Here is a 55546-nt window from a genome sequence, read left to right on the forward strand (position 1 = left end):
CACGAATCCGGATCGGGACCTGATTCTGCGACAGTTCGAGGCCGGCGACCCCGCGGCCGACGACGAGGCGCGCGCACTGCGGATCATCGACACGGCCGGGGGCCTTGCTCCGCGGCTACTGGCCCGCAGTGGTGATGTTCCGGACACGACACCGTGGGTGCTGATCAGTCGGATGCCGGGCACGGCCGACATCCGTCCGGCCGATCCCCACCGTGCCGCCCGCCAACTCGGCGAGACACTGGCGCGGCTCCATTCCGCGGAATGCGGCAGCTCCCCGCAGCTGCAGACCGTGTTCGAACGACGCGGCCGCCGGACCCGGTTGTCGGGCCCGGCGGCTTCGGTCGTGGACGCCCTGTGGCACACGACGATCGCCGCGGCACCGCTGGTACTGACGCACGGCGACTACCAGTCCGGCAACGTGGTCTGGTCCGGCGACCGGCTCACCGGCGTCGTCGATTGGGAAGGCGCCGCCCGCGGCCCTGCCGGGTACGACCTGAGCTGGTGCCGGTTCGACCTGTACCTGTTGTACGGCGAACCGGTGGCCGACACGTGCCTGCGGGCATATCGGGAGGCCGGTGGACTGGTGCACGACCCGTATCCGTGGGACCTGTGGACGTTGGCGCGGTCGCACCGTTCGGTGGAGACGTGGGTACCCAACTACCGCGATCTCGGCCGCACCGACCTCACGGCCGCGGAACTGCGCCGGCGGCACACGGCGTGGACGACCGACCTCCTCCGCCGCCACGAGGGGTGACCCGCCGGCCCGGGGTACCGGCCGCAGAACACGCGGGGCCGGGTGCAGAACACACGGGGACGAGTGCAGAACACGCGGCAGGACGCAGTCGTCACACGGCGCGGGAGAGGGAGACACCGAACCGGTTCGCCTCGTCGGTCCACCAGTGTTCGCGGGTGAACCCGGCGTCGGCGAGTTCGGACCGCACCACCTCGGGCCGGAACTTGGCGGAGACCTCGGTCCGCAGGTGCTCGCCGGCGCGGAACTCGACGTCCAGCCCGGCGCCCGGCACGTGCACCACCAGATCGCGACGCGCGCGCAGGCGCATCTCGATCCACTCGTGCTCGGCGTCCCACACCGCCACGTGGTCGAAGTCCGCCGGGTCCGCGTCCGCGCCCAACCGGGCGTTCAGCACGGTGAGCACGTTGCGGTTGAACTCGGCCGTCACACCGCGCGCGTCGTCGTAGGCGGCCACGAGCGTGGCGGGATCCTTCACGAGGTCGGTTCCGAGCAACAGCCACTCCCCCGGTTTCAGCACCGCACGCACCGACCGGAGGAACGCCGCACGTTCGGCGGGCGGGAAGTTCCCGATCGTGCCGCCGAGGAACGCCACCAGTCGGGGCGACGTGCCCGGCAGCTCGCCGAGGTTCGCGGTGAAGTCCCCGACGACGCCGTGCACGGCCAGGTCCGGGTAGTCCGCGGCGATCGCCTCGGCCGCCTCCGTCAGCGCCGAGGCGGACACGTCCTGGGGCACGAAGCCCGTCAGTGTGCCCGCCGACCGCAGCGCGTCGAGCAGCGCACGCGTCTTCTCACTCGATCCGGCGCCGAGTTCCACGAGTGTGCGCGCCCCGGTGGCGGCGGCGACCGCGGGCGCCTCGCGCAGGAGCACCTCCCGCTCGGCGCGCGTGGGGTAGTACTCGGGCAGCGCGGTGATCTCTTCGAACAGCTCACTGCCCCGCGCGTCGTAGAACCACGTGGCGGGCAACCATTTCTGCGACGCGGACAGTCCTTCCCGGACGTCCTGCCGCAGCGCCGTGGTCAGGTCGTCGCCGCTGCGGTGCCGTTCGATGATCACGTTGTTCACTCGGAGCTCCGTTCGTCGATGGGCAGGATCTCGCTGGTGACCCCGCCGGTGGAGTCCCGGCGGGCGACGACGAGGTGACCGTCCGGAACGGGTCGCCATGCCGGGTCACCGTCGTAGGGTTCGGAGGCCACGGCGACACCGCCGGCCGCGACGCGGACCGACAACGAGTGGGTCCATGCCGTCGCGACGAGCAGGTCTCGATCCGCGAGCAGGAGGTTCAGCCGGGACCCCGGCGCAGCGCGGTCCACATCGGACACCAATTGCGCGACCTCGCCCACCGGGTCGCCGCCCGCGGCCAACCGGTGCCGTAGCAACGCCCACAGCAGCGCCGAATCGGTGCGCGATTCGAGCCCCAGCAGGTCGACGACCGGCAGTTTTTCCGCAAGTCCCGCGACCGAGGACGGCCAGCCGGCCACCACCCCGTTGTGGCTGAACATCCACCGGTCGTCGGCCAGGGGCGCACACGCCGCCTCCTCGACCGGCATCCCCGGGGTGCCCGATCGCACCGCGCCGACGAACACCGGCGGACGTAACGTCTCGACGAGCCGCGGCAGGGTGCCGTCGGTCCACATCGGACGAGCACGGCGGTACTGCACCGGAGGACCCGCGTCGTCGGCCAGCCAGGCGAGACCGAACCCGTCGGCGTTGACGGTGCCGCCGCCGCGCATGTCCGCCGGGGCGTAGGACTGCACGAGCAGCGCGTGCGGCGCTTCGATCAGCGAGCCCGTGGGAGAGGTCGGGACGCCGAGATACGCCAGATGCCGGCACACCGCTCACACCACCTCGTCACGGGACAGGTCGCGCGCACAGCGGAACCCCGTGAAAATCTGCCGCCGGATCGGGAAGTCCCAGTTGCGGAACGTGCCACGGATCGCCACCGGATCCGTGCCGAACGAACCGCCGCGCAGGACCTTGTGGTCACTGCCGAAGAACACCTCGGAGTACTCGCGGTACGGGAACGCCGCGAATCCCGGATAGCCTCGGAAATCCGTGGCCGTCCATTCCCAGACGTCGCCGATCAGCTGATGCGCCCCCACCGGCGACGCGCCGTCCGGGTAGGCGCCGACCGGCGCGGGACGCAGGTGCCGCTGTCCGAGGTTGGCGCGGTCGACAGTGGGTTCGTCGTCGCCCCACGGGTAGCGCAGCGACCGTCCGGACGCCGGCTCGTAGCGGGCCGCCTTCTCCCATTCGGCCTCGGTGGGTAGCCGTTTCCCCGCCCACGCGGCGTAGGCCGCTGCCTCGTGGAACGACACGTGCAGCACCGGTTCGTCGGCCGGTACCGGCTCGTCCACGCCGAATCGCCTGCGCCGCCAGCGCTCGCCGTCCCGATACCAGAATCGCGGCGCGGTGATGCCGTTGCCGGTCACGTACGCCCAGCCCTCGTCGTTCCACCACCGCGGATCGGTGTACCCGCCCGCGTCGACGAACGCGGCGTACCGCTCACACGTCACGGGGACCGTGTCGAGCGCGAAGGCGTCGACGTACACCTCGTGGGCCGGCCGTTCGTTGTCGAGCGCCCACGGTTCCACCGACGTCCCCATGACGAACGGGCCCGCGGGAACGACGACCTCCTCCGGCAGCGGACCGGCACGCCTGCCCGGCGGGGCGGGCGCGTCGAGCAGCGGATCGCCGCGGCGCAGCTGATGGGTGGCGAGCATCGTCTCGTCGTGTTGCTGCTCATGCTGGGCGATCATGCCGAACGCGAACCCCGACGCGGTCAGTCCGCCGCCCTCCAGCGGAGCCCGGTCGAGGGCGTCGAGTGCCTTCTCCCTGACCTGGCCGACGTAGGCGCGCGCCTCGTCCGGTCCGAGCAGCGGCAGTGCCGGCCGGTCGGAACGCGGATGCTGGAACGCGTCGTAGAGGTCGTCGATGTCGGGGCGCAGCGGTTCACGACCCCCGACGTCCCGTACGAGCCAGATCTCCTCCTGGCTGCCGACGTGCGCGAGATCCCACACCAGCGGTGACATGAGCTTCGAATGCTGCCGGGTGAGCTCCTCGTCGTCGATGTCGGTCAGCGCCGCGGTGCGCCGGCGCGCCCGGTCCAGTGCCGTGGCCGCGTGGGCACGCAGGTCCTCGGCGGTGTCGGCGCCGTGCCGCCCGGTGGGGCCGCTCGCCGCGCCGACGGGGTCGGCCGAGCCTGCGGAGTCGGGTGCGCCGGACACCTCCGCCGCGGCGGGAACCGGGGAACGATCGAACGCGGCCATGCTTCCTCCTCCAAGGACAACGGGGACGATCAACGGGTTGACGCACCGGGATGCAGGCACACCGGCGACGTCTGCCGGTGTCGGCGTCACGCGGCGCGCGGGCGGCCGTCGAGCCGGGCTGCGACGGCGGTGGCGATCTCGTCGACGAGCGCCGGTGCCAGGCCGAGGTCGGCCAGCCCGTCGCAGCCGAGCTCGGCGACCGCACGGGCGCCGCGGTGCAGTGCGGGGTCGGCAAGCCCCAGGCGGGCGGCGTCGGCCCAGCGGCCCTCGGTGGGCGCACAGACCTCGAGGACCCGGTCGACGACCACGGGGCTGCGCAGCAGCGCCGTCAGCAGTGCGACGGGATCGACCCAGCGGCCGGCGGGCTGGGCGTCGACGTAGCGCACCTCGAGGTGTCCTCGCGGCCGGACCGGCGTGAACAGTGTGGTCAGGTGGTAGTCCAGGTCTTCGAAGGTCGGCGGAGCCCAGTGACGCGCGGCACCGCGGCGGGCGATCCAGTCGGCGAACGTCACCCGGCCGGGGGCGTCCCACGCGCCGGTCGTGCGCCTGCGCACCATCAAAGGCGTGTCCAGCACACGGGAGGCCCAGCGCGCGGGCGGATCGTCGACGGCGCCGCCGCACGCGGCGGGGTCGGTGCGCGCGGGTTCGGTGCCCATGACGGCCCGCCAGCGCGCCGAGGCGTACCCCGTGTCGCGGCCGGCGTGCGTGCGCGAGTTGGCGAACAACGCGAGCAGGACGGGACCGAGGGCGTGGACGGCCGCCCACCGGGCGGGCACCGCGTCGGGCTCACCGGCGTCGACGCACACCTGCACCGCCGCGGTACTGCACATCATCGTCTCGCCACCGGGGCCGAACTCTGCGAAACGGCGTTGCATCGCGGCATACCGTGCCGTGTCGAGGACGCGCACGGGTGGGCGCAGCGGGTCGATCGCCCGCTCACCCAGCACGAGGCCCTCGCCTGCGAGCAGATCGGCGACGTGGGCGAGGTCGGCACCGGCGTCGGTGACCAGTGCCTGCACCGAGGAGTGAGGGCGGGTGGAGATCTCCACCTGACCGCCCGGTTCGAGGGTGAGCGCCGACCCGGCGGGCAGCGGCGCGGCGCGGCCGCCGGGCACCAGGGTGGCCGGGGCGTGCCCGCCGAGTGCCCGGCGCAGGCGGGCGGGGTCCGGAGGGCGGCGGGGGGCGAGGGCGTCGTGGACGAGGAATTCGAGCTCGGCACCGGTCAGCCGCGGCGGGCCGTGTTTGAAACAGACCGAGGCGACATAGGCCTCCCCTGCGGCGCGATCGGCGATCGCGCACGCGGCGACCTCGGCGGCCGCCTCCCGCGCACCCGTCGACACCGGAGCACCCGGACCGGCACCGCCTCCGTGCGAGCCGCCGGGCGGCGAGAGGTCCGGCGCCGATGCCTCGGAGGGCGAGGTGCCCGGGGGTCGAGTGTCGGTGGGGGTGTCCGGGGTTGGAGTGACAGAACCGTGCATCGCCGTCATGCGACCACCGCATCCGCTCGAGGACCGTCGGTGTCGGACGCTACCGGCGGCCACCGACAATCGCAGCCTCTGCGCGTGAACCCCGCGCGAATAACCCGCGCGGGTGGCGCGAAGTCGACCCACCCTCCCAGTACGTACGTACGGTTTGCATCCGATCCCCGCCCGGTGTCAAGATCGATGAATGCCACGGGTCAGCCAGGACCACCTCGAGGCGCGTCGGCGCCAGATCCTCGACGGGGCACGCCTGTGTTTCGGACGATTCGGCTACGAGGGTGCCACCGTCCGCAGGCTCGAAGAGGCGACCGGCCTGTCACGCGGCGCCATCTTCCACCACTTCCGCGACAAGGAGTCGCTGTTCCTCGCGCTGGCAGAGGACGACGCTTCCCGCATGGCCGACGTCGTCGCCCAGCAGGGTCTCGTCCAGGTGATGCGCGACCTGCTGGCCGGCGACTCCGAACATCCCGCCGACTGGCTCGGCACCCGTCTCGAGGTCTCCCGCAGGCTGCGAACCGATCCGGAGTTCCGCGGCCGCTGGGCCGAGCACTCGCAGCAGCTGACCATCGCCACCCGCAAACGGCTCGAATGGCAGCGCCGGTCCGGCAACCTGCGCGACGACATCGGGGTCGACGTCCTCGCCGAGTACCTGCAGCTCGTCCTCGAGGGCCTGGTCTCCCACCTCGCCATGGGCCTGCCCGCCGACGACCTGGAACCCGTCCTGGACGTCGTCGAGGACAGCGTCCGCCGCCACCGGAGCGACTGAACCCGCCCGTCGGCGCGGCACGGCGCAGGCCCGCCCGGTTCGGGAACTCCGCCGCCGTCGCCACCGTTTGTCCTGGTTAGGATACCCCTGTTCCCTGACGGTCCGTGTTCCCCGAGGAGTTGACGTCGTTCGTGCGCGATGCGCAGTCACCGGGAGACAGTATTCGGCCGGGTGACAGACCCGGCTCACCGATGTCTCCCCCCTCCCGCCCCGCTCATCAGGACCAGGGCGGCGCAGTCTGATGGACGTCCTGCTCACCATCGGGGGCCTGCTGGTCGTCGTGCTGCTGACCGTCGGCACCGGGCTCGCGGTGGCCGCGGAGTTCTCCCTGACCACGCTCGAACGCAGCACCATCGAGGCCAACGTCCGCCAGGTCGGCGACCGCCGGTCGAAGACCGTCCTCAAGGCGCACCGGACCCTGTCGTTCCAACTGTCCGGCGCCCAGGTCGCGATCACGCTGACGACTCTGCTCACCGGCTACGTCGCCGAGCCCCTGCTGGGCAAGGTCCTCCGGCCCGCGCTGACGGGCCTCGGCCTGCCCGACAGCGGTGCGCGCGGTGCCTCCCTGGTGCTGTCGATGCTGCTCGCCACCGTGTTGTCCATGGTCATCGGCGAGATGGTGCCGAAGAACCTCGCCGTCTCGCTGCCGCTGAAGACGGCGCGAGCGGTGGCCGGATATCACTCCCGGTTCTCTGCGCTGTTCCGCTGGCTGATCACGCTCATGAACAACAGCGCCAACGTCGTCGTCCGCAAGCTCGGCATCGAACCGCAGGAGGAGTTGCGGTCGGCGCGTTCACCCCAGGAGCTGGGCTCGATCGTGCGCACGAGCGCAGCCAGCGGCACCCTCGACGTCGCGACGGCCCAGCTGCTCGACCGGTCGCTGCGGTTCGGCGAGCGCACCGCGGCCGAACTGATGACCCCGCGCGTGCGCGTCCAGTCGCTGCACGTCGACGACGCGGTCGCCGACCTCGTCGACCTCTCGCGCAGCACCGGACTGTCGCGCTTCCCCGTGTACCGCGAGGACCTCGACGACGTCCAGGGCGCCGTGCACATCAAACAGGCGTTCACGGTCCGCGCCGACGAACGCCGCACGGTGCCGATCGGCTCGGTGATGCGCCCCGTCCCGACGGTGCCCGAGTCGCTGCCGGGGGACGCGTTGCTCGACCGGCTCCGCGCCTCCCGGTTCCAGCTCGCGATCGTGGTCGACGAATACGGTGGCAGCGCAGGACTCGTCACCCTCGAAGACGTGGTCGAGGAGATCATCGGCGACGTACGGGACGAACACGACGACCGCGAGGAGCCGGCCTCACAGCAGATCGGCGCCGACAGCTGGGCGGTCTCCGGGCAGCTGCGCGGTGACGAGGTCGCCGACATCACCGGGTTCGCCATGCCCGACGGCGACTACGAGACGATCGCAGGCCTGATCCTCGAACGGCTCGGCCGCATCCCCGACGCCGGCGACGCGGTGGACATCGACGGCTGGCGGCTCACCGTCACGGAGATGGACCGGCACCGCATCGCCGAGGTCCGCGTCGAGCGACGGGAGGTGCCCGCGTGAACGACTGGGTCGCCATCTCGCTGATCGCCGTCCTGCTGGGGTTGAACGCGTTCTTCGTCGGCGCCGAGTTCGCGCTCATCTCCTCCCGGCGCGACCGCCTCGAAGCGCTGTTGGAAGCGGGCAAGAGCCGCGCGAAGATCGTCATCAAGGCGGGCCAGAACGTGTCGCTGATGCTCGCCGGCGCCCAGCTGGGCATCACGGTGTGCTCGCTGCTGCTGCTCCAGTTCGGCGAACCGGCGGTGGCGCACCGGCTCGAGGCCGCCGTCAACGCGCTCGGTGTGCCCCTGCCCGCGTACGTGGTCCACGCCGTCGCCTTCGTCGTCACACTCGTGGCCATCACCCTGCTGCACGTGCTGGTCGGCGAGATGGTGCCGAAGAACATCGCGATCGCCGAGCCGGAGCGAATGGCGCTGTGGCTCGTGCCCGTGCACGTGGCGTGGGTCCGGGTGGTGCACCCGTTCCTCTGGTTGCTCAACGGCATCGCCAACGGCGCACTCCGGCTGATGCGGGTCGAGCCGAAGGACGAGGTCGACACCGGCTACACCTCCGACGAGCTGGCGGCGCTGCTCAGCGAGTCGCGCAGGGAGGGGCTCATCGAGCACGCCGAGCACCGGCGCCTGTCACAGACGCTCTCGTCGGCCGACAAGACGGTCGCCGACATCGTCGTGCCGATGTCCGAGCTGCGCACCGTGCCGGACCGCCCCACGCTCGGCGACGTCGAGGCAGCCGTGTCCGCCACCGGGTTCTCCCGCTACCCGCTCCGCGCCGACGACGGCGAGCTCGTCGGATACCTGCACGTCAAGGACATGCTCGCCCACCTCGGCGACGACCCGGGCGCACACGTTCCGGCGGACAAGATCCGGCGGCTGACCGAGCTGCCGGTGCACGCGCGCCTCGACACGGCCCTGTCGGCGATGCGCCGGGAGGGCAGCCACCTGGCCACGGCCACCGACGACAGCGGCGCGGTGGTCGGCGTGGCGGCGCTGGAGGATCTGGTCGAGGAGTACGTCGGCACGGTGCGGGACGGCACGCATGTCACCTGACACGATGCTCACCGAGTCGGAGTGGCGTGCCATGGAGGAGGCGCACGCCGCCCGGATGCGGCCGTGGACCGGGCCGCACCAGGCACGGCGGTCCCGCGGCGAGAAGCATCCGGTGCTGGACTTCCTGTTCACGTACTACTCGCTGCCGCCCTCGCAGTTGGAACGGTGGCAGCCGGGACCCGGCGTACTGCTCACCGGCGAGGGCTCCCGCCGGTTCCTCGACCGCACCGGGTACGTCGCCACCGGCGACGGCGTCCACGCCGATCCGGTACTGCCGCCCAAGCGGGCACGCATGGCGCGCTACGTCGTCTCGCTGCTGGAGGCGACGGCCGCACGACCGGCCCGGCTCAACTGCTTCGGGCTCCACGAATGGGCGATGGTGTATCAGTACCCGGTCGATCAGGTCCGACACGCTCAGTTACCGCTGCGGCTGGGCTCCGAAGGTACGGACGACGTCGTCGAAAGCCTCGACATCCGCTGCGGCCACTTCGACGCCTTCCGGTTCTTCACCGAACCGGCACGGCCGCTGAACACGCTGCAGCCGACCCGCGAGACGCAGCGTGAGCTCGATCAACCTGGGTGCCTGCACGTCGGTATGGACCTGTACAAATGGGCTTACAAGCTCGGTCCGCTCGTACCGTCCGAACTGCTCGGCGACTGCTTCGAGCTGGCGGCCGACATCCGCGTACTCGACATGCGCGCGAGTCCGTACGACCTGTCGGCACTCGGCTACTCCCCCGTGCGCATCGAGACCCCGGCGGGCCGGGCGGAGTACGCACGGCAGCAGGCCGCGTTCGCCCGGCGCGCGGCTCCGCTACGCGAACGGTTGATCACCCTCTACCGCGGGTTGCTTTCGGCGACGGAAGTCGGATCCGGATCACAGTGATCCAGCGGGCTGGGCTGTTAGGGTGGTTACGTTTTTGTCACGTCGACAGAGTGTGATCAGCACTCCGTGCAGGTGAGAGGACGCGAATGGGGCGGCACTACCGAGCCGAGGACCCGGCTCCCGGGCAGCCTGATCCGCTGCGCAAGGCCAGACAGGCGATCGGCGGCGCACGCACAGGCGGCTCGCCGGACGACTGGTTCCGCGACACGACGACGCCGCCGGCGGCGTACCGCAGCGCGCCCGGCTACTCACCGGCCCCGGACGACGTCCTGTCCACCTCACCGGCGATGCACCCGGTGGCACAGGCCCACACCGGCGACGAGAGCGCGGCCGAACTGACCACCCGTATCGATCCCGTCCCTGCCGCGGGGCCGTCCGGCGGCACAGGTCCCGCCGAGGACGCGGCGACTCGTCCCGCGGCGACAGGCAGGCCCCCGCGGCCGCGTCCGCGCCCGGACCGCCCGCACGTCCACGACGCCGGCCGCCCGGCGGTTACCGACTCGCCCGCCGGAGCCGGCAGCGCGACGACGGCCCAGCCGGATACCACGCGAACATCCGGCGCGCCCTCGCCCGGCACGGCGCCGGCCAACACGCCCCCGGCCAACCCGACTCCGGCCGCCGCGCCGTCGTCCGCGACGTCGGACGACCGCGACACGGTGACGTCGACCGGCGGCCGTCGGCGGGTCACCGCGACGGGCCGCCACAGCGCCGTCAGCGCCACGGGCGGTCGCAGGGCTGTCACGTCGACCGGCAGACACGGCACGGTCACGTCCACGGGCAGCCATCGCGCAGTGGACAAGAAGCCCAAGCGGAGGATTGCGGCGTGGCCGGTGGCCTGCGGTGTCCTCGTCGTGCTCATCGTGGCCGGAATCTTCGGCTGGAACTGGGCCGACGGCGTCCTGTCGAACCGTGCCGAGGCTCAGGCCGCGGCGTGCGAGGAAGGCGAGTCCACACTGCGGGTGGCCACCGCCCCGGCCGTGGCCGACCCCGTCCGGCAGGCCGCCAAAGCGTGGAACGACGAGGAAACCGTGGTCCACGGCCACTGCGTCACCGTGAAGGTGCAGCCGGGTACGTCGTCGGAGGTGTTCACCGACCTGACCGGCGATCGCACCCGTGGCACGCCCGCCGCGTGGATCATGGATGACACGAAGTGGTCGGACCGCCTCGCCTCGGACCAACCCGACCGGATCGGCGCGTCCCCGGAGAAGATCGCCTCCGGACCGGACGGCACGTTCACCTACGTCAGCCTCGCCGGCAACGGCGTGGACACGGTGCAGCAGCGGGCCGCGCAGTCGTTCCGTGCGCACCTGACCTCGCCGGAACAGCAGAAGCGATTCGCCGAGGCCGGGTTCACCGGCTGACGCGAGCTCACGGGGCGGGCTCGCGGGCCGGCTCCCGCACCTCCGTGCGGTTCTGCCGGCTAGTCCGAAGGGACGGCGAGGAGCAGTGGACTGACCGCGAACGACGAGCCGTATAGGCCGTTATACAATGACCGGTGCGACCGCCCCGCACACAACTACGCCCGCACACTCGGTGAGTGTCCGGGCGCTGGATGTCCGAGAGTCGTGTGTTCGGAAGTCGTGGTCGGGGTGTCGCTCAGCCGGTACGGCGGGCGTTGCGCCGCTGGGTCAGCTCGTCGGCCACCGGCGTGTCCAACTCGCCGCCGTCGGCCCGCTCCGCGGGGAACTCGTGCAGCGAACCACTGATCTCCTGCATCGCACCACTGACGGCGATGCCGAACACGCCCTGTCCACCCTGCAGCAGATCGACGATCTCCTCCGGTGAGGTGCATTCGTAGACGGTCGTCCCGTCGGAGAACAGCGTCACCCTGGCCAGGTCACGCACTCCCCTGCCCCGCAGGTGATCGACCGCGACCCGGATGTTCTGCAGGGAGATACCCGTGTCGAGCAGCCGCTTGATGATCTTCAGGACCAGCAGGTCCTTGAACGAGTACAGCCGCTGCGACCCCGAACCGTGCGCCGTGCGGATACTGGGCGCGATCAGCTTGGTGCGCGCCCAGTAGTCCAGCTGGCGATAGGTGATTCCGGCGATCTGACAGGCCGCTGGGCCGCGGTAGCCGACCAGCTCATCCGGCAGTGAGTCGTCGGGAAACAACGCCCCCTGCTCGCCACCGTCGATGCCCCTGATCGGACTGTCGTCGACCACGCATGCCTCCTCTCGTCCGGCCGCGCGGCCGACGAAACAAGACCGCCGACCCGGGCGGGCCGACCGGTACGACCTACGCCCGTGCGGCCCGGTCGCCGGCCACGGCGCGTTTCGTCGCTCTTCGAACGGTATGCCTGCCCCACGGGGCGGTCAACGCGACGCGCGGGCACCGTGACGACATCTCGACCCGATTACCCGGTTGCCATGTTTTACTCACATGAGTTAACTATTACTCATGCAGGTAAACGCGTCGTCCGATGGACACCCGGACCTCGAGCTGTCCGACACCGAACTCAGCGAGTTCGGCGCAGGCACCGGACTCACCCTCACCGAAGACGTCCGCCGCAGGCAGATCATCGATGCCACGATCTCGGCCATCGCCGAACTGGGCTACGTGAAGACCTCGTTCGCCCGGATCGTCGAACGGGCGGGACTGTCCAGCACGCGAATGGTCTCCTACCACTTCGCCGGCAAGAGTGATCTCGTCCAGGCGACGCTCGGAACCATCGTCGACCGGCAGGACACGTTCGTCGGCGAACGCCTCGGCGGCGAACAGGACCTCCGCCGGCTGCTGCTCGGCCAGCTCCGGGCCGAGGTCGCCTTCCTCGCGACGCATCCGCAGGAATCGACCGCACTCGTCGAGATCGGCACCCACGCCGCCACCGCCGACGACGCCGACGTCTCCGCTCAGGTCGTACACGCGATCCGGGTGGGCAGGTTCGAACGGCTACTCGCGCAAGGCACCCGCCATGGGGTGTTCCGCGAGTGCGATCCACAGATCATGGCGCTCACCATGCGCCAGGCGATCGACGGCGTCGTCCTCCGGCTCCGCCAGCAACCCTCGCTCGATCTGGACGCCTGCGGCCGCGAACTGGCCGACCTGTTCGACCGGGCCGTCCGCGCGGAGTGACGGCGGCTATGTGTCGGCGCCGCGGAAGTCCTCCGGCGACACGGAGTCGAGGAACTCGCGGAACTTCTCGACCTCGTCCTCCTGCTCGTCCGGGATGATCAGGCCGGCTTCGTCGAGCACGCCCTCTTCCGCGTGGATCGGCACCCCCATGCGGAGGGCGAGCGCGACCGAGTCACTGGGCCGCGCCGATACCCGCACGTCCCCGTCGAACACGAGCTCGGCGAAGAAGGTGCTCTCCTGCAGATCGGTGATGATCACCTGTTCGAGCTCGCGGCCGAGACCGCCGATGACGTCCTTGAGCAGATCGTGAGTCAGCGGACGGGCCGGCCGCACGCCTTGCTGTTCCAAGGCGATCGCGGTCGCCTCCACCGAGCCGATCCAGATCGGCAGGTACCGCTCGCCTTCCGTCTCCCGCAGCAACAAGATCGGCTGGTTCGCGGGCAGCTCGACCCGGACGCCGACGACGCGCATCTCGCTCATCGGGCTTCGCCTCCCTCTCTGCGCGCGGGCTGCAGCGCTTCGCGGTGGATCAGCCGTTCGGCCGGCCCACGCGGGTTCCACGCGGACACCGCCGACGCTACCCGCCATCGGTGCGCTGTGCTCGCTTCTCACTCTCGCCGGCCCGGTCTCTTCGAGCCCGCCCTCAACCGTACGTCATCCCGGGCGCTACACCGAAGTTTCGCCACCCGGCTTCTGCAGCTGTGACCGCCGCACTGCTCCGTCCGAGCGCCCGGAGACCGCCGAATGCCGATCCCCGGTCGGCCGCGCGCTCACCCGTGGGTCAGCCCCCGGATGCCCGCCTTCACGAGGAGGGTGTGCAGCGTGACCGACAGGGCCGCCAGTTCGCGGACGAGCTCGTCGCCGCGTTCCCTGGCGCCCTCGTCGCGGTGCCGGTACACGGGCGCCGCAACCTGCTCGAGGAGCCCGACCTCACGGTCGGCCGAGACCCGCAACGCCCGCAGGTGCCGCGGTTCGATACCGAACGCCCCCATCGCGGTGACCGTCTTCGCGATCGTCACGGCGTCGGCGTCGTAGAACCCGCCGGCACCCGGCCGGATCAGGCCGTACTGGACGAGTTCGGCCAGCAGTGCCTCATCGATCTCCGCCTCGGCCAGTAGCTGCTCCGAGGACAACCGGGCCGTGGCGTCGCCGGCGAAGTCGTCCGCCGTCGGCGCGGGCACACCGGTGTCCGGAGCGTCGAGCGGAACCAGCCGCCGCCCGGGCCGCGACCCCGGATCGGGAGTCGGTTCGCGCCCCGCGGCCGCGCCGCGATCCGCCGCCTCGAGCTGCTCCTTGATGACCTTCAGCGGGAGGTAATGATCTCGCTGGGCCGTCAGCACGAACCGGAGCCGCTCCACGTCGGCGCTCGTGAACTGACGGTAGCCGGACGGCGTGCGAGCAGGCCGGACCAGGCCCTCGGATTCGAGAAACCTGATCTTCGAGATCGTCACCCCGGGGAAATCCTTGCGCAGTTGCGCCAGCACGGCCCCGATGCTCAAACCCTCGCGTGGTTGCCGTCCGGCAGCCGTCACTGCGCCCCCTGGCCTCCGGTCAGGAACACCAGACGGAACTTGCCGATCTGCACTTCGTCACCGCCCGCCAGGACGGCCTGGTCGACCGGCTCGCGGTTGACGTACGTGCCGTTGAGGCTGCCGACGTCGATCACGACGAACGACCCGCCTTCGCGGCGGAACTCCGCGTGCCGCCGCGAGACCGTGACGTCGTCGAGGAAGATATCGCTGTCGGGGTGCCGGCCCGCGCTCGTCGTGTCGCGGTCGAGCAGGAATCGCGAACCCGCGTTCGGGCCCCGCTTGACCACCAGCAACGCCGAGCCCGCGGGCAGCGCGTCAACGCCGGCCTCCTGCGGCTCGACCGCCGGCGCCTCCTGCCCTTCCCCTTCCGACAGGAAGTCCGCCCGGAACACGGAGGTCCTCTCCGGAGCTCCCTCCGGGGGAATCTCGGGCCCGTCGTTCGTGCTCACCTGAGCTCTCCTTACGCACTGACAGTGTGTCGCTTGGCCTTCTCACCGCCCGTGGTCGCGAAACCGCAGGCGGCCATGAAACCTGGTGCGCCTCAACGTACCGCGCGGGCGGCCGCGCGCAATGCCCGGGCTCCCCGATCAACTCCCGGTCAGGCGCTGGTATGCCTCGGCATCGAGCAACCCCTCCAGGGTCGCCGGATCGGCGACGCGGAGTTCGACGAGCCAGCCTTCGCCGTAGGGGTCGCCGTTGATCAGCTCCGGGGTCGCAGTGACCGCGTCGTTGACGGCGATGACCTCGCCGTCCAGGGGCGCGTAGATCTCGGACACGCTCTTGGTCGACTCGACCTCGCCGAACGTGTCCCCCGCCGTCACCTCGGCGCCGGGCTCCGGCAGGTCGACGAACACCACGTCGCCCAGCTGGTCCTGGGCGTACTCGGTGATGCCCACCCGCACGACGCCCTCGTCGCGTTCGGCGACCCATTCGTGGTCCTCGGTGTAGCGCAGTTCCTCCGGTGTGGACTGTGCAGCCAAGGCCGTTCCCCTTTCACTCACTGCGTGGCCACGAACGAGGGGAATCGTCGCACGGCGCTGCGATCACGTCAGGCCGACGTCGCCGCCGGCCGTCCGGCGCGCACGTTCCGGCCGTTCAGCCCGCCGCCTCGCGCCTCCGGTCGCGGCGGTCGCGTGTCACGGCCAGCAGGGTCTGCGCCGCGTAGAGCGCACCGGACCACACGTAGAGCACGCCGCCCCAGATCGTGAAGGCGTAGGCGAGCGGAGCCGCGACAGCGGCCGCGGTCGAATCGCCCTGAACCAGCAGCAACAACGGGAAGGCGTACATGAGGACGAACGTGGCGCCCTTGCCGACGTAGGTGACCTCCGGTGGTTCGAACCGGTTGTGCCGCAGCACCAGCAGGCAGATCCCCGCGACGGCCTCACGCAGCAGCAGGACGGCGACGGCCCACCACGGGATGATGTCGCGGAGCAGGAACGCCACGAGCGTGGCGACGATGTAGAGCCGGTCGGCCGCCGGGTCGAGCAGCTGGCCCAGCCGGCTCATCTGATTCAGCCAGCGGGCGAGTTTGCCGTCGAGCCAGTCGGTCAGCCCGCTGAACACGAGGATCGCCAGTGCCCAACCGTCGGCGTGGGGGCCGAGCAGCAGCCACAGGAACACCGGGACGCCGGCCAACCGCAGAATCGACAGCAGGTTCGGCGCCATGACGGCCTGCCGCAGCAGGGATGGCCCCGTGCCGGGGGACGCGGTCGTCACAGGCTGGCCGCCCTCGTCCTCGCGGCCCACCGTACCCCCTGCGCCCACCTTCTCTTCCGAGAACTGGTCGCGGGCTCCCCGGCCCGCGCTCTCCCCCGACCCCGCAGACTCGTTCACCCGTTCACCGTATCGAGTCGCCGGCCAGGGGTGAGGTGGCCGGGCTCACGGGCGTTTCGGCCACCAGGCCCTGCGGTACCGGTGGCGCGACGAGGGATCCGACGACGGTCACCGGGAGCGGTGGTAGCTCCAGCCACGGCGGCGCAGTTCGTCACCGGTGAGGGCCTGCGGCCGGCCGTGCCGGTCCATGCCCATCCACCGCGGACGGCCGGTGGGGTTCTCGAGCACGTACGGCCTGCCCTGACTCCACACGACCGTGCAAGGCGTCGTCGGTGGCGCACTCGTCGGCTGCCGAGTCGTGGTGTCCCGGCGCGCGGGCGCCTGGGGGGACGCCGTTGCATCCCGCTGCGCGCCGGGAGTCCAGGCGTCGGAAGTCCGGGCAGTACCTTGCTCACTATCGTTCATCACTCTGGTTATCGGCCGGGACGGGCCCGGCGTTAACGGGCCGCCGCACGGTTCACCCGTCCGCGCGGCGACCCCGCCGGCACCAATTCGGTCCATAATGGACGTTCCAGCCAGACGGTCCCCGTCCGATCAGCCCTTCAACCCCGGGAAATCCTCGTCGCGGAACTCCCCCGCCGGACGCTCCGCGGCGTCGTTCTCCTTGCCACGCAACTCGACCCTGCGGATCTTGCCGGAGATCGTTTTCGGCAGCTCGCCGAATTCGAGCCTGCGCACCCGCTTGTACGGCGCCAGGTGCTCGCGGCAGAACGCCAGGATGCTCTCCGCGGTCGCACCGTCGGGCTCGTGCCCCGACGCCAGCACGACGTACGCCTTCGGCACGGCCAGGCGGATCGGGTCGGAAGCGGGCACGACGGCCGCCTCGGCGACCGCCTCGTGTTCCAGCAGCACGCTCTCCAGCTCGAACGGTGAGATGCGGTAGTCGGAGGCCTTGAACACGTCGTCGGTACGGCCGACGTAGGTGATGTAGCCGTCCTCGTCGATCGATCCGACGTCACCGGTGTGGTAGTAGCCGTCGGCGAACGCCGTGGCCGTGCGCTCCTCGTCGCCGGCGTACCCGACCATCAGGCCGGTCGGGCGCCGCGACAGGTCGAGGCACAGCTCGCCCTCCGTGGCCGGCTCTCCGCTGGCCGGGTCGACCAGCACGACGTCGAAGCCCGGCACCGCACGGCCCATCGATCCCGGCTTGACCTCCTGCCCCGGTGTGTTGGCGATCTGCACCGTGGTCTCGGTCTGGCCGAACCCGTCGCGGATGGTCACTCCCCACGCGGCCCGCACCTGCTCGATGACCTCCGGATTCAGTGGCTCGCCCGCACCGACCACCTTCGTGGGCGGCGTCGGCAACGCGCTCAGGTCCGCCTGGATGAGCATCCGCCACACCGTCGGCGGAGCGCAGAAGCTCGTGACGCCGCACCGCTCCAGCTGCGCCAGCAGGGCGTCGGCGTCGAAGCGCGTGTAGTTGTACAGGAACACCGTGGCCTCCGCGTTCCACGGCGCGAACACGTTGCTCCAGGCGTGCTTGGCCCAGCCCGGCGACGCGACGTTCAGGTGCACGTCGCCGGGTTCGAGGCCGATCCAATACATCGTCGACAGGTGCCCCGCCGGGTACGACACGTGTGTGTGCTGCACCAGCTTCGGCTTCGCCGTCGTGCCCGAGGTGAAGTACAGCAGCAGCGGGTCGGCCGCCTGTGTCGGCCCGTCCGGGGTGAACGCGTCGTCGGCCGAGTAGGCGTCGGTGTACGACAGCCAACCGCCCGCGGGCTCACCGACGGCGATGCGTGTGTAACCGCCGGGAACGTCGGCGAACTTCTCCGCGTCGACCGACCGCGCCACGACGTGCCGCGCCTCTCCCCGATCGACGCGGTCCCGCAGGTCGGCCGGTCCCAGCAGTGTCGTCGCCGGGATGAGCACGGCACCGAGTTTGATCGCGGCGAGGATCGTCTCCCACAGCTCGACCTGGTTGCCGAGCATCAGGATCAGCCGGTCCCCGCGCTGCACGCCCTGGGCGCGCAGCCAGTTCGCCACCTGGTTCGATCGCCGCGACAGCTCCGGGTAGGTCCACCGGCCCTCGGTGCCGTCCTCCTCGACGATCCACAGTGCGTAGCGCTCGGCGTTGGCCGGATCGGCCGCCACGCGGTCGAACCAGTCGAGCGCCCAGTTGAACTCGGTCAGCTCGGGCCAGCGGAACTCCGCGCGGGCCGTGTCGTAGTCCTCCCTGTGGGCCACCAGGAAATCCCGGGCCCGCCGGAACTCGTCGTGACCGTCCCCGCTCGAGTGGGCGGTGTGGGCCTCGTTGCTCACGTTCGTGCTTCTCCTCGCTCGCCGTTTCCTGCTGCCTGGCGCTATTCGCCGGTGAAGTGGGGCCGGCGCTTCTCCAGGAACGCCTGCACCGCCTCACCGAGGTCCTTGCTGGGCAGGAACGCCGCGTTCCACGCGGACACGTACCGCAGCCCGGCGTCGACCTGCTGCTCGGTGCCCATGGACAGTACGTCCTTGATCCCCCGCACGACCAGCGGAGGATTGGCCGCCAGCTCGCCGGCCAGCTCGCGGGCGGCGGCCAGCAGCGCGTCCCGATCCGGGTAGGTGTCGTTGACGAGACCGATCTTCTCGGCGCGTGCGGCGTCGATGTCCTTGCCGGTGAGCGCGAGCTCCCGCAGGTGCCCCTCCCCGATGATCGCGCCGAGGCGCTGCAGGCTGCCGATGTCGGCGACGATCGCGACCTTGACCTCCCGCACGCTGAACTGTGCGTCAGCGCTGGCCAGCCGAACGTCGGCACCCGCGATGAGGTCGACCCCGCCGCCGATGCACCAGCCGGACACAGCGGCGATCACCGGCGTCCGGCACTTGGCGACCGTGCTGACGGCGTCCTGCATCGTGCGCACCTCGTCGAGGAAGCGAGTGCGCGGACCCGCCTGGGCGTCCCCGGCGAGGAACTCGCTCCACCCGGGCAGCATCGCGTTCAGGTCGAGGCCGTACGAGAAGTGCTTGCCGCTACCTGCCAGCACGATCGCCCGTACCTCCGGGTCGGCGTCGAGCGCGCGGAAGACCAGCGGCAGCTCGCGCCAGAAATCCGGGCCCATCGCGTTGCCCTTGGCGGGGCCGAGGAGGGTGACCTCGGCGATGTGACCGTCACGGCGGATGTCGAAAGCGACCGGATTCTCGGGCAGTGCTGCGGTGTGCTCGGCGTTCATGGCCGTCATCCTCGCTCACCGCCCCGCCACCACCGACAGGACCCGCCCGCACCGGCGCGCCGCCACGTCGGCCGGTGTCGGGACGGCGTGGGCCGGGCGACGGATCACCACCCGGCCCACGCGCTTCACGCCCCGTCGTGATCGGTGGCGACGACCTCGGCGAGTTCGTCCAGGACTCGCTCGGCGTCGGGCCCGTCGGCGCGCAGGACGACCTCGTCGCCGTTGCGGGCACCGAGCCCGATCACCGACAGCACGCTGCGCGCGTCGACCGGATCGGCATCGGCCTTGCCGATCGTCACCGGCACCGGCTGGCTCGCCGCCGCCTTGGCGAACACGGCAGCGGGCCTGGCGTGCAGGCCCACCGCCGAGCCCACGGTCACGTGACGTTCCACCATCGGGTGCTCCTTCCGTTGCGGCTAACCCTGCTGGGCGCCGATGAGTCCGTGTTCCGGTGCCCCGGCCTGGGCGTCCTGCCGGGCGGGCCGCTCGCGGCGGCCGAGGAAACTCTTGGCCGCTACGAGGCAGCCGCAGGTGACGACCATGCCGGCGGCGACGGCCACGAGATACAGCAGCGGCGAGCCGACGAGTCCGAGTACCCAGATCCCGCCGTGGGGTGCGGGCGAGGTGGCGCCGAACGCCACGACGAGGGCGCCGGTCGTGGCACTGCCTGCCATCAACGACGGGATCACGCGCAGCGGGTCGGCCGCGGCGAACGGGATGGCGCCCTCGGTGATGAACGACAGCCCGAGCAGCCAGGCGGCCTTGCCCGCGTCGCGCTCCGCGCGCGTGAACAACCGTCGACGGACGACGGTCGCGAGGGCCAGCCCCAGCGGGGGTGTCATCCCGGCCGCCATGACCGCCGCCATGATCACGGTGTCCCCGCTGGCCAGTGCCGCGATGCCGAACGTGTAGGCGACCTTGTTCACCGGCCCGCCCGTGTCGAAGGCCATCATGAGGCCGAGCAGACCGCCGAGCAGCCACGCCGTGCCGCCGGAGAGCCCGGCGAGCCAGTCGGTCATCCCGCTCTGCGCCGCGGCGATCGGTTCGCCGACGACCACGAGCATCAACAGGCCCACCACGAAGCACGCCACGAGCGGGATCACCACGACGGGCATCACCCCGGCCACACCGCGCGGCACCCTGATCCGCTTCAGCCCCATGACGACGAAACCCGCCAGCAGACCGGACACGAGGCCGCCGAGGAACCCGGCGCCGATCGCGCTCGCCAGGAGCCCGCCGACGATGCCCGGCGCGATGCCGGGCCGGTCGGCCATGCCGAACGCGATGAACCCGGACAGCACCGGAACGAGCATGTCGAACGCCGTGGAGCCGACTTTGAACAGCACGCCCGCGATCCCCGCCTCGCCGAGGAGGTCGGCCGGGTCGGAGATGCCGTCGTAGTGCACGCCGCGGAAGTCTCCGCCGTCCACCACGGCCGCGATCTCGGCACCGCCGATCAGGAACGCGATCGCGATGAGGATGCCGCCCGCCGCGACGAACGGGATCATGTAGCTCACGCCGGTCATCAGCCACTGACGCACCCGCGTGCCCGCCCCGGTGCGCGCCTCGACCGCGTTTTCCGGTTCGGCTGCCGACGAGGCCGATTCCGGCGCACCTGCCGGCTCGGCCTCGGTCTCGGCGGGGGCCTCGAGAGAGGACTCCGCCGGCGTCGCCGCGGCGGACCGGGCGGCGGCCGTGGCCTGCTCGATGAGCGCGGCGGCGTCGTTGATCGCGGCCTTCACACCTGCCGTGACCTGTGGCTTGTCCGCGAACCGCTCACGGTCGCGGACGTCGACGTCGGCGGCGAACACGACCGCGTCGGCGGCCGCGATGTCGTCGCCACCCAGCGGGGCCGAGCCCGCCGAGCCCTGCGTCTCGACGGCGATCTCGTGCCCGGCGGCCGTCGCGGCCTGTTCGAGGGCCTCTGCGGCCATGTAGGTGTGCGCGATGCCGGTGGGGCACGACGTGACGGCGACGAACTTCATTGTCCGAACACCTCCTCGCGGACGAGCCGCACGACGGACTCCGCGTCGGAGGCGTCGAGCAGCGACTGGCGGAACGACTGGTGCATCAGGCGCCGGGCGAGCGCGCCGAGCACGGTGAGGTGCTCGTCGCCGCCGCCCTCGGGCGCCGCGATGAGGAAGATCAGGTGTGCCGGGCCGTCCGAGGCGCCGAAGTCCACACCGGACTTGCTGCGCCCGAAACCCAGTGTGGGTTCGGTGACGTGCACCGACCTTGCGTGCGGGATGCCGATGCCGCCTTCGATGCCGGTGGGCATCTGCGCCTCACGTTCGCGCAGGTCGGCGAGGAACCCGTCGAGGTCGCCGACGCGGCCAGCCGCGGCCAGCCGCTTCGCGAGGTCGGCGGTGACCTCCTCGCGGTCACTGCCGCGGAGATCGAGGTCGACGAAATCGGCGGTGATGAGTTCGGCCATGTCAGCGCTCCTCTTCGAGTACGCGATCGCCGTCGACCGCGGGGTGGATCGTGACGCCGACACGGTCGACGTCGGGCGGCGCCGGCATCCGGCTGCCGGCGAGCCCGGTGGCGGCGGCGCCCCATGCGAGCGCCGGGCCGAGGGCGTCCCTCCCGCCGCCGGCGGCGAGGAACCCGGCGAGCAACGCGTCGCCGGCACCCACGCTGCTGCGGGCGGCGTCGACGGGCGCCTCGCCGTGCAGGACGCCGCGGGAGTCGGCGAGCACGGCGCCGTCGGGACCGAGGCTGGCGAGGACGGCCCGCGCGCCGCGGGCCCGCAGCACCTCGGCTGCCCGCGCGGCGTCGCCGAGGGTGCGGACGGGAACGCCCGCGCACGCCGCGAGCTCCTCCCGGTTCGGTTTGACCAGGTCGGGCTCGGCGGCGAGACTCCGCGCGAGCGCGGGACCCGACGAGTCGACGGCCACGCGGACACCGGCCGCGTGCGCCGAGGCGACCAGCCGCGCATAGCAGTCGTCGGCGGCCTCAGGCGGCAGACTGCCGCAGCCTGCGATCCAGGTCGTGCCGTGCCCGCACGCGGCGAGCGTGGCGTCGAGCAGCGCGTTGAGTTCCGTGTCCACACACGCCGGCCCCGGCAGGTTGAGCTTGGTGACCGTGCCGTCCGGCTCGGCGAGCGTGATGTTGGTACGGGTCCCCTCGGCAACCGGCACCGCGTGGACGGCGACACCCTGCTCGTCGAGCAGCTCGGTGAGCCGGGCGCCCTCGGCGCCGCCGGCGAGCAGGACGGCCGCGGTCTTACGGCCGTGCGCGGCGAGCGCGCGGGAGACGTTGACGCCTTTGCCGCCGGGGTCCACATGGGACCGCTGCGCCCGCAGCACCTCGCCGCGGCGCAGGGATCCGACTTCGACGGTGTGGTCGATGCTCGGGTTGGGGGTCATGGTGACGATCACGACCGCACCACCTCGGGCCCGGCGGCGGCGAGCTGTTCCTCCAGCTCGGGGGCCAGTCCGCTGTCGGTGACGATCACGTCCGCATCGGATAGGTCGCCGAAGCGTGCGAGACAGTCGTTGCCTGCCTTCGTGTGATCGGCGAGCACGACCACCCGGCGGGCCGCGTGGATCATCGCCCGTTTCACCGCGGCCTCGCCGGTGTCGGGGGTGGTCAGGCCACGTTCGGCGGACATGCCGTTGGTGCCGAGGAAGGCTACGTCGACGTAGGTGTCGGCGAGGGCGCGCAGCGTCCAGTCCTCGACGGCCGCCATCGTGCGGCCCCGGACCTTTCCGCCCAGCAGCAGGACCGTCAGCTGAGGCCGGACCGCCAGCGACGCGACGAGCGGCACCGCGTTGGTCACGACGGTCAGCTCACGATCGTTGGGCAGGATCTCGGCGAACCGCGCGGTGGTGGTGCCCGCGTCGAGCAGGATCGAGCCTTCTGCGGGCAGTTCGGCGAGGGCGGCCTTCGCGATGCGCTCCTTCTCCGAGGTCAGGACCGCGTCGCGATCGGCGAGACCGGGCTCGAACCCGAGCCGTTCGACCGGAATCGCGCCCCCGTGCACGCGGCGGAGCAGGCCCTGCCGTTCGAGGACGGTGAGGTCCCGCCGGACCGTCTCCGTGGTGACGTCGAAGTCGGCGGCGAGCTCGGCCACGTCGGCGCGACCCTCGGCGCGGGCCCGCTCGGCGATCTTCCGTTGACGCTCCTGTGCGTACATGTGGCTTTCCTTGCCGGTTTGCTTTGGTTTAGTTGGTTATATGTGGGTTACCGGCAGATGTCAACCGTGCAGGAAGCACAGCCGCCGCCGTCGAGACCGTGTCGCGCCCCCGAGGGCGCGTGTGGTCGCGTTGCGGAGCGCGTGTTGCGGCTGCGGAGCTCGGGTTGCGGCCGGGAGCGCGTGCCGCGGATTCGCGAGTCGCGGACCTCCGGATGCCGCGACCCACCTCGGTGGCGTCACCGGCGGCCGACGGACACGCGGCGCGGTAACGGCTGGGCCCGCCACCGAGCACGTACAGCGGAACGGCGCGGCGGAGAACGACGCAGTGGCGAGAACGGCGCGGAGAAGAGGGCGGAGAAGAGCGCGGCGACGAAGCACAGAGCGTCCCGAGAAACCAGCCACGAAAGAAACGGACCACGGAGGAACAGCGTCCCGAAAGAACAGCGTCCCGAAAGAACAGCGCCGTGAGACAACAGCGCCGTGAGAGAGCGCCGTGGACTCTCAACCACCCCACCGACAACGGGTTTCAGAGAGCGCCGCGAGAAAAGAGCCCCATGAAAGAGAGGAGCGCGCCGTGAAAGAACGGCGCCGCGCGAGCACAGCGGCACCGCAAGAAATCACGGGACTGCAGCACTGAAAGAACTCCGGCACCGACAGAAACCCAGCACCGAAAGAAACCCGGCACCGAAGGAACAGCGCCGTGAAAGAACAGCGCCGTGAAAGAACAGCGCCGTGAAAGAACAGCGGCACCGGACAACGCAGCACGGCGCGGAAGCACGCGACGGCACAGGTGCGACGGCACCGGCGCGGCGACGGAGCGGGCGCGGCGCGCCACGCTCAGCCGGAGACCACGGTGACACCGGCAGCCACCGCCGTTGCCGGGAGCCTCCTGCGGGTGGATGCCGGGCACATCCGCACCGGCAGGAGGCCGCCCGGGGCGGGCGGTCGCGCGGTGGACGGGGTCAGGACTCCTGACCGAGCAGGTCGACGACCGGGCCGATCACCGTCACCGCGGGCGGCCGCATCCCTTCGCGGGCGGCATCGGCACCCACTTCCTTCAGGGTCGAGCGCAGCACCTTCTGCGTGCGCATGGTGCCGTCCTGGATCATCGCGACCGGCGTGTCGGCGGGCCTGCCCGCGGTCATCAGCGCATCGGCGAACCGGTCGATCCGCTCGACGCCCATCATCAGCACGATCGTGCCGCGCATGCGGCCCAGCGCGTCCCAGTCGGTCAGCGACGTCTCGTGGTCCGGCGGTACGTGCCCGGACACGACGACGACCTCGTGGGTGACGCCGCGGTGGGTCACCGGCACGTCGGCGAGAGCCGGGACGGCGAACGCACTGGTGATGCCGGGCACGACGGAGACCGCCACCCCGGCTTCCGCGCAGGCGAGCAGCTCTTCGAAGCCGCGGCCGAACACGTACGGATCGCCGCCCTTGAGGCGGACCACGAACTTGCCCGCCTTCGCGTTGTCGATCAACGCGCTGTTGATGACGTCCTGACTGGCCGCTCGGCCGTACGGGATCTTCGCGGCATCGATCACCTGGACGTGCGGCGGCAGTTCGTCGAGCAGTTCGCGCGGCGCGAGCCGGTCCACCACCACGACGTCGGCGCGGGCCAGCAACCTGCGGCCGCGCACGGTGATCAGCTCGGCGTCACCGGGGCCGCCTCCGACCAGCGCGACGCCGGGTTCGGGGCGACGGGCGTCACCGGCCGCGTCCTGGCCGTAGCCGGGCCCGGGATCGGCCGCTGCGCCGGATCGCAGTGCGTCCAGGAGGCTGTCGCGCACGACGGCGGACCGCTGGGGCTCCCCACCGGACAGCACACCCACCAGCACGCCGTCGTTGCCGCCCACCGCCGGTGTCACGGCACTGCCGTCGGGGCCCGAGTCGGCCCGGACACAGAAGATGCGGCGACGTTCGGCCTCGGCGCACACGGCGGCGTTGACCTCCGCGTCGTCCGTGCACGCCAGGGCGTACCACGCGTCGGCGAGATCGCCGTCGGTGTAGTCCCGCCGGGTCCAGGTGATCTCGCCCTCGTCCGCCATCGCTCCGACCGACGGGGTGGTGTCCGGGGACACGAGTTCGATGACGGCCCCTGCCTTGACCAGGCGTGGCAGCCGCCGTTGAGCGACGGTGCCGCCGCCCACGACGACCACGCGCCGCCCGGTGAGGTCGAGTCCGACCAGGTAGTGCTCCTCCTGCGCCATGCCAGTCAGCATGACGGCACCCTGTCAGGTGCGTGCGCTCAGGGCCTACGCAACGTGAGCAGTTCCTCTGCGCCGAACATCCGAGCGGTCTCCACGGCGGTCGGCTGACCGGCGTGCGGATCGGCACCGCCGTCGAGCAGCACGCGCACCACGTCGGCCTCCCCCTTGAACACCGCACCGGCCAGCGGACTCTGGCCGCGGTCGTTGAGCCGGTCGGGGTCGGCGCCGCGGCGCAGCAGTGCGGTGACCGTCCCGGCGTGGCCGTGGTACGCGGCGAGCATCACGAGGGTGTCGCCGCTGTCGTTGGACAGGTTCACCGGCACGCCGGCGTCCACGTAGGCGGCCAGCGTGTCGGTCTCGCCGCGACGTGCGAAGTCGAACACCCGCGCCGCGAGTTCCAGCAGCTCCGGGTCGATCTCGGCGCCGACAGCGGGCGGCCCGCCCGTGCCGCCGGCTCGCCCGGGTGCGGTGTCTCGCTGCCGCTCCGTCATGCAGCCAGGGTGACACGTTCCGGCGCGCGGTGCCCGGCGCCGGAACGCGCGCGTGGTCAGCCCTTCTTGACCGGGTAGGGCAGCAGCGCCATCTCGCGGGCATTCTTGATCGCCCGTGCGACGTCCTTCTGCTCCCGCGGGGTCAGGCCGGTGATCCGGCGGGCCCGGATCTTGCCGCGGTCGGACACGAACTTGCGCAGCAGGGCGGTGTCCTTCCAGTCGACGTGCTCGACACCCTCGGCGCGCAACAGATTCCGCTTGCGGCGCTTCTGCGGTGCAGGCTTCACCGATCTCCTCCTACCAGCTCGACTTGCTCACACCGGGCAACTCGCCCCGATGCGCCATCTCACGCAACCGGATCCGGGACAGGCCGAAGGCGCCGTAGTAGGCGCGCGGGCGGCCGTCGACGGCGTCCCGGTTCCGGATCCGGGTGGGGCTCGCGTCGCGTGGCAGCTTCTGCAGCGCGGACACGGCTGCGCTCTTCTGCTCCGCCGTGCTCTGCGGCGAGCGCACCGTCTCCTTGAGTGCCGCGCGACGTTCGGCATGGCGAGCGGCGACGACCTTGCGCTGCTCGTTCTTCGCGATCTTCGACTTCTTGGCCATCAGCGCTCCTCCCGAAACTCGACGTGCCTGCGTGCGAGCGGGTCGTACTTGCGCAGCACCATGCGGTCGGGATTGTTACGCCGGTTCTTCCGCGTCACGTACGTGTAGCCGGTGCCGGCAGTGGAGCGCAGTTTGATGATCGGGCGCACGTCGGTGGTGCTCGCCATCAGAGCTTCTCCCCTCGTGCGCGCAGGTCCGCCACGACGGCGTCGATCCCGCGCTTGTCGATCGTCTTCATGCCCTTCACCGAGACCCGGAGCCGCACCCAGCGGTTCTCGGAGGGAACCCAGTAGCGACGCGTCTGGATGTTCGGTTCCCAGCGCCGTGAGGTGCGCCGGTGCGAGTGCGAGACCTGCTTGCCGTAGCCCGGCGCGCGGCCGGTGACCTGGCAGATCGCCGACATCGACCCTCCCTAATTGGTGTTGATAATCGTTTTCATTTACAGTACACGACGTGATCGATCTGCACCGCACACCCCTGGTCCTGCTCTCCGGCCTCGCCGAGCCACCGGTCCGACTGCTCGCCGACCGGCTCACGGCCACCTCCGGCACCGCCCTCGTCCACCACGATCTGCGCCACACCGGTGACGGCGTCATTCGGCGACTCGTCCGCCTCGGCACGGCGGAGCGGATCGAGACCGTGCCACTCGACCACGACTGCGTGTCCTGCACGCTGCGCCAGGACCTGCTGCCACTGGTGCGTGCGCTGTCGCGACGTCCCGAGGTGGAGCGCATCGTCGTCCGGCTGGACGAGGCGTTGGAGCCGGAACTCGTGTGCCACGAACTGCACACGGCACTGGTCGACGACACACCCGTGACCGAGGACGTCGAGGTGGAGGCCGTGATCACGGCGATCGACCAGGCGTCCTGGCTCGCGGCTGCCACCGGCGATGCCGCACTCGACGAGGTCGACCTGCACGCGGGGCACGACGACGACCGCACCCTCGCCCAGGTCGCGGTGGCCCAGGCCGAATTCGCCGACGTCCTCGTGTTGGCAGGCGAGGCGCCGGACGCCTGGACAGCGGCGCGCACCGGGGCCGTCCTTCAGCGGCTGGCACCCCGCGCCGCCCTGCTGGACCTGTGCGGGGCCGACACCGACCGGATGCTCGGCGCCGTGCCCGACGAGGGTCACCGGGGAAAGCCCCGCGACCCGCACGGCCCTGTGGTGACCGGACAGCCGCCGCTCGACCCGGACTGCGGCGTCACGCTCCTGACGTTCGCCGCAGGGCGCCCGTTCCATCCGCAACGGCTGCACGAGGCACTGGACGTCCTGCTCGACGGCGTCGTGCGCACGCGCGGCCGCGCGTGGCTGGCAGGCAGGCCCGACGATCACCTGTGGGTCGAGTCCGCGGGCGGTGGCCTCGGCATCCGCCTCGCCGGCGGCTGGCTGGACTCGCCGCACGGTCCCGACTGGGACGAGGCCTCGCCGGAACACCGCACCTTCGCCGCGCTCCGATGGCACCCGGTGTGGGGCGACCGGGTGCAGGAACTCGCCGTGGTCGCGCATCGGGCCGATCCGGCCGACATCGACCACACCCTGCGTGGCGCGCTACTCACCGACGCCGAACTCGCCGAAGGACCGGAGGCCTGGCGCCACTACCCCGACCCGTTCGCCGCGGGACCCGACGAGCCCCGCGACGACACCGCCGGCGCCGCACCCGCGAGCGTCGGCGACTCCCCCACGATCCGACAGGACGAAAGGTGACACACGAATGAAGCCCGATATCCACCCCGAGTACCACCCGGTGGTCTTCCAGGACGCCAACACCGGGGACCGGTTCCTGACACGGTCGACGGCCACCTCGGACCGCACGACCGAATGGGAGGACGGCACCACGTATCCGCTCGTGACCGTCGAGATCAGCTCCGCGTCACACCCGTTCTGGACGGGCACGCAGCGGATCATGGACAGCGCGGGACAGGTGGAGAAGTTCCGCCGCCGCTACGGCACCTCACCCGGGCGCGGCGGCGCGAACGGGCGCTGATCACGGCCGGTACAGCAGGCCGAGGAACTCGGCGAGCAGCCGTTCCCGCAGCCGCGGCGACGCCGCGGCGAGCATCGTGTTGATCTCGGCCATCCGTTCCGGCAACCGGAGCGGATGGCCGGGCTCGGCACCGTCGCCGCTGGCCGGGTCCAGACCGGCCGCGGCGAGTACGCCGGCGAACTGCTGCTCGGTGAGCGTATCCGGGTCGAGGGCGCCGATGAGTGCCTCGAGGTCGGCGTCGATCGTCACCGGGCCTGCGGCGCGGGCGGCGCTGACCGCCTCCTGCACCGCCGTCAGCAGCGCGTCCTCGTGGCCTCGGTTCGAAGCGGTGACCGTCAGGTGCAGGTTGGCGGGCGAGGACCGGTGCGGGAACTGCGGCTGCACGTGCCAGCCGCGGGCGGCCAGCTCGTCGGCGACCGTGAACAGGTCGAACCCCGGTTCCCCGTCCAGCGCGACGGCCAGGAGTGTCGCATCGGGATCGCCGAGGACCCGCAGTCCGTCGATCGCCGCGAGGCCATCGCGGATCCGCTCGGTGGCGGCGCGGGCGGACAGGGCCAGCTGCGCGTAGCCGTCGTCGCCGACGTGGCGGACGACGGCCCACGCGGCGGCTATCGGACCACCCGACCGTGTCGACTGCAACGTCGGGTTGAGCATCGTGTAGCCCGGCCAGTCGGCGCTGGCGAAGTAGTGTCCGCGGCGCTGCTCCGGACCGGCGTGCAGCAGCACCGACACGCCTTTGGCGCAGTAGGCGTACTTGTGCAGGTCCACCGACAGGCTCGTGACCCCGGGAACGGACAGGTCGAACACCGGCGGCCGCCCGTCCGCATCACCGCCGTCCGCATCACCGCCGTCCGCATCACCGCGCCGCAGGTACGGCAACACCCAACCGCCGATGCACGCGTCGACGTGCATTCTCGCGCCACGATCCCCGGCCACCGCCGCGAGTTCGGCGATCGGATCGACGACGCCGTGGGCGTACGACGGTGCGCTCCCCACGACGAGCACGGTCGTGTCGTCGACGGCGGCCGCCGTCGCGACCGGATCGGCGCGGAAGGTGACGGGATCCACCGGCACATCGACGACGCGGACACCGAACAGGTGCCCCGCCTTGCGGAACGCCGCGTGCACCGTCGACGGGACGACGACCGAAGGGTCCGCGATGTCCCGCCGCCCCTCGCGCGCGGCCAGCACGGCCAGCAGGCACGACTCGGTACCGCCCGACGTCGCCGTCCCGACCGCGTCCGGTCCCCCACCGAGCAGGCCGATCGCCGCGGCGACCAGGTCGTTCTCCATGCGCAGCAGGCTGGGGAAGGCCGTCGGATCGAGTCCGTTGGCCGACACGGCCGCCGCATGCGCACGTGCGGCCAGCTCGTCGAGCTCGGCGAGACCGCTGTCGTAGACGTAGGCGAGCGTGCGTCCGCCGTGGGTGGGCGCGTCGCCGCTCCGTAGCCGGGTGAGTTCGGCGAGCACTTCCTCCACACCGAGGGTCGCGCCGGGGATCACGCGCCGCCTCCCCCGGCCGCCGCTCCCGTGTCCCGTTCGGGCCGCCGGTCACCGAGGACGCTCCGCCGCAGCAACGGCAGCGCCAGCGCGACGAACACGGCCGGCAGCACGGAGAAGCCGAGGGTGATCGCCGTGACCGCGCTGCCGGGCTGGGTGGCCGCGGCCTGCCCGCTCGAGACGTAGCCGCCGACGGCCAGCACGAGCCCGAACAGACCGGGGCCCACGGCGAGGCCGAGCGTTTCGGCGGCGGTCCACACCCCGGCGGTGATCCCCGCCCTGGTGGCGCCGGTCCGCTCCTCCTCCGCGGAGATCAGGTCCGGCAGGATCGCCAGCGGGAACACCTGGATGCCGGCATAGCCCACCCCGGCGATCGCGACGAAGACGAACACCGCCGGGATCGCCATCATCGGGGAGAACGCGAGGGCGCCGAGGGCGCCGGCCAGCAGCACGGACGACACGCGGAAGCCCGTGAGTTTGCCGCCGCTGCGGCCTATGCGGTCCCACACGGGCATGACCAGCAATGCCGGGCCGACGAATCCGGCGAACAGCATCGACTGCAGGTCCGGATCACCGAGCACGTACCGCGCGACGTAGTTGACGCCGGCCAGCAGCGTCGCGACGCCGAGTGCCTGCAGGAAGTAGACCGCCAGCAGCCAGCGGAACGCCCGCCAGGACCGCATGGTGCGCAGCAGTTCGCGCCATCCCGGTGTGGGTTCGCGCAGCCTGCCGACGGGTGCCCCACGCGTGCCCGCGTAGACGGCGACGGCGCCGAGCGCGATGAGTACGCCGACGAACACGCCCATGACGCGGTAGCCGGTGGTACCGCCGAGCCCGCTCGCGATGGCGGGCGCGACCGCGCCGGAGACGAGGATCGCCAGTGCCAGCACGCCGATGCGCCAGGTCGTCAACCGCGTGCGCTCGTGGTAGTCCTCGGTCAGTTCCGCGGGCAGTGCGTTGAACGGCACCTGGAAGAAGGCGAACGCCGTGGCACAGACGAAGAACACGACCACGACGTAGCCGGCGTCCGCGGCCGTCGACCCGAGCCCGGGACCGGCGAACAGCGCCGCGAAGCAGGCGGCCAGCACCAGTCCGCCGACCAGCAGGAACGGCCTGCGACTCCCGTGTTTGCGCAACACGCCGTCCGAGATTCGCCCGGCGACGGGGTTGAACAGCACGTCCCACGCCTTCGGCAGCAGCACGATCGCCCCCGCCAGCGCGGCCGGCACCGCCATCGTGTCGGTCAGGTACGGCAACAGCAGCAGACCCGGCACCGTCCCGAACGCGCCCGTGGCGAACGACCCGAGCGAGTATCCGAGACGGGTCCTGGTCCCCAGCGCCGACATGCTCCTCCTCGGACGATGTGAGTGGAGGAATCGTGTCACCCCCGCCACATCACCCGAATGCGACCCCGCCACGCAACGGCCGGGCGGGCCGGTGTGTCGGTTGTGCCGGCGCGCTCGGCGCGTCAGGACAGCGCGTCGGCCACGCGGCGCAGCGTCGCGGCGTCACCGCGGATCAGCAACGTGGTCACGACCGTCTCCTCCCATGCCTGCAGCTCGTCGCGGATCTTCGCCGGCGGGCCGATCAGGGACGTGTCCTCCACCAGTGCTGTGGGGATCGCCGCGGTGGCCTCCTCCTTGCGGCCCGCGAGGTAGAGGTCCTGGACCTTGTCGGCGACGTCGGCGTAGCCCATGCGTGCGAACACGTCGTGGTGGAAGTTGACGTCCTTGGCACCCATGCCGCCGATGTAGAGCGCCAACGACGGCTTGATCATCGCAGCCGCCTGTTCGACGTCGTCGTGCACGATGACGGGGACCGACGCGGCCACCTCGAAATCGTCCGGCCGATGCCCGCGTGCGGTGAAGCCCTCGTCGAGCGCCGCGCGGTAGAACGCGTCGCTCTTCGGCGAGAAGAACAGCGGCAGCCAGCCGTCGCAGATCTCCGCCGACAGCGCCACGTTCTTCGGCCCCTCGGCGGCGAGGTGGATCGGGATGCGCGGCCGCAGCGGATGCACCGTGGATTTGAGCGGCTTGCCCAGGCCGGTGCCTCCCTGCAGCGGCAGCTGGTACTGCTTGCCGTCGTGGGTGACCGGCGCCTCGCGGGCCACGACCTGCCGCACGATGTCGACGTATTCGCGCGTTCTGGCGAGGGGTTTCGGGTACGGCTGGCCGTACCAGCCTTCGACGACCTGCGGGCCGGACGCGCCGATCCCGAGGACGAACCGTCCGCCGGAGAGATGGTCCAGGGTCAGCGCGGCCATCGCCGTGGCGGTCGGCGTGCGGGCAGACATCTGGATGATGTTGGTGCCGAGCGTGACCCGGGAGGTCGCCGACCCCCACCAGGCGAGCGGGGTCAGGGCGTCGGAGCCGTAGCCTTCGGCGGTCCACACCGAGTCGAACCCGAGCTGTTCGGCCGTCGTGATCGCCTCGAGCGCGCCGTCCGGCGGGCCGGACGACCAGTAGCCGAGGTGGTAACCGAGCTTCACGTCGCACTCTCCTTCACCTGCGCGGTCCCGGGACGTCGCTGCCGTTCGATCCCGCTGCCGTTCATGTCGCCGCCGTTCGAGTCACGGCCGCCGCCGGTTCATCCCGTGGGCCGGTGTTCGGCGGGCACGTAGTGGGTGGGCCGGGACCGCTCCGCCACGGGTGGCAGATTCCGTGGCGGGGTCTCGACGGTCGGGGCCGTGGCCGGCTCCTTGCCGAGAGCGCGCCGCCAGCCCGCTCTCGCGCGTGGATGGTAGCGCCGTTGCCACGGCACGAAACGGAACGCGAACCCGATCGCGGTGCCCACCAGGCGGTGCAGCCGCTCGTCGCGGGGCGTCCAGGTGTAGCCGAGCCGTTCGCGTACCGGCGGGTCGTACATGCCGACCGTCAGCCACACGAAGCTGCGGTGCACGACCGGCCGCACGAGTGTCCACAGCGGACTCGGCAGCCGGGCGAGCAGCGGTGGTCTGCCGATCCGGGAGAGATCGAGCACGTCGCGGGTGGCCCGGTTGTCCTCGAGCACCTCCCGGCACATGTGGTCCCAGTACTCCTGGAACTCCTCCCATGTGTCCGGCACCGGCCGCATGGACATGCCGTACATCCGGTACCAGCGTTTGTGCTCGTCGAACAGCTGCCGCCGCTGCGACTCGGTCAGTCCGCCCATGAAGTTCTCGGCGATGATCAGCGTGCTGACGAAGAAGGTCGCGTGCGCCCAGTAGAACGTGCCGGGGTTGAGGGCGTGGTAGCGGCGGCCGAACCTGTCGGTGCCCTTGATGGTGTCGTGATAGCCCCGCACCTCTCGTGCCGTGGCGTGGGCCCGGGGCCCGTCGTAGATCACCCCGCCGATCGGGTACAGCGAGCGGAACAACCGCTGCCAGCGTTCGTCGAAGAACCGCGAGTGCTGCTCGACGCCGGCACCGAGCTCGGGGTGCATGTTCTGCATGCTGCCCGCCCACAGCGCGATGAGCAGTCCCCGCCAGTCGCCGAAGATGTGCCACGTGAGCGAATCGGGTCCGAGCGGCTCCGGATCGCGCCCTGCGACTCGCGACGGGGGCTGTGTCATCGTCGACTCCCCAAATGTGACTACGACCGTTGTCAATCTCGTGACTCACGGTACGGTCGACAACGTTCGTGGTCAATCGAGGGACGTACACATGACGACCGAAAGTCGCACCTGGGCGGGGACGACACTGGCCGACCGCAAGGCCGCCCGCAGGCAGCAGCTGCTCGACTCCGGGCTGACCCTGCTCGGCTCCGAGGACGGCGCCGCTCTCAGCGTGCGTGCCGTCTGCCGCCACAGCAGGCTCACCGAACGCTACTTCTACGAGAACTTCGCCGACCGCGACGAACTCATCGCGGCCGTCTACGACGCGCTCGCCGCCGAAGCACACCGCGTCCTCGTCGACGCCGTGGCGGCCGCGCCCACCGACGACCGCCCGGCCAGGGCGAAGGCCGCGGTCACCGCCTTCGTCGAGCTGATCATCGACGACCCCCGCAAAGGTCGCGTACTGCTGCTGGCACCGCTCTCCCACCCCGCGCTGAGCCGCAGCGGCGTACAGCGCATCCCGATGTTCGCCGCGCTCGTGCGGGACGAGCTCTCCGCCAACGCCGACGAGGAGGACCGCGCGATGACGGCCACCGCACTGGTGGGCGGACTCGCCAATCTGTTCACCGCCTACCTCGACGGCACCCTCGACGTCAGCCGCGACCGGCTCGTCGCCCACTGCGTCAAGCTCGTGCTCGGCGTCGACGCCCTGCACAGCTGAGCGCACCCCGCTCACACGCCCACGGCGCCCTCGCGCTCGGCCACGAGTTCCAGTGCGATATCGATGATCATGTCCTCCTGGCCGCCGACGTAGCGCCGCTCACCGACGCGGTAGAGGATCTCGTGCGCGGGCACGCCGTACCGCTCGGCCGCACGTTCGGCGTGAAGCAGGAAGCTCGAGTACACACCACCGAAGCCCTGCACGATCGACGAGCGGTCCATGACCGGCAGGCGCGTGATGAACGGCTTCACGACGTTCTCCGCCGCGTCCATCAGCGCATCCTTGTCCACCCCGGTCTCGACCCCGAGTCGTTCGAACGTCGCGGCGAGCACCTCGGTCGGCGAGTTGCCGGCGCCGGCGCCGAGCGCGACGAGCGACCCGTCGATCTGCCGCGCGCCCGCACGGTGGGCCAATACCGAGTTGGCCACGCCGAAGCTGAGGTTCTGGTGCCCGTGATAGCCGACCTGCGCGTCGTCGCCGAGTTCGGCCACCAACGCCGCGACGCGGTCCGAGGCGCCCTCCAGGATGAGCGCGCCCGCGGAGTCGACGACGTACACACACTGACAGCCCGCGTCGGCCATGATCCGCGCCTGCTTCGCCAGCGCCTCCGGCTCGGACATGTGCGAGAGCATCAGGAATCCGACGGTCTCCAGGCCGAGCTCCCTGGCTGCGGTGAAGTGCTGCACCGACACATCGGCCTCGGTGCAGTGTGTCGCGATGCGCACCGCCCCCGCACCGAGGTCCGCCGCGGCCCGCAGGTCGGTCACCGTGCCGAGCCCCGGCAGGAGCAGCACCGCGATCCGTGCCTGCCGCGCCTCCTCGACGGCCGCGGCGATCAGCGTTCTCTCGTCGACGAGCGAGAAGCCGTAGTTGAACGTCGATCCGCCGAGCCCGTCGCCGTGGCTGACCTCGATGAGCGACACCCCCGCGCCGTCGAGCGCGCGCACGGTGTCGCGCACGTGCCGCTCGGTGAACCGGTGCGCCATGGCGTGGCTGCCGTCGCGCAGCGTCGTGTCGACGATCCGGACCGGGCCCGTCATGCGTGCACCGCCTTCGTCTCGAGGATCCGCTCCGCGACGAGTTCGCCGACCCGCGCGGCAGCGGCGGTCATGATGTCCAGGTTTCCGGCGTAGGCAGGCAGGTAGTCGCCGCCCCCTGCCACTTCCAGGAACACCCCGACGCGGGCGCGGCCGTTCCAGTCGGGGCGCGGGTCGTCGAACTGTGGCTCGGCCTTGAGCGTGTAGCCGGGCACGTACTCCTGTACGCGCCGGACCGTGTCGTGAATGGACTGTGCGACGGCCTCGCGGTCGGCGTCCGGATCGATGGCGCAGAACACCGTGTCCCGCATGATCATCGGCGGGTCCATCGGATTGATGATGATGACCGCCTTGCCGCGTTCGGCGCCGCCGACCACCTCGAGACCGTGCGCGGTCGTCTCGGTGAACTCGTCGATGTTGGCGCGCGTACCCGGTCCCGCGGACCGCGACGACACGGACGCCACGATCTCGGCGTACGGCACGGCGGTGACGCTGCTGACCGCGTGCACGATCGGGATCGTCGCCTGCCCGCCGCAGGTGATCATGTTCACGTTGGGCGCGTCGAGGTGCTCCTGCAGGTTCACGACCGGGCACGTGAACGGGCCGGTCGCCGCCGGGGTCAGATCGACTGCCCTGATGCCGGCCTCCGCGTAGCGCGGCGCGGCCGCCAGGTGCGCCTTCGCCGACGTCGCGTCGAACACCAGGTCCGGTGCCTCGTCCCGGGCCAACAGCCAGTCGACACCGCCCGCCGAGGCCTGCACGCCGAGTTTCTCGGCACGCGCCAGGCCGTCCGAGGCCGGGTCGACGCCCACCATGTACCGGACCTCGACGAGGTCGCTGCGCTGCAGTTTCGCCAGCAAATCGGTGCCGATGTTGCCGGGGCCGACGATCGCGGCCACCGCTCGAGATCTGCTCATGGGGATGACGCTGCGGCACCGCATGCGCCAGGATCAACGCATGTGTCCCGCTCATCGGAACGACGAGGCAGACCGCGGCCCGCACCGCGCCGGTCAGTCCGTGTCACCGGACGGCGCCGCATCACCTGCGCACCCCGCCGCGGCCGGGAACGACGCCGAGTCGGCCGTCCGTGACACTCCCGTCCGTGACGCCCCGGTCCACGGCGCCGCGCCGACAGACGAGACCACCTCGACGGCCTCCCGGCTGGCCGCACTGCTGTCGGCGTTCCGCCCCGGGGACGAGGCCCTCGGCGTGTCCGAACTGGCCCGCAGGACCGGCGTGCCGAAGTCGACCACGCACCGCCTCACCGCCCACCTGGTGGACGAGGGACTGCTCGACCCGGCGGGCAAAGGCAGACTCCGGCTCGCGCTGAAGCTGTTCGAGATCGGCCAGCTCGCCGTGGCCCAGCGGGGCCTGGTCGACACAGCCCGGCCCTACCTTGCCGATCTGCGCGAAGCGACACGCAACACCGCGCACCTGGCCGTGCTGGAAGGCACCGAGGTCGTCTACCTCGACATTCTCCGCGGCCCCGACGCTCCGACACTGCCCTCACGCGTGGGCGGCCGGTTTCCCGCGCACGCCACGTCGGTCGGCAAGGCGATCCTGGCCTTCTCCTCGGAGTCCGTTGTGGACGGTGTGATCACGGCCGGGCTGAGCCGGATCAGCCCGCGCACCGTGACGGCGCCGGGGCTGTTCCGGTCCCAGTTGACCACGATCGCCCGCGAGGGGATCGCCTACGACAGGGAGGAGTCCGGCGTCGGCGTGGTCTGCGCCGGCGCACCGCTGCTCGGCTCGGACGGCACCGCCGTCGGCGCAGTGTCACTGTCCGGCTGGACGAACCGGATGCGTCTCGAGCGGGTCGCCCCGGCCGTCCGCACCGCCGCGCTGACCCTGTCCCGGCTCCTGCCCTGAACGGCCTCCGGCAGCGACGTTCCCCTGCCCGGGACTCCACCCTGCCCACGTCCTCCACCCTGCCCACGTCCTCCGCCCTGCCCATGTCCTCGGCCGGCCGGTGTCGACGGCTGCCGTCGTCGCGGCGCATAGGGTGGGCGCATGTCCAGCCCACCCGAGCCGAGCGACGACGTGACCGAGTTCTGGCGCGAACGCCACATTGCGACACTGACGACATCGCGCGCCGACGGCACCCCGCACGTGGTGCCCGTCGGGGTGACCGTCGACGAGGAGTTCGCCGTCGCGCGGGTCATCTGCTCCGGCGACAGCGTCAAAGCCCGCAACGTCCGCCGCGGGGGTCCCGAAGGCCTTCCGGTGGCCATCAGCCAGGTCGACGGCCGCCGGTGGTCGACCCTCGAAGGGCGCGCCGTCGTCCGGGACGACGCGGACGCGGTGGCCGAGGCGGAGCGGCGCTACGCCGAGCGGTATCGCACGCCGCGCGTCAACCCCAAGCGCGTCGTCCTCGAGGTCACACTCACCCGCCGGCTGGGCATGCGCTGACCCCGGCGGCTGATCCGGCGCCGGATCAGCCGCCGAACATCGCGCGGAACTGCTCCAGCGACGAGGCGCGGTAGACGAAGTTGTTCTCCGTGACCTCCGACAGCGGTGCCGACGGCTCGGCCGAGTAGAGATGCCCCGGATGCACGACGGGATCACCGGAAAGCCGCGCCAGCGCCTGCAGGCTGTGATACATCGCGTCGGCGTCCCCGCCGGGGAAGTCCGTGCGTCCACAACCTTCCAGGAACAGCGTGTCGCCCGCGACCAGCTTGTCGCCGACGAGGAAACACTGACTCCCCGGGGTGTGCCCGGGCGTGTGCAGCAGCCGGATGCCGACGGCGCCGACGTCGAGCCGGTCGTCGTGCTCATGCGCGACGAGGTCCTCGGAGACGCCGGTGGTGCGCCGCACCCACTCGGCCTCGGCATCGCTCACGTGCACCGGCACCTGCTGCCGTTCCAGCAGTTCGGCGAGCCCGGGCAGCGAGAACCCCATGAAGTCGCCGCCCACGTGGTCGGGGTGGTGATGCGTGACGAGCACGCCGGTCAGCCGCATGTCGTCGGCGGCCAGCGTGTCGAGCAGGTCGCCCGCCGCGTACGCCGGATCGACGACCACGGCCTCCCGCGTCTCGGCGTCCCCGATGAGGTAGGCGAAGTTGCGCATCTGGGTCGCGACGGGATCGCCCACGGCGAAGTCCCGGCCCGCGAGCAACTGGCGGAAGTACAGCCGATCGGACATGGCGCGCAGGCTACCGGTCCCCGCCAGCGGGTACGCCGCCGCAGTCCCGGGTACCCCGCCACGCACGCGCACCACCCGGGCATCCGCGCGGCGGCGCCGGGCTCGCGGCGGCCGTTCGAGCGGCATCGGTGGCCGCGATGCGTGGCCGGGTGGTCACGGATGCGACAATCCCCGGACCTGAATCCGCCGGCGAGGAGGGCCTCATGCATATCGGACGAGCCGCCGCCGGCGTGGTGCTGGGTGTCGCGATCATGGTCACCGGCGTCGCGAGCGCGGCGCTCGATTCCGGCGCCGGCGACGAGAACCACCGCGCGTCCCCTCCCTCGCCGTCGAGCACGGCCGAAACCCCCTCTCCCGGTCCCGCACCGGACATCGCCCGCCCGCACACGGTGCGCATCCATGTGTCCGGTCCGGACGACACCCTCATGCGCGTACTCCGCGGAGGCCACGGCACTCAGGTGGCGCTCGGCGGTGAACCGTTCGACCACTCCTTCACCGAACCGGCTGGCAGCGACGGCTATCTCGGGATTCAGGTCGCCGCGGCGAGTAAGCAAGCGGACGCGGCCGTGCACTGCCGCATCACCGTCGACGGCGACGTCGTCGCCCAGCAGCGCGCGGCGAGCCGGGACGAGACCGGACTGGCGCAGGTCCAGTGCACGGTGCCCCGTGGCGTCTAGCCGAGGTGCCGTCCGCCAGACTCGACGGCCATGAACGGAACCGTCGTCGTCCTCGGCGGGCGCAGCGAGATCGGGCTCGCCGTCGCCCTGCGTCTCGTCCGCGGTGGCGCCACCGAGGTCGTCCTCGCCGCTCGCCGCAGCCACGACCTCGACGAGCAGGAGCGAACCCTCCGCAACGCCGGGGCCACCTCCGTCGCGCGGGTCGAATTCGACGCCGACGACACGGCGCGGCACGCCGAGGTGCTGGGCGAGATCATGACCGCCCACGGCCCGGTCGGCGTCGTGATCACCGCATTCGGGATCCTCGGTGACCAGGCTCGCGCCGAACGTGACGCGGCGCACGCGCTGGAGATCGTCCACACCGACTACACCGCGCACGTCAGCGCCCTGACCCAGCTGGCGAGCCTGCTGCGTGCCCAGGGCAGCGGCAGCCTCGTCGTGTTCTCCTCGGTCGCCGGGATCCGGGTGCGCCGCGCCAACTACGTCTACGGCTCGGCGAAAGCCGGGCTCGACGGATTCGCGAGCGGCCTGGCCGACGCCCTCGCCGGCAGCGGCGTACACCTGCTGCTCGTGCGGCCGGGCTTCGTCGTCGGACGCATGACCGAAGGCATGTCGCCGGCCCCGTTCTCCAGCACACCGGACCAGGTCGCCGACGCCACCGTCGCCGCCCTGCGGGCGGGCCGCCACACCGCGTGGGTGCCGCGGATCCTGCGGCCGGTGTTCTTCGGCATGCGCCTGCTGCCGCGTGCGCTCTGGCGGCGCCTGCCCCGCTGAGCGCTCTCCCCCGCTCCCCGCCGCGCGTCGCCGCAGCGTGGAGGTTCGGCGCGGAGCGAGCTTTCACCACGGAGCGGGGTTTCGCCCCGGAGCGGGGTTTCGCCGCGCGCTCTGCGTCGGGTCGTGGCGTACCGTCACCGGCGCAGGGGATGTGATCACGAACGGAGACCGCCGATGACCGAGGCCGGCCGAGGACAGGGACCCGTCATGGTCGGAACCGACGGTTCCGACACCGCGTTGCGCGGCGTGCAGTGGGCGGCGCGGGCCGCGGCGATCCGGCGCGCACCGCTGCAGATCCTGCACGCGTCCGGCTATCCGGAACGCTACACCGGCGAGTCGATGTTGCCGCCCGAGTCGTTCAAGGCCGAGCTGCGGCGCCAACGATGGGAGTTCCTGCACGCGGCGCGGCAGTCGGCGATCGATACCGTCACCGCGGCCGGGCTGCCCCGGCTCGACGTGGCGACCGTGCTCGATCCGGAACAGCCGATCCCCGCTCTCGTCCACGCCTCCGCCGCCGCCCGCCTCCTCGTGCTCGGTACGTCGGCGCACCGCAGCATCACCGGCCTCATCGTCGGCTCCACGACCATCGCGCTCGTCGGCCACGCCCACAGTCCCGTGGTGTCGGTGCGAGGCGACGTCGGCGACACCGGAGAACCCGATCACAGGCCGGTCGTGGTCGGCGTCGACGGCAGCCCGCTGAGCGAACGCGCCCTGGGCTGCGCGTTCGACGAGGCCTCGTTCCGCGGTGTCGCACTCGTCGCGGTCCACACGTGGAGTGATTCGGACACGTCCGCGTTCCGCGAGACCCATGTGGACTGGGAGCCGCTGCGCGACACCGAGGAGCGGCGGCTCGCCGAACGCCTCGCCGGCTGGCGCGAGCGTTACCCCGACGTTCCCGTGGAGCGAGTGCTGGTCAAGGACAAGCCCCGGCACGAACTGCTCGAGTGGAGTCAGCGGGCGCAGCTCGTCGTCGTGGGCAGCCGCGGCCGCGGCGGCTTCCGCGGCCTGCTGCTCGGATCGACCAGCCACGCGCTGATCCACAACGCCGGCTGTCCCGTGCTCGTCGCGCGCCCCGAGGAAGCCTGACCGGGGCCGCCGCCCTCGTGCCCCGGCGGCGCCCCACCCGGGAGCATCGCTCGCGCCCCCACGTCCGCACCGGCCGGGTGGGCACACACCTGATCGGCTGAACCCCGCGTCGGCGCACGCCGGATCGTCACCGCGGAGTGAGCAGCACCCACGTCGGCCCCTCCGCGACCGTCACACGCTGTCCGCCACCGGTGCGGTACGTCGTCGGCTCGTCCGGGGACGGACGGGACCACGTGCCCTCGTACGCCTTGCCGTCGCGCAGGATCGTCGCCTCACCACGGCCGACCGTGACGGCCACCGGCGACAGCTGTCCGCCGGAGTCACGTACCTGCCTGCCCTCGCGCACGGCGACCCGCTGCACGACGACCGTGCCCGCGGTGGCCGGGCCCGCCTCCCTGGTCCGCAGCGGTGAATCGTTGAGCGAGACCCGCCAGCGGCCGTCCTCGCCCGACCACGTGAACCGGTAGCTGGCGGCCCGGAAGTCCACCGCGCGGGCATCGGTCGGCCTGCCGCCCTCGGGCGCTGCTCCCGTCTCGGTCACCGGCTTCGGCGCCCGCTCGCGCTGCTTCCCCGGGAGCTGGTGCGGACGCACATACAGGTTGTGCGGGATCGGCCGATCGCCACCGCGGAAGTACGCGCCGGGCCGCGTCTCATCCGTCACGAGGGTGATCGGTGCACGCCGCAGCAACGGCTCGATCTCGGGTGCACCGCCCGAGTACACCAGCACCGGCCTGCCGAACTGCCGGACGAGCGCGATGTCGGTCTCCCGGGCGCTGCGCACCGGACCGACCACCTCCGGCAGCCTGCTCGCGTACACCGCCGCCAGCCGAGTCAGCCCGCCTTCGACCGGTTCGACGTACACGATGTCCGCCGCCGACAGGCCGGTCTGCGGACGTGCCTGCTCCACGTTGTCGATCTTCACGACCACGACCGGTCGCCGCGGCGGATCGCTTCCGCCGGCGTCCGGCCGTGCCGACCGGGTTGCGCTGTCGCCGCCGCCCCCGTCGCCGCCCTCCCCGTCGCCGCGGAGCAGCAACAAGGTCACCGCCAGCGCGGCGATCAGGAACACGGCCACCGCGGCGATCAGCCGCGACGCGGGGCGCGACAAAGCCATCGTCGCCTACCCTGCAGGCCCGGCCGTACGCACCGCGGCCGGGAGCGCCGGCGCCGTGGCCGGGGGCTGCGCCGTGGCCGGGGGCTGCGCCGCATTCCGGTGCCATCGGCCCGTCGGCGGCGGTGCCGTGGGCCGGTCCGGGGCGCTGGCCGCGGTCATGGCGTCACTGCCGAGTCCAGTCCTGGGCCGCTCGTTCCCATTCGCGGTCCCACCACGCCTGACGGGACCGGGCGAGCAGCACCCGGAACACGCCGTAGCCGAGCCCGCCGGCCCCCGCCACGAGCAGCCACAGGGCCACGCCGGCACTCACCCCGTCGACGATCGCACCTGTCTGGGTCACCGGCGCCGAGGTGACCTCCCCGCCGTGATCAACCCATATCGTCACCTCCGTGCCTCCGGTGGCGCCGCGGTAAGCGGGCACCGAACCGGTGCGCTCCCCACCGTCCGGCGCCGTCCACTGCGCCGGCGCGCGCACACCGCGGGCGTAACCCGCGGTCGCCGACACCGGAGCATCGGCGGTCAACACGGCCGTGACCTGGTGTTTGGCAGCCGCATCGCGCGCCGCGTCGTCGAGCCGGCCCGCGTATACGTCACCGCCCCAGGTGACCGCCGCGGGCACCGCCGCGATCACCAGCACCACGATCATCGCCAGCAGCCGGCCCTCCCAGCGATCACCGCTCCGTGCCAACGGGTTCCTGCCCGGACGGATCCGCCGCCACGCCCGCGTGAACCGTCCGGACGATGCCACGCTTCTCGCCGTCACCGTTCTCCCCTCATCGGCCGCTCCGGGTGCACCGCCTGCGGCGGGAACACGCCATACGGTTCCCCGCGCATCTCATATTCCCGCCGGAGCAGCGGGCTATTCAACTCATCACGTGCGTACCCACCCGAAGAAGGCCCCGAACGGACGACGGCGGGCCGGCACATCGTCGATGTGCCGGCCCGCCGTGATCACGCCGAGGCCGCAGCCGTGAGCCGAGGATCCGGATCCCCGGCGGCTCGCCGCCGAAGGGGACGCGGTGTCAGGACACGCTGGCCAGGTAGTCGGCCGCCTTCTGCGGGTCCATGAACCAGTGCTGGTAGTCGGACGGGTCGGAGAAGCCGTTCGCGAACCGCTTCGCCACCACCGGGTTCTCCTGCGCCGCGCCCAGAATGTCCATGACGTGCGGGGGCGGCGGCGTGAGCAGCGCGTTCGTCCAGTTGGTGACGTGCTGCGCGTACTCCCAGTACTTCTCGAACGTGTCGGTCATCCACGCGTCGTCGAACGGCTGGTCGCCGCGCTCGATGATCGAGCTCAGGTACGAGTCCGCACACTTGGCCGCGTTGTTCGACCCCTGACCAGTGATCGGGTCGTTGGCGACGACGACGTCGGCCATGCCCAGCACCTTGCCACCCGACGGCAGCGTGCCGACCGGCTTGCGGATGACCGGCGTGTAGCCACCGGCCAGCGTGGCCCGGTCGTCGGTCAGCTCCGCATTCCGGGACCGGTCGTACTCCCACGGCAGGTACTGCTTCATCAGCGACAGCGTGCGGTCGAGGTGCTCCTGCGGCGACGGCCGGTCGGTGAACACGTCGAGCGGCCCACCGGGGATGCCCTCGAAGAACAGGATCTCGCAGTTCCCGCTCAACGTCAGTCCCGGGATCATGAACAGCTCGCCCACGCCCGGGATCAGGTTGAACCGCACGGCGCGGTTGTTCGGGTGTTCCGGCCGGGGCTCGACCCCGTGCGCGTAGACCACCGACAGGGCACGCTGCGGCTTCGTCCACACCGAGCGCTCGTGGTCGCGGTCGAACAGCTGCACCAGCTCGCCCTTGCCCGCGGCGACCACGGTCAGGTCGTACATCGTCGACAGCGAGTTCAGATCCGCCGTCGTCACGCCGTGGATGACGAGCTTGCCGCCACGCTGTTCGAACAGCTCCAGCCAGCCCGCCATCTTCACCCGCTGGTCGACCGACTGTCCGTAGTTGTCGAGCCAGCCGATCCAGTTCATCACCCGGCTGGAGTCCTCACCCGCGACCGAGACACCGAGCCCGTCGACGGTCACGCACTCGGCCTCCCACAGGTTGAGCCCCTCGTTGCGCTCGGTCTGCAAGGCGTCGTTGAACATGCACTGGGTGGACATCACGCGGCCCCCGCGGATCTCGTCCGCGGTACGCGCCGACATCACCGTGACGTCGTATCCGTGCTGCTGCAGAGACAGGGCCAGCTGCAGCCCGGACTGGCCGGCTCCGACGACCAGAATCTTACGCATGCGTTCGTGCCCTCCCGGGGTCAGACAGTTCGGCCAACGCCAGCGTGTAGCTCACGAGCTCACGCAACGTCTCGGCCGTGGATTTCGGCTCCCGCGCGTCGACGGTGACCAGCGGAATCGACTCGTCGAGCGCCAGCGCGTCCCGGACGTCGTCGAGGTCGTGGTGCATCTCGCCGTCGAACCGGTTGACCGCCACGATGAACGGCAGGTCCGAATCGTTCTCGAAGTAGTTGATGGCAGCGAAGGACTGGTCGATCCGGCGGGTGTCGACCAGCACCACGGCGCCCAGCGCACCGCGGGACAGGTCGTCCCACAGGAACCAGAACCGTGCCTGACCGGGCGTGCCGAACAGGTACAGCAGGAGATCGCTGTGCAGCGTGATCTTGCCGAAGTCCATCGCCACGGTCGTGGTCGACTTCTGTGCGGTGTCGGGCGCCTCGTCGATACCCGTGCCCGCCTCGGTCATCCAGGCTTCGCTGTTGATCGGCGGTACTTCGGACACGGACCCGACGAAGGTGGTCTTGCCGACGCCGAAGCCTCCGGCCACCACGATCTTCGCCGAGACCGCCAGCTGATCCGGGTCGCCGCCAGCGGCGCCGCCGGCCGCCGCCTGCGCGCCGTCAGACCGGTAGCCGCTTGAGTCCATCGAGGATCCTCTCGAGTACGTTCCGATCGTGCGCGTACGCGTACGCCGTGGGGTGGATGTAGATCGCTCCCTGGGCCGCCAGGTCGCTGACCAGCACGCGGATCACACCCAACGGCAGTCCCAGCGACACCGACAGCTCGGCGATCGACACACGCGTGCGCGCACGCTCGTACAGCCGACGCGACTCCGGCATCAGTGAGTCGGCCAGGCTCGGGTCATAACGCGGCACCGAAATCAACGTTTCGACCAGCAGGTCGTAACGCGGTTTGGTGCGGCCGCCGGTGAGCGCGTAAGGACGGATCCGCTTGCTGCGCATCCGGTTCGGCTGACCGGCCCCATTCTCTGTGGACACGGTGGTCACTTCCTCACCAGTGGGGTCGTCACGCCTGCGCCCTGCGGGCGGTCAGCACGCGTCGCATGTCGGCACGGATTTCCGGGGTCAGGGCGTGGCCGGCGTTGCGGACGAACTGGGTCATCTCGTACGCCACCACCTTCATGTCGCAGTCGGGCCCGGTCAGCACGGCGAGTCCGGCGCCGTTGCCGATGCCCATGAACAGGAAGTAGCCGTGGGTGAGCCGGATGATGATCTGCTCACACCCGCCCTTGTCGAACAGCGTCGCGCTGTTGCGCGCGAGGCTGAGCATCCCGCTCGCGATCGCCGCGAGCTGCTCCGATTCGTCCGTCGAGACCTCGTCGGACGCGGTGAGCGGAAACCCGTCGGAGGACATGATCAGCGCGTGCGTGACCCCGTGGACCTTGCGGACGAAGTCGTTGATCAACCACGCGAAGTTCTGTTTGCCTGAGACCTGAGGATTCACTCGGCGGACTCCTCACCCACGTCGTCGAGCCTGCGGTGCTTGGCCCGCGGGGTGTCCTCACCGTCCTGGTCCGGCTCGGTGTTCTCCGCGGCCAGCTGCTCGCCGTCGGAGAACGCGTCCAGGTCGGCCAGCAGGCGGTCGTGGCTCTCCTCCATGGACACCGGGTCCTCGAGCACGTCCTCCGGCGCCGACATCGGCTCCTGATTCCCGCTCGAACCCACGCCGGAGCCCGCACCGGCGGCGCTGGCGTCCTTCAGGCTCTGTGACACCCGCCGGGGCAGCCCGCTGGCGGTCGTGCCGCCGGTCGCGTTCGACGACGGACGTGGCCGCGGCCGCGGCGACGGCGGCTCCTCGACCGGCGTCGCAGGCTCCGCGGTGTCCGCCCCGGGTGCCGTGGTGTCCGCCGCACGTGCCGCGGTGTCGGCCGGGGGCGGCGGGGTCGCCGCCGCACCGGTCTGCTGCGGCACGCGCTGCGGCAGCTGACCCGAGATCGCGCCCGTGGACCGTTCCGGCTGCTCCGGAGCCGGTTCCACCAGGCCGGGTCCCTGCGAGTAGAAGACCGTCTCGTTGCCCGACCACATCGCGTCCGGCACCTCGGTGACGAGCGCGAGCGGCAGCAGCACCGTCGCGGTCGTCCCGCTCGGCAACCGGTTGGCCAGCGACACGGTGAGCTTGTGCCGGTCGGCCAGCCGCCGCACCACGGTCAGGCCCATGCTGCGGACCGCCTCGTCGTCGATGACCTCGTCGACGTCGGTCTCGGACGGCGACAGCCGCCGGTTGAGCTCGTCCATCCGCTCCGGCGGCAGGCCGATGCCCTCGTCCTCGATCCGCAGCAGAACGCTGCCGCTGTCGGTCAGATGGGCACTGACCCGCACCGGGGCGTTGGGCGGCGACTGGTTCGCCGCGTTGTCCAGCAGCTCGGCCAGCAGCCGGCTGATGTCCTCGGCCGCGAATCCGGCGACGCCGAGCGACGCGACACGTCCGATGGTGACGCGCGAGTACTGGTCGATCGACGACATCGCCCCGCGCACGACGTCCACCAGCGACAACGCGTCCGTCGTCGGTCCGCCCGCGTCCTTGCCCGCGAGCACCCGGAGGTTCTCCGCGTTACGCCGCAGCCGAGCCGCGAGGTGGTCGAGGCGGTACAGCTGACCCAGCCGTTCCTCGTCCTCCTCGTCGATCTCCATCTTCTCGAGTTCCTGCAGCAGGGTGTCGACCAGGTTCAGGTCACGGAGCGCGAGGTTCGCGCACATGTCGACCAGGGCCTGCTGTTGTTCGCCGCCGCGCGCCGGCAGCGGCTGCGCCAGAGCGGCGATCGCCGTACCGCCGGATCCCTCCCCGTCCTGCCTCGGAGGATCCAGCAGCTGTGCCGCCGCCACCCGGGAGCGGTCAAGTAACACACGCGAGCGCTCCAGGATTTCCCGCGCTCTCGCCCGCCTCGCCATTCGGTGTCCACACTTTCTTGAGTCTCGCGTACGGGCCTCGGAATTCGGCCGTATGTCCCCCGACCAACGGTGGCCTATGCAAGCAGACGGCCTTGCCGATGTCCACTAGCAGTCCCTGCCTTGTCGCACGCGGTAATGCCCTACTCTCACCACCGCAAAGAAGCGCTCCATGCACCCGTTCGTGGGACACGGATCACGGTCCGTGGCCCATGTACTGCCACACAGATCACACCTAGAGTGGCCGGATCTCTGCCGGAGGGGCGTCCGGACGTGCGATCCTCGCGGGTGGCACGACCGCCGGCGCTACCGTCAGGCGCCGGATCCGGAGACAGCACCGACAGCATCGACGCCCGTACGACAGCACCCGGGCCGCCACGCGGCTGGCGGTCCCGGCCGATACGCGCCGCGGAAGGATCACGAGTGAGCAGCCACACCGCACAGGTCGACGACATCCGGCTCGTGGCCATGCCCAGTGCGCTGAACTGCACGACCATGTTCGTCGAGTTCTCGCTGACCGAGTGGCGGCTGCCGATGCTGCGCGACACCGCGGCCGAGGCTGCGCGCGCGCTCGTGCAGAACGTGCTCGACCATGCCGACGGCAACAACCCCGGGTTCGTCAACGTGCGGCTCCGGCTGAAGGGCGACTGCCTGGTCATCGAGGTCGAGGACGACCAGCTCGCCCACGCCCACGACGAGGCCCCCGCCGTCGACGGCCGCCGCACCGGCGCGGTACCGGTGCAGGGCCGCGGCAAGCTCGTCTGGTGCGAGGTACCGCTGCCGCCGGGCATGTCGGCCACGCAGGTGCGGTTGCCGCACCGCGGCGAACGGCGCAACCTGCCGCCCGAGGCCGCGAACCGGCCCGCCGAACAGCAGCAGACGGTCGACCCGGCCCTCGCCGATCGGGTTCTCGTCGGCCTGAAGAACCGCGAGTGGTGAGCCCGCGGCAGGACCGGGGCGGCCCGCAGGCCGAGACCTCCGGTGGGCATGCAACCGGTGACGCCTCCCCCGGCGAGGTCGCGGACCTGTTCTACGCCCTGTGCGGGCGGCGGCGCGACGTGCGCGGGCAGTTCACCGGCGAACCGGTCGACGACGCCGTGCTGCGGCGCATCCTCGGGGCCGCCCACGCGGCGCCGAGTGTCGGGCTGAGCCAGCCGTGGGATTTCGTGCTGGTGCGCGACCGGAACACCCGCGAGGCCTTCCGCGAGCACGTCGCCACCGAGCGCGACACGTTCGCCCGCGAACTCTCCGGTGAGGACGCCGCGACGTTCTCGAAGATCAAGATCGAGGGCATCCTCGAATCCACGCTCTCGGTCGTCGTCACCTACGACCCCGACCGTGGCTCGCCCGCCGTGCTGGGCCGGCACGCGATCGCCGACGCCGGGCTGTACTCGGTGTGCCTGGCGATCCAGAACCTGTGGCTCGCCGCCACAGCCGAGGGCCTGGGCGTCGGCTGGGTCAGCTTCTACCGCGAACCCGTGCTCCGCGAACTGCTGGGCATTCCCGAGCGGGTCCGGCCCGTCGCGTGGCTGTGCCTGGGACCGGTGACCCACCTGGAGCAGACCCCGGATCTGGAACGGCACGGTTGGCGCACCCGCCTTCCCCTCGACGCGGTCGTGCACGCGGAGCGCTACCCCGATTCGTGATCCGTACGCCCGGAACCGCCCTGCCGGGCGCTGGACACCCGCGGCCGCGGGCGCGCACCCTGAGGTATGGAGACGTCCCCCGCGTACGGAGCATGCGCGTATGGAGTTCACCGACCGCCGCGACGCCGGACGTGAGCTGGCCGCCCGCCTGCACGACCTGGCCGGGCAGCGGCCGCTCGTGCTCGGGCTGCCCCGCGGCGGTGTCGTGGTCGCCGGCCCGGTGGCGGAAGCGCTCGGCGGGGAGCTCGACATCATCGGCGTCCGCAAACTCGGTGTGCCCGGCGATCCGGAGCTGGCGCTCGGGGCGATCGCCGAAGGCGGCACGATCGTCGCCAACCCGGACGTACTGCGCCATCGCCGACTCGGTCCCGCCGACCTCGAACGCGCCGCGGCCGAGGCGTTTCCCGAACTGGACAAGGCCGTCGCACGACTGCGCCGCGGCAGGCCACCGGTCTCACTCGAAGGCCGCTGCGTGATCGTCGTGGACGACGGCATCGCCACCGGCGCGACCACCCGCGCAGCGCTGCATTCGGTGGCCTCGCGCGGCGCCCGACTGCTCACCCTCGCCGTCCCCGTGGCGCCCGCCGACGTCCTCGAGGAGCTGTCCTCGTCCGCCGACCGGACGGTCTGCCCGAATCCACGGGTGTGGATGCGCGCCGTCGGGAACTGGTACCGCGACTTCCGGCCGGTGACCGACGACGAGGTCATGGCGCTGCTGCATCCGCAGCACGCGTGAGCCCCGGCCGGAGCCGCGGCAACCGTCAGCCCATCGTGCGCGCGCCGTCGACGGATTCCCGGATGATGTCGGCGTGCCCGGAGTGCTGGGCGGTCTCGGCGGCGATGTGCTGCAGCACCTGCCGTACCGACCAGCGCTCGCCCGGCTGGAACCACGGCGCCTCGGGCAGCGGGAACGTTGTGTCGAGGTCGGCGGTGGCGAGGAACTCCTCGGTGCGCCACGCGGTCTCGGCATACTCGTCCAGCAGGCCGGACAGGGTCTCACCGGGCAGCATGCGGAACTCGTCGGATCGGTCGTCGGTGCCCGCGCCCGAGACCGCCCGCGGGTCGCCGCCCGCGAACGCGATCCAGGCACGTTCGGTCGCCGAGACGTGCTTGATGATCCCGCCGAGCGTCAGGGCGCTGACGGTGGTGCGCCGGGCCGCCTGCTCGTCGTCGAGGTCCCTGGTGGTGAAACGCAGGAACCAGCGCTGCCGCGCGAGCAGCCACGCCAGGTCCGCGTGTTCGCGCACCGCCGCCGGCTCGTCGCGACGGTCCGCGGATGCCGCGCTGGACGCCGCGGTGGACGTCGTGGAGGTCGGGGTCGTCGTCGCCATGGTCGGGTTCCCTTCGTATCGGCTGATGGCGGCGACGCTACGGGCGATAGCGGACAGGGACGGTCCGCTATCGCCCGTGGGTTTCCCGCCGGCAACGGTGTCGCGGCCAGCGGTGCCGCGCCGCCGGCAACCGGCTGCCCCGACACCCTCCCCACGTTCTCCGCCTGACCTCCACTTCGGACGTCCGTTGTGGATCCTCCGTCACGGGCGCGGGATGTTGCGCAGGTTGGAGCGGGCCAGTTCCACCATCTTGCCGACACCGCCTCCCAACACCACCTTGCTCGCGGCCAGGGCGAAGCCCTTCATCTGCTGCGCCGTGATGTGCGGTGGCATGGACATGGCGTTCGGATCCGTGACCACGTCGACGAGTGCCGGGCCCGGCCGCGCGAGCGCGTCGGCGAGCGCGGCCGGAACCTCGCCCGGTTCGGTGACGCGGATGGCCGGAATCCCCGCGCCCTGGGCGATCGCGGCGTAGTCCACGCCCGCGTGGTCGGTCTGGTAGTCCGGCAGGCCGTCCACCAGCATCTCGAGTTTGACCATGCCGAGCGACGAGTTGTTGAACAGCACGATCTTCACCGGCAGGTCGTGCAGCCGCACCGTGAGCAGTTCGCCGAGCAGCATCGCCAGGCCGCCGTCACCGGACATCGACACGACCTGCCGCTGCGGATACGCCAGCTGCGCGCCCACCGCGTGCGGCAGTGCGTTGGCCATCGTCCCGTGCAGGAACGACCCGATCACGCGCCTGCGCCCGTTCGGGGTGATGTAGCGCGCCGCCCACACGTTGCACATCCCGGTGTCGACGGTGAAGACCGCGTCCTCGGCCGCGAGGTCGTCCAGCACGTCGGCCACGTACTCCGGGTGGATCGGCGTGCGGTCACCGACCCGGTTGGTGTAGGCATCGACCACCGTTTCCAGCGCCCGGCAGTGTTCACGGAGCATGTCGTCGAGGAAGCTGCGGTCGGTCTTCTGCTCCACCATCGGCAGTACGGCGCGCAGGGTCTCGCCGACGTCGCCGTGCACGCCGAGCTCGAGCGGGGTGCGCCTGCCGAGCCTGCTCGCGTCGTGGTCGACCTGCACGGTGCGCTCGAGGGGCAGGAAGCCGTCGTAGGGGAAGTCCGTTCCGAGCAGCACCAGCAGATCCGCATCCTGCGTGGCCCGGTAGCAGGCCCCATAACCGAGCAGTCCGCTCATGCCGACGTCGTAGGGGTTGTCGTACTGCACCCATTCCTTACCGCGCAGCGAATGCCCCACCGGGGCGTTCACCCGGCCCGCCAGTTCCATGACCTCGGCGTGGGCTTCGGCGACGCCCGCACCGCAGAACAGGGTGACGGTCCTCGCCCGATTGATCGCGTCGGCCAGGGCGTGGACCTGCGTCTGCGGCGGAACGGCGACCGCGCGTTCGGTGATGAACGTGCTCGTTCCGGTGTCCCCCGCAACATCCCGGTGCGCCAGGTCGCCCGGCATCACCAGCACCGACACGCCGCCGCCGGCCAGCGCACGCTGGACGGCGATACGCGGCAGGCGCGGCACCTGCTCCGGCGTGGAGATCGTCTCGCAGTAGCCGCTGCAGTCCACGAAGAGCCGTTCCGGATGCGTCTCCTGGAAGAATCCGGTGCCGATCTGGCTGGCCGGGATGTGCGAGGCCAGCGCGAGCACCGGTGCGCCCGTGCGGTGAGCGTCGTAGAGGCCCTGGACGAGGTGCGTGTTGCCGGGTCCGCAGCTGCCCGCACACACCGCGAGCCTGCCGGTCAGCTGTGCCTCCGCGGCCGCGGCGAACGCACCGGCCTCCTCGTTGCGCACGTGCACCCATTCGATATCGGCCGTGCGCCGGATCGCGTCGACGATCGGGTTGAGACTGTCGCCGACGACGCCGTAGATGCGGGACACGCCGGCCTGGACCAGCACCTCGATGAACTGATCGGCGACCGAGGTTCGGGCCATCTGGTACTCCTTCACGGATCGACGGGTGCTTCGCCGACGATTGTCGGGCCGCCGCGCCCGCCGCGCGATCCGGAACCGGAGTCGATCGTGTTCCCCGGCCGTGCACCCGGATGGTGCAGCGTGTGATCAGCTGGCCAGTGCGGCGAAGACGACGTGTTTGATCTGGTCGGCGTCGGCGATGCGCTGCCGCCGGATGCACAGGTCGCCCGCGATGTTCAGGGCCGCGTGCACGGCGAGCCGCGCATAGGTGGCGCGCGTGTCCCCGCGGACGGCCATGACGAGCCGCACCCATTGCTCGACGTGCTCGCGTTGCACCTTCCGCAGCTGTCTCCGGTCCTCGTCGGGCAGGTTGCCGTGTTCGGACCGGTACACGGCGGCCAGGTCACTGTCCGAATAGTTGTAACCGACGTAGGCGTCGACGAGGGCCCGCAGCGCCTCCCCCGGTTCGGTCGCCGATTCGACGGCCGTGCTGGTCGCGACGGTCAGCCGGTCGGCCGCACGGTAGTAGACCGCGGCGAGCAGTTCGGCCTTGCTGGCGAAATGCCGGTACACACTCGAACCGCCGATGCCGGCCGCGGCACCGAGTTCCTCCATCGTGACCGCATGGAAGCCGCGTTCGCGGATCGGCCGCAGTGCCGCGACGACGAGCCGTTCCCGGCGGGAGACGAACCGGTTCAGCGCCGGCTGCTCCGGCCGCTCCTCCGCGAGTTCGCCGCCGAGTCGGGGAGGCAGCCCGGTGGCCAGTACGCCGAGCGCGATGCTCCGCAGTCCGCGTTCCGCCACCCGCGCCGGCACCGTCGTGCGGTGGGTCGACAGGCTGGCGATGGCGCTCAGCGCCGCGGTCGCCAACGTCGTGCGGTCCGCCTCGGGCAACCGGGGACGCCCTTCACCGACGAGTCCGGCGACGGTGTCCACCAGCCACTCCATGGTCGCGGTGAATCGGGCGTGGTCCTCGGGATCGAGGTGGCGCCGCTCCCATTGGTACAGCTGTGCGCCTTCCCTGCGGTCGATCACCAGCGTGGTCAGTGAACGCACGATCGCATCGATGCGGGACCACGGATCAGCCGTCGCCCCCTGCGCGAGCGCGGTCTCCACGGCACTGCGCGTCGCGGCCGCCAGATCGTCGGCGGCATAGGTGAGAATCGCCTGCTTATTCTTGAAGTGCCGGTAGATCGCCGGACCGGTAATACCCGCTTCGGTCGCGATGTCGCCGAGTCCCACGGCGTGGTACCCGCGCTGACAGAACAGGTCGACTGCGATCCGGGCCAGTTGTGCCTTGCGGTCGCCGCGGCGGCGCGACGGTGCTGCGGCCGGGGCGGAGCCGGTGTCCTGTTGCTGCAACGGCGTTACCTCCGACTCGCTCCTGCGCTGTCCCATTCTCGTCTCCGACCTTAACCCGCTGCCGCACAGCAGCAGCGCGGGAATACTTGACAACGTCCCGTGTCAAGACGCTATGTTAATCCAGATTCGCAATGGTGCTGAATTTGGAGGGACCATGGCCGAGACCTCCCCCATCGATGAGGCCACGCTCCCCGGCCCCGGCTCGGTGACGTGGCAACGGTTCGGTGTCGCCCCCGGCGCACTGCTCGCCGGAACCGGTCTGCTGCTTCAGGTGGCCCATCCCGTGGTCGGCCAGGGAGTGCTCGACCACTCCGAGTTCCAGCAGCACCCGTGGAAACGCGCGTGGGGAACCCATCTGTCCACGATGCGGTTCGTCTACGGGATGGGCGACGGGGCCCGCGCCGAAGGTGACCGACTCATCGCACTGCACCGGGACATCAAGGGGGTCGACGGCGAGGGCAGGCGATATCACGCCCTGAACCCGGAGGCCTACGCCTGGGTCCACACCACGCTGGCCAAGTTCATGGTCGACACCGCGGCCTGGTTCTGCGAGCCCATGACACCTGCGGAACTGGCCCGGATGTGGCGGGAGTGGCGCGCGATCGGCATGGCACTCGGCCTGAAACCACACCACCTTCCCATCGACTGGCCGGGCGCCGAGGCCTACATCGACGAGATGGTGCGCGACCGCCTCGAGGCGAACCGGAGCACGGCCGACGTGCTCGAGGCCTTGACCCGTCCCCGGCGCCCCGCCCGCGCACTGCCCGCTCCACTGTGGAATGCCGGCATCGCCCCCGCGGCACGGCTCGTACGGCTGACCACGGTTGGCACGCTGCCGCCCCTGGTGCGCGAGCGACTGGGTCTGGAATGGACCGATTCCGACCGGCGCACACTCACACGGCTCGCCTCGATGGTCCGGGCCACCCACCGCAGGGCCCCGGAGCCGCTCCGGTACTCCCCGCTGGCGTACTGGCTGATCGTGCGGGGCCGCCGCGCTGCACGTCACCGCGTGGCGGGTCACCGCGCAGGTGGCGCGGACGGCTCCGCACGGGCAGCCTGATGGCGTTCTCCCCGCCGCCCACTCGCACGGCCGTCGGTGACGCGTTCGCCCAGGCCGGGATGCTGCTGAGTTTCACGGCGAGCACGATCGCCGCGCTCGGCCGCACCGTCGTGCGCCGTCGGCTGGCCTGGCGGGACGTCCTCGACCAGACGTGGTTCCTCGCGTCGGTCACGACGTTTCCGTCGCTGCTCGTGACGGTGCCGCTCGGCGTGGTCGTCGCGCTGAACGTCGGGTCGATGGCGGGGCAGCTCGGCGCCGAGGGATACGGCGGCGCGGTCGTCGCGTTCGTCATCGTCGCACAGGCGTCTCCCCTGATCTGCGCACTGATGATCTCCGGTGTGGGCGGCTCGGCGGTGTGCGCGGACCTCGGCGCGCGGACGATCCGCGAAGAGGTCGACGCCATGGAGGTCATGGGCATCCCCGCGATCGAACGCTTCGTCGTGCCACGGGTGATCGCCGCCGTGGTGGTCACGACACTGCTGGCCTGTCTCGTGATGGCGGTCGGGATCAGCGCGAGCTACGGCTTCCAGACGCTCGTGCTCGGCGACTCGCCGGGCAGTTTCCTCGGCAGCCTCACCGAGTTCTCGCGCGTCGAGGACTTCGTCATCGCCGAGATCAAGGCCGCCGCGTTCGGCGTGATCGCCGCGCTGGTGGCCTGTTTCAAGGGCCTCACCGCCAAGGGCGGGCCGAGCGGCGTGGGCGACGCCGTCAAC

At 71.3% G+C, this 55546-nt stretch carries 60 protein-coding genes (1 of these 60 cut by a window edge); 20 read left to right on the forward strand and 40 right to left on the reverse strand.

All coding sequences use genetic code 11. The annotated features are described in order from the left end of the window. A partial coding sequence (locus tag FB384_RS18380) for a phosphotransferase family protein (RefSeq protein ID WP_183785769.1) occupies positions 1-754 on the forward strand: 754 nt, incomplete at its 5' end. 91 nt (positions 755-845) lie between these two features. Here the strand turns inward: FB384_RS18380 and egtD are convergent. From egtD to FB384_RS18400, 4 genes are all read right to left on the reverse strand, one after another. Continuing rightward, complete coding sequence (gene egtD / locus FB384_RS18385) at positions 846-1817, reverse strand: L-histidine N(alpha)-methyltransferase (RefSeq protein WP_183785771.1); 972 nt, start codon at positions 1815-1817, stop codon at positions 846-848. Further along, complete coding sequence (egtC, locus tag FB384_RS18390; protein WP_183785773.1) at positions 1814-2587, reverse strand: ergothioneine biosynthesis protein EgtC; 774 nt, start codon at positions 2585-2587, stop codon at positions 1814-1816. The genes egtD and egtC overlap by 4 nt, the downstream gene beginning before the upstream one ends. 3 nt (positions 2588-2590) lie before the next feature. After that, a complete protein-coding gene (gene egtB / locus FB384_RS18395; RefSeq protein ID WP_183785775.1) occupies positions 2591-4021 on the reverse strand; it encodes an ergothioneine biosynthesis protein EgtB in 1431 nt (476 codons plus the stop codon). Positions 4022-4107: 86 nt separating this feature from the next. Next, positions 4108-5361, reverse strand: a complete 1254-nt coding sequence (locus FB384_RS18400) for a glutamate-cysteine ligase family protein (RefSeq protein WP_323985305.1) — start codon at positions 5359-5361, stop codon at positions 4108-4110. A gap of 328 nt (positions 5362-5689) precedes the next feature. Between FB384_RS18400 and FB384_RS18405 the strand changes: the two genes are divergently transcribed. The 5 genes from FB384_RS18405 (at position 5690) to FB384_RS18425 (ending at position 11116) form a co-directional block, all read left to right on the forward strand. Next, the gene (locus tag FB384_RS18405; RefSeq protein ID WP_183785777.1) at positions 5690-6268 is read left to right on the forward strand and encodes a TetR/AcrR family transcriptional regulator; all 579 of its coding nucleotides are present in this window, start codon (positions 5690-5692) and stop codon (positions 6266-6268) included. Positions 6269-6509: 241 nt separating this feature from the next. Then, a complete protein-coding gene (locus FB384_RS18410) occupies positions 6510-7826 on the forward strand; it encodes a hemolysin family protein (RefSeq protein WP_183785779.1) in 1317 nt (438 codons plus the stop codon). Then, positions 7823-8869 (forward strand): hemolysin family protein, encoded by a 1047-nt coding sequence (locus FB384_RS18415; protein ID WP_183785781.1) that lies wholly within the window; start codon positions 7823-7825, stop codon positions 8867-8869. The genes FB384_RS18410 and FB384_RS18415 overlap by 4 nt, the downstream gene beginning before the upstream one ends. Further along, the gene (locus FB384_RS18420; RefSeq protein WP_183785783.1) at positions 8859-9755 is read left to right on the forward strand and encodes a 3-methyladenine DNA glycosylase; all 897 of its coding nucleotides are present in this window, start codon (positions 8859-8861) and stop codon (positions 9753-9755) included. The genes FB384_RS18415 and FB384_RS18420 overlap by 11 nt, the downstream gene beginning before the upstream one ends. A gap of 86 nt (positions 9756-9841) precedes the next feature. Further along, on the forward strand, positions 9842-11116 hold the full coding sequence (locus FB384_RS18425) for a substrate-binding domain-containing protein (RefSeq protein WP_228726479.1): 1275 nt from the start codon (positions 9842-9844) through the stop codon (positions 11114-11116). 235 nt (positions 11117-11351) lie between these two features. Here FB384_RS18425 and FB384_RS18430 read toward each other — a convergent pair whose 3' ends face one another. After that, positions 11352-11921: a MerR family transcriptional regulator gene (locus FB384_RS18430; protein WP_183785785.1), complete on the reverse strand. Its 570-nt coding sequence runs from the start codon at positions 11919-11921 to the stop codon at positions 11352-11354. A 235-nt stretch (positions 11922-12156) separates the two neighbouring features. On the opposite strand from FB384_RS18430, the gene FB384_RS18435 reads away from it, so the two are divergent. Next, a complete protein-coding gene (locus FB384_RS18435) occupies positions 12157-12831 on the forward strand; it encodes a TetR/AcrR family transcriptional regulator (protein ID WP_183785787.1) in 675 nt (224 codons plus the stop codon). A gap of 6 nt (positions 12832-12837) precedes the next feature. On the opposite strand, the gene FB384_RS18440 is transcribed toward FB384_RS18435, so the two are convergent. From FB384_RS18440 to rpmB, 18 genes are all read right to left on the reverse strand, one after another. Further along, on the reverse strand, positions 12838-13311 hold the full coding sequence (locus FB384_RS18440; RefSeq protein WP_183785789.1) for a bifunctional nuclease family protein: 474 nt from the start codon (positions 13309-13311) through the stop codon (positions 12838-12840). Positions 13312-13601: 290 nt separating this feature from the next. Further along, positions 13602-14363, reverse strand: coding sequence for a transcriptional regulator FtsR (ftsR, locus tag FB384_RS18445; RefSeq protein ID WP_183785791.1), 762 nt, complete (start codon positions 14361-14363; stop codon positions 13602-13604). Next, positions 14360-14812, reverse strand: a complete 453-nt coding sequence (garA, locus tag FB384_RS18450; protein ID WP_183785793.1) for a glycogen accumulation regulator GarA — start codon at positions 14810-14812, stop codon at positions 14360-14362. Before garA ends, ftsR begins: the two co-directional genes overlap by 4 nt. A gap of 138 nt (positions 14813-14950) precedes the next feature. Further along, positions 14951-15343: a glycine cleavage system protein GcvH gene (gene gcvH, locus FB384_RS18455; RefSeq protein WP_228726480.1), complete on the reverse strand. Its 393-nt coding sequence runs from the start codon at positions 15341-15343 to the stop codon at positions 14951-14953. A 115-nt stretch (positions 15344-15458) separates the two neighbouring features. After that, positions 15459-16079, reverse strand: coding sequence for a CDP-alcohol phosphatidyltransferase family protein (locus FB384_RS18460; protein ID WP_407676099.1), 621 nt, complete (start codon positions 16077-16079; stop codon positions 15459-15461). A gap of 651 nt (positions 16080-16730) precedes the next feature. Further along, positions 16731-18458, reverse strand: a complete 1728-nt coding sequence (locus FB384_RS18465; protein WP_183785795.1) for an AMP-binding protein — start codon at positions 18456-18458, stop codon at positions 16731-16733. A 41-nt stretch (positions 18459-18499) separates the two neighbouring features. Beyond that, positions 18500-19348, reverse strand: a complete 849-nt coding sequence (locus FB384_RS18470; RefSeq protein ID WP_228726481.1) for a crotonase/enoyl-CoA hydratase family protein — start codon at positions 19346-19348, stop codon at positions 18500-18502. A 125-nt stretch (positions 19349-19473) separates the two neighbouring features. Continuing rightward, on the reverse strand, positions 19474-19743 hold the full coding sequence (locus FB384_RS18475; protein WP_183652312.1) for an HPr family phosphocarrier protein: 270 nt from the start codon (positions 19741-19743) through the stop codon (positions 19474-19476). A 21-nt stretch (positions 19744-19764) separates the two neighbouring features. Next, on the reverse strand, positions 19765-21333 hold the full coding sequence (locus FB384_RS18480) for a PTS fructose transporter subunit IIC (RefSeq protein ID WP_183785799.1): 1569 nt from the start codon (positions 21331-21333) through the stop codon (positions 19765-19767). Beyond that, on the reverse strand, positions 21330-21782 hold the full coding sequence (locus tag FB384_RS18485; RefSeq protein WP_183785801.1) for a PTS sugar transporter subunit IIA: 453 nt from the start codon (positions 21780-21782) through the stop codon (positions 21330-21332). Before FB384_RS18485 ends, FB384_RS18480 begins: the two co-directional genes overlap by 4 nt. 1 nt (position 21783) lies before the next feature. Then, positions 21784-22728: a 1-phosphofructokinase family hexose kinase gene (locus FB384_RS18490; RefSeq protein WP_183785803.1), complete on the reverse strand. Its 945-nt coding sequence runs from the start codon at positions 22726-22728 to the stop codon at positions 21784-21786. Beyond that, entirely contained in the window at positions 22725-23486 is a 762-nt protein-coding gene (locus FB384_RS18495; RefSeq protein WP_183785805.1) for a DeoR/GlpR family DNA-binding transcription regulator, read from the reverse strand. The genes FB384_RS18490 and FB384_RS18495 overlap by 4 nt, the downstream gene beginning before the upstream one ends. A 962-nt stretch (positions 23487-24448) precedes the next feature. Next, the gene (cobA, locus tag FB384_RS18500; RefSeq protein WP_183786378.1) at positions 24449-25696 is read right to left on the reverse strand and encodes a uroporphyrinogen-III C-methyltransferase; all 1248 of its coding nucleotides are present in this window, start codon (positions 25694-25696) and stop codon (positions 24449-24451) included. A 38-nt stretch (positions 25697-25734) separates the two neighbouring features. Beyond that, positions 25735-26187: an ankyrin repeat domain-containing protein gene (locus FB384_RS18505; protein WP_183785807.1), complete on the reverse strand. Its 453-nt coding sequence runs from the start codon at positions 26185-26187 to the stop codon at positions 25735-25737. Between the two features lie 56 nt (positions 26188-26243). Continuing rightward, positions 26244-26474 (reverse strand): 30S ribosomal protein S18, encoded by a 231-nt coding sequence (gene rpsR / locus FB384_RS18510; RefSeq protein WP_183785809.1) that lies wholly within the window; start codon positions 26472-26474, stop codon positions 26244-26246. Positions 26475-26484: 10 nt separating this feature from the next. Beyond that, positions 26485-26790 (reverse strand): 30S ribosomal protein S14, encoded by a 306-nt coding sequence (gene rpsN, locus FB384_RS18515; protein WP_183785818.1) that lies wholly within the window; start codon positions 26788-26790, stop codon positions 26485-26487. Next, a complete protein-coding gene (gene rpmG / locus FB384_RS18520; protein WP_183785820.1) occupies positions 26790-26957 on the reverse strand; it encodes a 50S ribosomal protein L33 in 168 nt (55 codons plus the stop codon). Before rpmG ends, rpsN begins: the two co-directional genes overlap by 1 nt. Beyond that, positions 26957-27193 carry a 50S ribosomal protein L28 gene (gene rpmB, locus FB384_RS18525; RefSeq protein ID WP_183785822.1) on the reverse strand — a complete coding sequence of 79 codons (237 nt, stop codon included), beginning with the start codon at positions 27191-27193 and terminating at the stop codon, positions 26957-26959. Before rpmB ends, rpmG begins: the two co-directional genes overlap by 1 nt. A 50-nt stretch (positions 27194-27243) precedes the next feature. Here rpmB and mrf point away from each other — a divergent pair, with 50 nt between their 5' ends. After that, positions 27244-28494 (forward strand): ribosome hibernation factor-recruiting GTPase MRF, encoded by a 1251-nt coding sequence (mrf, locus tag FB384_RS18530; RefSeq protein ID WP_183785824.1) that lies wholly within the window; start codon positions 27244-27246, stop codon positions 28492-28494. A gap of 7 nt (positions 28495-28501) precedes the next feature. After that, positions 28502-28774 (forward strand): type B 50S ribosomal protein L31, encoded by a 273-nt coding sequence (locus FB384_RS18535; protein ID WP_183785826.1) that lies wholly within the window; start codon positions 28502-28504, stop codon positions 28772-28774. Here FB384_RS18535 and FB384_RS18540 read toward each other — a convergent pair whose 3' ends face one another. From FB384_RS18540 to FB384_RS18555, 4 genes are all read right to left on the reverse strand, one after another. Beyond that, on the reverse strand, positions 28775-30277 hold the full coding sequence (locus FB384_RS18540; protein WP_323985306.1) for a pyridoxal phosphate-dependent decarboxylase family protein: 1503 nt from the start codon (positions 30275-30277) through the stop codon (positions 28775-28777). It abuts the gene before it with no gap. Then, positions 30274-31620: an MFS transporter gene (locus tag FB384_RS18545; protein ID WP_183785828.1), complete on the reverse strand. Its 1347-nt coding sequence runs from the start codon at positions 31618-31620 to the stop codon at positions 30274-30276. The genes FB384_RS18540 and FB384_RS18545 overlap by 4 nt, the downstream gene beginning before the upstream one ends. Positions 31621-31742: 122 nt before the next feature. Next, positions 31743-32762 (reverse strand): LLM class F420-dependent oxidoreductase, encoded by a 1020-nt coding sequence (locus tag FB384_RS18550; protein WP_183785830.1) that lies wholly within the window; start codon positions 32760-32762, stop codon positions 31743-31745. A 98-nt stretch (positions 32763-32860) separates the two neighbouring features. Continuing rightward, complete coding sequence (locus FB384_RS18555; RefSeq protein WP_183785832.1) at positions 32861-33823, reverse strand: oxygenase MpaB family protein; 963 nt, start codon at positions 33821-33823, stop codon at positions 32861-32863. A gap of 91 nt (positions 33824-33914) precedes the next feature. Here FB384_RS18555 and FB384_RS18560 point away from each other — a divergent pair, with 91 nt between their 5' ends. Then, positions 33915-34526 carry a TetR/AcrR family transcriptional regulator gene (locus tag FB384_RS18560; protein WP_183785834.1) on the forward strand — a complete coding sequence of 204 codons (612 nt, stop codon included), beginning with the start codon at positions 33915-33917 and terminating at the stop codon, positions 34524-34526. Between the two features lie 11 nt (positions 34527-34537). On the opposite strand, the gene dmpG is transcribed toward FB384_RS18560, so the two are convergent. Both dmpG and FB384_RS18570 read right to left on the reverse strand, forming a co-directional pair. Next, the gene (gene dmpG, locus FB384_RS18565; protein ID WP_183785836.1) at positions 34538-35566 is read right to left on the reverse strand and encodes a 4-hydroxy-2-oxovalerate aldolase; all 1029 of its coding nucleotides are present in this window, start codon (positions 35564-35566) and stop codon (positions 34538-34540) included. Beyond that, positions 35563-36480: an acetaldehyde dehydrogenase (acetylating) gene (locus FB384_RS18570; protein WP_183785838.1), complete on the reverse strand. Its 918-nt coding sequence runs from the start codon at positions 36478-36480 to the stop codon at positions 35563-35565. The genes dmpG and FB384_RS18570 overlap by 4 nt, the downstream gene beginning before the upstream one ends. A 244-nt stretch (positions 36481-36724) precedes the next feature. Here FB384_RS18570 and FB384_RS18575 point away from each other — a divergent pair, with 244 nt between their 5' ends. Next, entirely contained in the window at positions 36725-37432 is a 708-nt protein-coding gene (locus FB384_RS18575; RefSeq protein WP_228726493.1) for an IclR family transcriptional regulator, read from the forward strand. A gap of 141 nt (positions 37433-37573) precedes the next feature. Beyond that, entirely contained in the window at positions 37574-37972 is a 399-nt protein-coding gene (locus tag FB384_RS18580) for a pyridoxamine 5'-phosphate oxidase family protein (RefSeq protein ID WP_183785842.1), read from the forward strand. 25 nt (positions 37973-37997) lie between these two features. Here FB384_RS18580 and FB384_RS18585 read toward each other — a convergent pair whose 3' ends face one another. Continuing rightward, entirely contained in the window at positions 37998-38705 is a 708-nt protein-coding gene (locus tag FB384_RS18585) for an MBL fold metallo-hydrolase (protein WP_183785844.1), read from the reverse strand. 203 nt (positions 38706-38908) lie between these two features. On the opposite strand from FB384_RS18585, the gene FB384_RS18590 reads away from it, so the two are divergent. The 3 genes from FB384_RS18590 to FB384_RS18600 all read left to right on the forward strand — a co-directional run bounded on the left by FB384_RS18590 (position 38909) and on the right by FB384_RS18600 (position 41242). Then, positions 38909-39382 carry a hypothetical protein gene (locus tag FB384_RS18590; protein ID WP_183785846.1) on the forward strand — a complete coding sequence of 158 codons (474 nt, stop codon included), beginning with the start codon at positions 38909-38911 and terminating at the stop codon, positions 39380-39382. A gap of 30 nt (positions 39383-39412) precedes the next feature. Next, a complete protein-coding gene (locus FB384_RS18595) occupies positions 39413-40156 on the forward strand; it encodes an SDR family NAD(P)-dependent oxidoreductase (RefSeq protein ID WP_183785848.1) in 744 nt (247 codons plus the stop codon). Between the two features lie 207 nt (positions 40157-40363). Then, complete coding sequence (locus FB384_RS18600; protein WP_267459341.1) at positions 40364-41242, forward strand: universal stress protein; 879 nt, start codon at positions 40364-40366, stop codon at positions 41240-41242. Between the two features lie 127 nt (positions 41243-41369). Here FB384_RS18600 and FB384_RS18605 read toward each other — a convergent pair whose 3' ends face one another. The 7 genes from FB384_RS18605 to FB384_RS18635 all read right to left on the reverse strand — a co-directional run bounded on the left by FB384_RS18605 (position 41370) and on the right by FB384_RS18635 (position 47472). Beyond that, a complete protein-coding gene (locus FB384_RS18605; protein WP_183785852.1) occupies positions 41370-42356 on the reverse strand; it encodes a DUF3048 domain-containing protein in 987 nt (328 codons plus the stop codon). A 163-nt stretch (positions 42357-42519) separates the two neighbouring features. Then, positions 42520-43119: an Rv1733c family protein gene (locus FB384_RS18610; protein WP_183785854.1), complete on the reverse strand. Its 600-nt coding sequence runs from the start codon at positions 43117-43119 to the stop codon at positions 42520-42522. Between the two features lie 259 nt (positions 43120-43378). Beyond that, entirely contained in the window at positions 43379-44608 is a 1230-nt protein-coding gene (locus tag FB384_RS18615; RefSeq protein ID WP_183785856.1) for a styrene monooxygenase/indole monooxygenase family protein, read from the reverse strand. Continuing rightward, positions 44601-45254: a GTP-binding protein gene (locus tag FB384_RS18620; RefSeq protein ID WP_183785858.1), complete on the reverse strand. Its 654-nt coding sequence runs from the start codon at positions 45252-45254 to the stop codon at positions 44601-44603. The genes FB384_RS18615 and FB384_RS18620 overlap by 8 nt, the downstream gene beginning before the upstream one ends. After that, positions 45229-45570, reverse strand: a complete 342-nt coding sequence (locus tag FB384_RS18625) for a DUF742 domain-containing protein (RefSeq protein WP_183653775.1) — start codon at positions 45568-45570, stop codon at positions 45229-45231. The genes FB384_RS18620 and FB384_RS18625 overlap by 26 nt, the downstream gene beginning before the upstream one ends. A 64-nt stretch (positions 45571-45634) precedes the next feature. After that, positions 45635-46072, reverse strand: coding sequence for a roadblock/LC7 domain-containing protein (locus FB384_RS18630; RefSeq protein WP_183785860.1), 438 nt, complete (start codon positions 46070-46072; stop codon positions 45635-45637). Continuing rightward, the gene (locus tag FB384_RS18635; protein WP_323985307.1) at positions 46069-47472 is read right to left on the reverse strand and encodes a sensor histidine kinase; all 1404 of its coding nucleotides are present in this window, start codon (positions 47470-47472) and stop codon (positions 46069-46071) included. Before FB384_RS18635 ends, FB384_RS18630 begins: the two co-directional genes overlap by 4 nt. A gap of 465 nt (positions 47473-47937) precedes the next feature. Here FB384_RS18635 and FB384_RS18640 point away from each other — a divergent pair, with 465 nt between their 5' ends. From FB384_RS18640 to FB384_RS18650, 3 genes are all read left to right on the forward strand, one after another. Beyond that, the gene (locus tag FB384_RS18640; RefSeq protein ID WP_183785865.1) at positions 47938-48453 is read left to right on the forward strand and encodes an ATP-binding protein; all 516 of its coding nucleotides are present in this window, start codon (positions 47938-47940) and stop codon (positions 48451-48453) included. Between the two features lie 86 nt (positions 48454-48539). Further along, a complete protein-coding gene (bluB, locus tag FB384_RS18645; protein ID WP_407676100.1) occupies positions 48540-49160 on the forward strand; it encodes a 5,6-dimethylbenzimidazole synthase in 621 nt (206 codons plus the stop codon). Between the two features lie 100 nt (positions 49161-49260). Continuing rightward, entirely contained in the window at positions 49261-49896 is a 636-nt protein-coding gene (locus FB384_RS18650) for a phosphoribosyltransferase (protein ID WP_183785867.1), read from the forward strand. Between the two features lie 25 nt (positions 49897-49921). Here the strand turns inward: FB384_RS18650 and FB384_RS18655 are convergent, their stop codons facing one another. From FB384_RS18655 to FB384_RS18665, 3 genes are all read right to left on the reverse strand, one after another. Next, the gene (locus FB384_RS18655) at positions 49922-50491 is read right to left on the reverse strand and encodes a DinB family protein (RefSeq protein WP_183785869.1); all 570 of its coding nucleotides are present in this window, start codon (positions 50489-50491) and stop codon (positions 49922-49924) included. A 201-nt stretch (positions 50492-50692) separates the two neighbouring features. Then, positions 50693-52432, reverse strand: coding sequence for a pyruvate dehydrogenase (locus tag FB384_RS18660; protein ID WP_183785871.1), 1740 nt, complete (start codon positions 52430-52432; stop codon positions 50693-50695). 126 nt (positions 52433-52558) lie between these two features. Beyond that, positions 52559-53809 (reverse strand): TetR/AcrR family transcriptional regulator, encoded by a 1251-nt coding sequence (locus tag FB384_RS18665; protein WP_183785873.1) that lies wholly within the window; start codon positions 53807-53809, stop codon positions 52559-52561. A gap of 118 nt (positions 53810-53927) precedes the next feature. On the opposite strand from FB384_RS18665, the gene FB384_RS18670 reads away from it, so the two are divergent. Next, positions 53928-54833 carry an oxygenase MpaB family protein gene (locus tag FB384_RS18670; RefSeq protein ID WP_183785876.1) on the forward strand — a complete coding sequence of 302 codons (906 nt, stop codon included), beginning with the start codon at positions 53928-53930 and terminating at the stop codon, positions 54831-54833. After that, positions 54833-55546 carry the 5' portion of an MlaE family ABC transporter permease gene (locus FB384_RS18675; protein ID WP_183785878.1) on the forward strand. It continues 96 nt past the right edge of the window, so only the first 714 of its 810 coding nucleotides appear in the window; the start codon lies at positions 54833-54835; its stop codon lies beyond the right edge, outside the window. The genes FB384_RS18670 and FB384_RS18675 overlap by 1 nt, the downstream gene beginning before the upstream one ends.

It is taken from the genome of Prauserella sediminis (assembly GCF_014195435.1).
In the GTDB taxonomy this organism is placed as follows: domain Bacteria; phylum Actinomycetota; class Actinomycetes; order Mycobacteriales; family Pseudonocardiaceae; genus Prauserella; species Prauserella salsuginis.

Bases quoted from the DNA above. Each gene is read 5' to 3' on its own strand.
- egtB (WP_183785775.1), bottom strand. From the start codon at position 4,021: ATGGCCGCGTTCGATCGTTCCCCGGTTCCCGCCGCGGCGGAGGTGTCC.
- FB384_RS18405 (WP_183785777.1), top strand. From the start codon at position 5,690: ATGCCACGGGTCAGCCAGGACCACCTCGAGGCGCGTCGGCGCCAGATC.
- FB384_RS18410 (WP_183785779.1), top strand. From the start codon at position 6,510: ATGGACGTCCTGCTCACCATCGGGGGCCTGCTGGTCGTCGTGCTGCTG.
- FB384_RS18420 (WP_183785783.1), top strand. From the start codon at position 8,859: ATGTCACCTGACACGATGCTCACCGAGTCGGAGTGGCGTGCCATGGAG.
- FB384_RS18425 (WP_228726479.1), top strand. From the start codon at position 9,842: ATGGGGCGGCACTACCGAGCCGAGGACCCGGCTCCCGGGCAGCCTGAT.
- FB384_RS18435 (WP_183785787.1), top strand. From the start codon at position 12,157: ATGCAGGTAAACGCGTCGTCCGATGGACACCCGGACCTCGAGCTGTCC.
- FB384_RS18440 (WP_183785789.1), bottom strand. From the start codon at position 13,311: ATGAGCGAGATGCGCGTCGTCGGCGTCCGGGTCGAGCTGCCCGCGAAC.
- FB384_RS18470 (WP_228726481.1), bottom strand. From the start codon at position 19,348: ATGAACGCCGAGCACACCGCAGCACTGCCCGAGAATCCGGTCGCTTTC.
- FB384_RS18475 (WP_183652312.1), bottom strand. From the start codon at position 19,743: ATGGTGGAACGTCACGTGACCGTGGGCTCGGCGGTGGGCCTGCACGCC.
- FB384_RS18480 (WP_183785799.1), bottom strand. From the start codon at position 21,333: ATGAAGTTCGTCGCCGTCACGTCGTGCCCCACCGGCATCGCGCACACC.
- FB384_RS18485 (WP_183785801.1), bottom strand. From the start codon at position 21,782: ATGGCCGAACTCATCACCGCCGATTTCGTCGACCTCGATCTCCGCGGC.
- FB384_RS18495 (WP_183785805.1), bottom strand. From the start codon at position 23,486: ATGTACGCACAGGAGCGTCAACGGAAGATCGCCGAGCGGGCCCGCGCC.
- cobA (WP_183786378.1), bottom strand. From the start codon at position 25,696: ATGGCGCAGGAGGAGCACTACCTGGTCGGACTCGACCTCACCGGGCGG.
- FB384_RS18505 (WP_183785807.1), bottom strand. From the start codon at position 26,187: ATGACGGAGCGGCAGCGAGACACCGCACCCGGGCGAGCCGGCGGCACG.
- rpsN (WP_183785818.1), bottom strand. From the start codon at position 26,790: ATGGCCAAGAAGTCGAAGATCGCGAAGAACGAGCAGCGCAAGGTCGTC.
- rpmG (WP_183785820.1), bottom strand. From the start codon at position 26,957: ATGGCGAGCACCACCGACGTGCGCCCGATCATCAAACTGCGCTCCACT.
- rpmB (WP_183785822.1), bottom strand. From the start codon at position 27,193: ATGTCGGCGATCTGCCAGGTCACCGGCCGCGCGCCGGGCTACGGCAAG.
- FB384_RS18535 (WP_183785826.1), top strand. From the start codon at position 28,502: ATGAAGCCCGATATCCACCCCGAGTACCACCCGGTGGTCTTCCAGGAC.
- FB384_RS18545 (WP_183785828.1), bottom strand. From the start codon at position 31,620: ATGTCGGCGCTGGGGACCAGGACCCGTCTCGGATACTCGCTCGGGTCG.
- FB384_RS18555 (WP_183785832.1), bottom strand. From the start codon at position 33,823: ATGACACAGCCCCCGTCGCGAGTCGCAGGGCGCGATCCGGAGCCGCTC.
- FB384_RS18560 (WP_183785834.1), top strand. From the start codon at position 33,915: ATGACGACCGAAAGTCGCACCTGGGCGGGGACGACACTGGCCGACCGC.
- dmpG (WP_183785836.1), bottom strand. From the start codon at position 35,566: ATGACGGGCCCGGTCCGGATCGTCGACACGACGCTGCGCGACGGCAGC.
- FB384_RS18570 (WP_183785838.1), bottom strand. From the start codon at position 36,480: ATGAGCAGATCTCGAGCGGTGGCCGCGATCGTCGGCCCCGGCAACATC.
- FB384_RS18580 (WP_183785842.1), top strand. From the start codon at position 37,574: ATGTCCAGCCCACCCGAGCCGAGCGACGACGTGACCGAGTTCTGGCGC.
- FB384_RS18585 (WP_183785844.1), bottom strand. From the start codon at position 38,705: ATGTCCGATCGGCTGTACTTCCGCCAGTTGCTCGCGGGCCGGGACTTC.
- FB384_RS18590 (WP_183785846.1), top strand. From the start codon at position 38,909: ATGCATATCGGACGAGCCGCCGCCGGCGTGGTGCTGGGTGTCGCGATC.
- FB384_RS18595 (WP_183785848.1), top strand. From the start codon at position 39,413: ATGAACGGAACCGTCGTCGTCCTCGGCGGGCGCAGCGAGATCGGGCTC.
- FB384_RS18600 (WP_267459341.1), top strand. From the start codon at position 40,364: ATGGTCGGAACCGACGGTTCCGACACCGCGTTGCGCGGCGTGCAGTGG.
- FB384_RS18605 (WP_183785852.1), bottom strand. From the start codon at position 42,356: ATGGCTTTGTCGCGCCCCGCGTCGCGGCTGATCGCCGCGGTGGCCGTG.
- FB384_RS18615 (WP_183785856.1), bottom strand. From the start codon at position 44,608: ATGCGTAAGATTCTGGTCGTCGGAGCCGGCCAGTCCGGGCTGCAGCTG.
- FB384_RS18620 (WP_183785858.1), bottom strand. From the start codon at position 45,254: ATGGACTCAAGCGGCTACCGGTCTGACGGCGCGCAGGCGGCGGCCGGC.
- FB384_RS18625 (WP_183653775.1), bottom strand. From the start codon at position 45,570: ATGCGCAGCAAGCGGATCCGTCCTTACGCGCTCACCGGCGGCCGCACC.
- FB384_RS18650 (WP_183785867.1), top strand. From the start codon at position 49,261: ATGGAGTTCACCGACCGCCGCGACGCCGGACGTGAGCTGGCCGCCCGC.
- FB384_RS18655 (WP_183785869.1), bottom strand. From the start codon at position 50,491: ATGGCGACGACGACCCCGACCTCCACGACGTCCACCGCGGCGTCCAGC.
- FB384_RS18660 (WP_183785871.1), bottom strand. From the start codon at position 52,432: ATGGCCCGAACCTCGGTCGCCGATCAGTTCATCGAGGTGCTGGTCCAG.
- FB384_RS18665 (WP_183785873.1), bottom strand. From the start codon at position 53,809: ATGGGACAGCGCAGGAGCGAGTCGGAGGTAACGCCGTTGCAGCAACAG.
- FB384_RS18670 (WP_183785876.1), top strand. From the start codon at position 53,928: ATGGCCGAGACCTCCCCCATCGATGAGGCCACGCTCCCCGGCCCCGGC.